General features: G+C 69.0%; 55 protein-coding genes (1 of these 55 cut by a window edge). 41 read left to right on the top strand and 14 right to left on the bottom strand.

Annotated features, from left to right (window positions below):
• A protein-coding gene (locus tag GORHZ_RS11715) for a glycosyltransferase family 4 protein (RefSeq protein WP_006333200.1) crosses the window boundary here: on the top strand, positions 1 to 324 show its 3' end. Its footprint begins 795 nt before the window's first position; only the last 324 of its 1,119 coding nucleotides appear in the window; its start codon lies beyond the left edge, outside the window; its stop codon occupies positions 322 to 324.
• A 27-nt stretch (positions 325 to 351) separates the two neighbouring features.
• Here the strand turns inward: GORHZ_RS11715 and GORHZ_RS11710 are convergent, their stop codons facing one another.
• Positions 352 to 2,151 (bottom strand): AMP-dependent synthetase/ligase, encoded by a 1,800-nt coding sequence (locus GORHZ_RS11710; RefSeq protein WP_040531511.1) that lies wholly within the window; start codon positions 2,149 to 2,151, stop codon positions 352 to 354.
• 104 nt (positions 2,152 to 2,255) lie between these two features.
• Between GORHZ_RS11710 and GORHZ_RS11705 the strand changes: the two genes are divergently transcribed.
• From GORHZ_RS11705 to GORHZ_RS11680, 6 genes are all read left to right on the top strand, one after another.
• Positions 2,256 to 2,702, top strand: a complete 447-nt coding sequence (locus GORHZ_RS11705) for a hypothetical protein (RefSeq protein WP_006333198.1) — start codon at positions 2,256 to 2,258, stop codon at positions 2,700 to 2,702.
• On the top strand, positions 2,702 to 3,139 hold the full coding sequence (locus GORHZ_RS11700) for an SRPBCC family protein (RefSeq protein ID WP_006333197.1): 438 nt from the start codon (positions 2,702 to 2,704) through the stop codon (positions 3,137 to 3,139). Before GORHZ_RS11705 ends, GORHZ_RS11700 begins: the two co-directional genes overlap by 1 nt.
• Before the next feature lie 20 nt (positions 3,140 to 3,159).
• Positions 3,160 to 4,392, top strand: coding sequence for an ArsA family ATPase (locus tag GORHZ_RS11695; RefSeq protein ID WP_006333196.1), 1,233 nt, complete (start codon positions 3,160 to 3,162; stop codon positions 4,390 to 4,392).
• Positions 4,393 to 4,457: 65 nt separating this feature from the next.
• On the top strand, positions 4,458 to 4,874 hold the full coding sequence (locus GORHZ_RS11690) for a hypothetical protein (RefSeq protein ID WP_006333194.1): 417 nt from the start codon (positions 4,458 to 4,460) through the stop codon (positions 4,872 to 4,874).
• Complete coding sequence (locus tag GORHZ_RS11685) at positions 4,874 to 5,851, top strand: ROK family protein (protein ID WP_006333192.1); 978 nt, start codon at positions 4,874 to 4,876, stop codon at positions 5,849 to 5,851. Before GORHZ_RS11690 ends, GORHZ_RS11685 begins: the two co-directional genes overlap by 1 nt.
• A 79-nt stretch (positions 5,852 to 5,930) precedes the next feature.
• A complete protein-coding gene (locus tag GORHZ_RS11680) occupies positions 5,931 to 6,641 on the top strand; it encodes a lysophospholipid acyltransferase family protein (RefSeq protein ID WP_006333190.1) in 711 nt (236 codons plus the stop codon).
• 4 nt (positions 6,642 to 6,645) lie between these two features.
• Here the strand turns inward: GORHZ_RS11680 and GORHZ_RS11675 are convergent, their stop codons facing one another.
• Complete coding sequence (locus tag GORHZ_RS11675; RefSeq protein WP_006333188.1) at positions 6,646 to 8,001, bottom strand: glycosyltransferase 87 family protein; 1,356 nt, start codon at positions 7,999 to 8,001, stop codon at positions 6,646 to 6,648.
• Between the two features lie 45 nt (positions 8,002 to 8,046).
• Here GORHZ_RS11675 and GORHZ_RS11670 point away from each other — a divergent pair, with 45 nt between their 5' ends.
• Together GORHZ_RS11670 and GORHZ_RS11665 are read left to right on the top strand one after the other, a co-directional pair.
• A complete protein-coding gene (locus GORHZ_RS11670; RefSeq protein ID WP_040531472.1) occupies positions 8,047 to 8,526 on the top strand; it encodes a polyadenylate-specific 3'-exoribonuclease AS in 480 nt (159 codons plus the stop codon).
• 33 nt (positions 8,527 to 8,559) lie between these two features.
• Positions 8,560 to 9,954: a class II 3-deoxy-7-phosphoheptulonate synthase gene (locus tag GORHZ_RS11665; RefSeq protein WP_040531508.1), complete on the top strand. Its 1,395-nt coding sequence runs from the start codon at positions 8,560 to 8,562 to the stop codon at positions 9,952 to 9,954.
• Positions 9,955 to 10,086: 132 nt separating this feature from the next.
• Here the strand turns inward: GORHZ_RS11665 and GORHZ_RS11660 are convergent, their stop codons facing one another.
• Positions 10,087 to 11,274: a protein kinase domain-containing protein gene (locus GORHZ_RS11660; RefSeq protein WP_006333182.1), complete on the bottom strand. Its 1,188-nt coding sequence runs from the start codon at positions 11,272 to 11,274 to the stop codon at positions 10,087 to 10,089.
• A 104-nt stretch (positions 11,275 to 11,378) separates the two neighbouring features.
• Between GORHZ_RS11660 and GORHZ_RS11655 the strand changes: the two genes are divergently transcribed.
• Positions 11,379 to 11,744, top strand: coding sequence for an Rv2175c family DNA-binding protein (locus GORHZ_RS11655; protein ID WP_006333180.1), 366 nt, complete (start codon positions 11,379 to 11,381; stop codon positions 11,742 to 11,744).
• 23 nt (positions 11,745 to 11,767) lie between these two features.
• Here GORHZ_RS11655 and GORHZ_RS31950 read toward each other — a convergent pair whose 3' ends face one another.
• The 5 genes from GORHZ_RS31950 to GORHZ_RS11640 form a co-directional block, all read right to left on the bottom strand.
• Positions 11,768 to 11,896 carry a hypothetical protein gene (locus GORHZ_RS31950; RefSeq protein WP_006333177.1) on the bottom strand — a complete coding sequence of 43 codons (129 nt, stop codon included), beginning with the start codon at positions 11,894 to 11,896 and terminating at the stop codon, positions 11,768 to 11,770.
• A 21-nt stretch (positions 11,897 to 11,917) separates the two neighbouring features.
• Positions 11,918 to 12,070 carry a hypothetical protein gene (locus tag GORHZ_RS32205; RefSeq protein WP_373279596.1) on the bottom strand — a complete coding sequence of 51 codons (153 nt, stop codon included), beginning with the start codon at positions 12,068 to 12,070 and terminating at the stop codon, positions 11,918 to 11,920.
• 151 nt (positions 12,071 to 12,221) lie between these two features.
• On the bottom strand, positions 12,222 to 13,736 hold the full coding sequence (gene mptB / locus GORHZ_RS11650; RefSeq protein WP_040531506.1) for a polyprenol phosphomannose-dependent alpha 1,6 mannosyltransferase MptB: 1,515 nt from the start codon (positions 13,734 to 13,736) through the stop codon (positions 12,222 to 12,224).
• A 2-nt stretch (positions 13,737 to 13,738) separates the two neighbouring features.
• Entirely contained in the window at positions 13,739 to 14,041 is a 303-nt protein-coding gene (locus tag GORHZ_RS11645; protein ID WP_174347195.1) for a hypothetical protein, read from the bottom strand.
• 23 nt (positions 14,042 to 14,064) lie between these two features.
• Positions 14,065 to 15,165 carry a polyprenyl synthetase family protein gene (locus GORHZ_RS11640; RefSeq protein WP_006333172.1) on the bottom strand — a complete coding sequence of 367 codons (1,101 nt, stop codon included), beginning with the start codon at positions 15,163 to 15,165 and terminating at the stop codon, positions 14,065 to 14,067.
• 99 nt (positions 15,166 to 15,264) lie between these two features.
• Between GORHZ_RS11640 and metF the strand changes: the two genes are divergently transcribed.
• The gene (gene metF, locus GORHZ_RS11635) at positions 15,265 to 16,233 is read left to right on the top strand and encodes a methylenetetrahydrofolate reductase [NAD(P)H] (RefSeq protein ID WP_006333171.1); all 969 of its coding nucleotides are present in this window, start codon (positions 15,265 to 15,267) and stop codon (positions 16,231 to 16,233) included.
• On the opposite strand, the gene GORHZ_RS11630 is transcribed toward metF, so the two are convergent.
• From GORHZ_RS11630 to GORHZ_RS11620, 3 genes are read right to left on the bottom strand one after another with little or no spacing between them, the layout of a single operon-like run.
• Entirely contained in the window at positions 16,234 to 16,992 is a 759-nt protein-coding gene (locus tag GORHZ_RS11630) for an LppM family (lipo)protein (protein WP_006333170.1), read from the bottom strand.
• A gap of 43 nt (positions 16,993 to 17,035) precedes the next feature.
• Positions 17,036 to 18,655, bottom strand: coding sequence for a phytoene desaturase family protein (locus tag GORHZ_RS11625; RefSeq protein WP_051998842.1), 1,620 nt, complete (start codon positions 18,653 to 18,655; stop codon positions 17,036 to 17,038).
• Complete coding sequence (locus tag GORHZ_RS11620) at positions 18,652 to 19,308, bottom strand: GNAT family N-acetyltransferase (RefSeq protein ID WP_006333168.1); 657 nt, start codon at positions 19,306 to 19,308, stop codon at positions 18,652 to 18,654. Before GORHZ_RS11620 ends, GORHZ_RS11625 begins: the two co-directional genes overlap by 4 nt.
• 288 nt (positions 19,309 to 19,596) lie before the next feature.
• On the opposite strand from GORHZ_RS11620, the gene GORHZ_RS11615 reads away from it, so the two are divergent.
• The 24 genes from GORHZ_RS11615 (at position 19,597) to sigJ (ending at position 46,869) form a co-directional block, all read left to right on the top strand.
• A complete protein-coding gene (locus GORHZ_RS11615) occupies positions 19,597 to 20,067 on the top strand; it encodes an SAV_6107 family HEPN domain-containing protein (RefSeq protein ID WP_040531500.1) in 471 nt (156 codons plus the stop codon).
• A 194-nt stretch (positions 20,068 to 20,261) separates the two neighbouring features.
• Positions 20,262 to 20,663: an SCO2097 family morphological protein gene (locus tag GORHZ_RS11610; RefSeq protein ID WP_006333165.1), complete on the top strand. Its 402-nt coding sequence runs from the start codon at positions 20,262 to 20,264 to the stop codon at positions 20,661 to 20,663.
• A 464-nt stretch (positions 20,664 to 21,127) separates the two neighbouring features.
• Positions 21,128 to 21,568 carry a division/cell wall cluster transcriptional repressor MraZ gene (gene mraZ / locus GORHZ_RS11605; RefSeq protein ID WP_006333164.1) on the top strand — a complete coding sequence of 147 codons (441 nt, stop codon included), beginning with the start codon at positions 21,128 to 21,130 and terminating at the stop codon, positions 21,566 to 21,568.
• A 172-nt stretch (positions 21,569 to 21,740) separates the two neighbouring features.
• Positions 21,741 to 22,781 carry a 16S rRNA (cytosine(1402)-N(4))-methyltransferase RsmH gene (rsmH, locus tag GORHZ_RS11600; RefSeq protein WP_006333163.1) on the top strand — a complete coding sequence of 347 codons (1,041 nt, stop codon included), beginning with the start codon at positions 21,741 to 21,743 and terminating at the stop codon, positions 22,779 to 22,781.
• Positions 22,778 to 23,527, top strand: coding sequence for a cell division protein FtsL (gene ftsL / locus GORHZ_RS11595; protein ID WP_006333161.1), 750 nt, complete (start codon positions 22,778 to 22,780; stop codon positions 23,525 to 23,527). Before rsmH ends, ftsL begins: the two co-directional genes overlap by 4 nt.
• Positions 23,528 to 23,548: 21 nt before the next feature.
• The gene (locus GORHZ_RS11590) at positions 23,549 to 25,462 is read left to right on the top strand and encodes a peptidoglycan D,D-transpeptidase FtsI family protein (protein ID WP_040531465.1); all 1,914 of its coding nucleotides are present in this window, start codon (positions 23,549 to 23,551) and stop codon (positions 25,460 to 25,462) included.
• 113 nt (positions 25,463 to 25,575) lie between these two features.
• Positions 25,576 to 27,186, top strand: a complete 1,611-nt coding sequence (locus GORHZ_RS11585; RefSeq protein ID WP_040531463.1) for a UDP-N-acetylmuramoyl-L-alanyl-D-glutamate--2,6-diaminopimelate ligase — start codon at positions 25,576 to 25,578, stop codon at positions 27,184 to 27,186.
• Positions 27,183 to 27,665 (top strand): hypothetical protein, encoded by a 483-nt coding sequence (locus GORHZ_RS11580; protein ID WP_006333154.1) that lies wholly within the window; start codon positions 27,183 to 27,185, stop codon positions 27,663 to 27,665. Before GORHZ_RS11585 ends, GORHZ_RS11580 begins: the two co-directional genes overlap by 4 nt.
• A 46-nt stretch (positions 27,666 to 27,711) precedes the next feature.
• A complete protein-coding gene (gene mraY, locus GORHZ_RS11575) occupies positions 27,712 to 28,806 on the top strand; it encodes a phospho-N-acetylmuramoyl-pentapeptide-transferase (protein WP_006333153.1) in 1,095 nt (364 codons plus the stop codon).
• 19 nt (positions 28,807 to 28,825) lie between these two features.
• Positions 28,826 to 30,358, top strand: coding sequence for a UDP-N-acetylmuramoyl-L-alanine--D-glutamate ligase (gene murD, locus GORHZ_RS11570; protein WP_006333152.1), 1,533 nt, complete (start codon positions 28,826 to 28,828; stop codon positions 30,356 to 30,358).
• Positions 30,355 to 31,926: a putative lipid II flippase FtsW gene (ftsW, locus tag GORHZ_RS11565; RefSeq protein WP_006333151.1), complete on the top strand. Its 1,572-nt coding sequence runs from the start codon at positions 30,355 to 30,357 to the stop codon at positions 31,924 to 31,926. The genes murD and ftsW overlap by 4 nt, the downstream gene beginning before the upstream one ends.
• Before the next feature lie 56 nt (positions 31,927 to 31,982).
• Positions 31,983 to 33,197, top strand: coding sequence for an undecaprenyldiphospho-muramoylpentapeptide beta-N-acetylglucosaminyltransferase (gene murG / locus GORHZ_RS11560; protein ID WP_051998846.1), 1,215 nt, complete (start codon positions 31,983 to 31,985; stop codon positions 33,195 to 33,197).
• A 39-nt stretch (positions 33,198 to 33,236) separates the two neighbouring features.
• On the top strand, positions 33,237 to 34,763 hold the full coding sequence (gene murC / locus GORHZ_RS11555) for a UDP-N-acetylmuramate--L-alanine ligase (protein WP_006333149.1): 1,527 nt from the start codon (positions 33,237 to 33,239) through the stop codon (positions 34,761 to 34,763).
• Positions 34,760 to 35,470, top strand: coding sequence for a cell division protein FtsQ/DivIB (locus tag GORHZ_RS11550; protein WP_006333147.1), 711 nt, complete (start codon positions 34,760 to 34,762; stop codon positions 35,468 to 35,470). Before murC ends, GORHZ_RS11550 begins: the two co-directional genes overlap by 4 nt.
• A gap of 166 nt (positions 35,471 to 35,636) precedes the next feature.
• Entirely contained in the window at positions 35,637 to 36,812 is a 1,176-nt protein-coding gene (gene ftsZ / locus GORHZ_RS11545) for a cell division protein FtsZ (protein WP_006333145.1), read from the top strand.
• Positions 36,813 to 36,820: 8 nt separating this feature from the next.
• Positions 36,821 to 37,567 carry a peptidoglycan editing factor PgeF gene (gene pgeF, locus GORHZ_RS11540; RefSeq protein WP_006333144.1) on the top strand — a complete coding sequence of 249 codons (747 nt, stop codon included), beginning with the start codon at positions 36,821 to 36,823 and terminating at the stop codon, positions 37,565 to 37,567.
• Positions 37,560 to 38,309, top strand: coding sequence for a YggS family pyridoxal phosphate-dependent enzyme (locus GORHZ_RS11535; protein WP_006333143.1), 750 nt, complete (start codon positions 37,560 to 37,562; stop codon positions 38,307 to 38,309). The genes pgeF and GORHZ_RS11535 overlap by 8 nt, the downstream gene beginning before the upstream one ends.
• A gap of 96 nt (positions 38,310 to 38,405) precedes the next feature.
• Positions 38,406 to 39,092, top strand: a complete 687-nt coding sequence (locus GORHZ_RS11530; protein WP_006333142.1) for a cell division protein SepF — start codon at positions 38,406 to 38,408, stop codon at positions 39,090 to 39,092.
• Between the two features lie 101 nt (positions 39,093 to 39,193).
• Complete coding sequence (locus GORHZ_RS11525) at positions 39,194 to 39,514, top strand: YggT family protein (protein ID WP_006333141.1); 321 nt, start codon at positions 39,194 to 39,196, stop codon at positions 39,512 to 39,514.
• Positions 39,515 to 39,782: 268 nt separating this feature from the next.
• Positions 39,783 to 40,592 carry a DivIVA-like cell division protein Wag31 gene (wag31, locus tag GORHZ_RS11520; RefSeq protein WP_006333140.1) on the top strand — a complete coding sequence of 270 codons (810 nt, stop codon included), beginning with the start codon at positions 39,783 to 39,785 and terminating at the stop codon, positions 40,590 to 40,592.
• Between the two features lie 32 nt (positions 40,593 to 40,624).
• Positions 40,625 to 41,134, top strand: coding sequence for a hypothetical protein (locus GORHZ_RS11515; protein WP_006333139.1), 510 nt, complete (start codon positions 40,625 to 40,627; stop codon positions 41,132 to 41,134).
• Positions 41,135 to 41,441: 307 nt separating this feature from the next.
• Positions 41,442 to 44,666: an isoleucine--tRNA ligase gene (gene ileS / locus GORHZ_RS11510; RefSeq protein WP_006333138.1), complete on the top strand. Its 3,225-nt coding sequence runs from the start codon at positions 41,442 to 41,444 to the stop codon at positions 44,664 to 44,666.
• A gap of 101 nt (positions 44,667 to 44,767) precedes the next feature.
• The gene (locus tag GORHZ_RS11505) at positions 44,768 to 45,970 is read left to right on the top strand and encodes an NAD(P)/FAD-dependent oxidoreductase (RefSeq protein ID WP_006333136.1); all 1,203 of its coding nucleotides are present in this window, start codon (positions 44,768 to 44,770) and stop codon (positions 45,968 to 45,970) included.
• Positions 45,970 to 46,869, top strand: a complete 900-nt coding sequence (gene sigJ, locus GORHZ_RS11500) for an RNA polymerase sigma factor SigJ (protein WP_006333134.1) — start codon at positions 45,970 to 45,972, stop codon at positions 46,867 to 46,869. The genes GORHZ_RS11505 and sigJ overlap by 1 nt, the downstream gene beginning before the upstream one ends.
• Positions 46,870 to 46,882: 13 nt before the next feature.
• Here sigJ and GORHZ_RS11495 read toward each other — a convergent pair whose 3' ends face one another.
• Entirely contained in the window at positions 46,883 to 47,572 is a 690-nt protein-coding gene (locus GORHZ_RS11495; RefSeq protein WP_006333133.1) for a TetR/AcrR family transcriptional regulator, read from the bottom strand.
• A gap of 110 nt (positions 47,573 to 47,682) precedes the next feature.
• Between GORHZ_RS11495 and GORHZ_RS11490 the strand changes: the two genes are divergently transcribed.
• On the top strand, positions 47,683 to 48,132 hold the full coding sequence (locus tag GORHZ_RS11490) for a nitroreductase/quinone reductase family protein (RefSeq protein ID WP_006333132.1): 450 nt from the start codon (positions 47,683 to 47,685) through the stop codon (positions 48,130 to 48,132).
• 48 nt (positions 48,133 to 48,180) lie between these two features.
• Positions 48,181 to 49,554 (top strand): DNA polymerase IV, encoded by a 1,374-nt coding sequence (locus tag GORHZ_RS11485; protein WP_040531459.1) that lies wholly within the window; start codon positions 48,181 to 48,183, stop codon positions 49,552 to 49,554.
• Between the two features lie 14 nt (positions 49,555 to 49,568).
• Here the strand turns inward: GORHZ_RS11485 and GORHZ_RS11480 are convergent, their stop codons facing one another.
• Positions 49,569 to 50,492: an asparaginase gene (locus tag GORHZ_RS11480; RefSeq protein ID WP_006333128.1), complete on the bottom strand. Its 924-nt coding sequence runs from the start codon at positions 50,490 to 50,492 to the stop codon at positions 49,569 to 49,571.
• Positions 50,493 to 50,699: 207 nt separating this feature from the next.
• Here GORHZ_RS11480 and GORHZ_RS11475 point away from each other — a divergent pair, with 207 nt between their 5' ends.
• Complete coding sequence (locus GORHZ_RS11475; RefSeq protein ID WP_006333125.1) at positions 50,700 to 51,236, top strand: WKL family lipoprotein; 537 nt, start codon at positions 50,700 to 50,702, stop codon at positions 51,234 to 51,236.
• 21 nt (positions 51,237 to 51,257) lie between these two features.
• On the opposite strand, the gene GORHZ_RS11470 is transcribed toward GORHZ_RS11475, so the two are convergent.
• Positions 51,258 to 52,175, bottom strand: coding sequence for a hypothetical protein (locus tag GORHZ_RS11470; protein WP_040531482.1), 918 nt, complete (start codon positions 52,173 to 52,175; stop codon positions 51,258 to 51,260).
• Positions 52,176 to 52,196: 21 nt separating this feature from the next.
• Between GORHZ_RS11470 and lspA the strand changes: the two genes are divergently transcribed.
• The 3 genes from lspA to dnaE all read left to right on the top strand — a co-directional run.
• Positions 52,197 to 52,823: a signal peptidase II gene (gene lspA, locus GORHZ_RS11465; RefSeq protein WP_083877272.1), complete on the top strand. Its 627-nt coding sequence runs from the start codon at positions 52,197 to 52,199 to the stop codon at positions 52,821 to 52,823.
• Entirely contained in the window at positions 52,816 to 53,748 is a 933-nt protein-coding gene (locus GORHZ_RS11460) for an RluA family pseudouridine synthase (protein ID WP_006333120.1), read from the top strand. The genes lspA and GORHZ_RS11460 overlap by 8 nt, the downstream gene beginning before the upstream one ends.
• A 314-nt stretch (positions 53,749 to 54,062) precedes the next feature.
• The coding region (dnaE, locus tag GORHZ_RS11455) for a DNA polymerase III subunit alpha (protein ID WP_006333118.1) at positions 54,063 to 57,166 on the top strand (3,104 nt) is incomplete at its 3' end.

Here is a 57,166-nt window from a genome sequence, read left to right as displayed (position 1 = left end):
AACGTCGCCGATGTGTTCGCGATGCCGGCGCGGACCCGGGGGCGGGGACTGGACGTCGAAGGTCTCGGGATCGTCTACCTCGAAGCGTCGGCCACCGGTGTACCGGTCGTCGCCGGGGCGTCGGGCGGGGCGCCGGAAACCGTCGTCGAGGGGGTCACCGGGACGGTGGTCGATGGCACCGACATCGACGCGGTCGCGCTGGCGATCACCGCGATCCTCGCCGACCCGGCCGCGGCAGCGGAGATGGGCGCCCGGGGCCGGGAACATGCCGTGCAGTCCTGGCAGTGGCGCGCCATGGCCGCGCGGCTGCGCCAACTCCTCTGAGGGTCAACGCCTCCGGGCCGGCAGCGGTCACTTGGCGTAGAGGGCCTCGATCTCGCCGGCGAACTTGTCGACCACCACGTTGCGCTTCACCTTCAACGTCGGGGTCAGCTCCCCGGTCTCCTCGGTGAGGTCGGCGGACAGGATGCGGAACTTCTTGATGGCCTCCGCCTTCGACACGGTCGTGTTGGCCTCGTCGATCGCCTCCTGCACCGTGGCGCGCAGATCCTCGTCGTCGGCGAGATCGGCGACGGTGGCCGACTCCTCTTTGTGCTGATGCTCCTTCCAACCGGGGAAGGTTTCCGGGTCGATGGTGATCAGCGCGCCGATGAACGGTTTGTGATCACCGACCACGACGGCCTGCGAGACCAGGTAGTGCGCGCGGATCACGTCCTCGAGGCCGGCCGGCGAGACGTTTTTGCCGCCGGCGGTGACGATGAGTTCCTTCTTGCGTCCGATGATGCTGAGGAAACCCTCGTCGTCGATCCGCCCGAGATCGCCGGTGTGGAACCAACCGTCCTTGATCGACGACGCGGTGGCCTCCGGGTTGTGCCAGTAGCCGCCGAACACCACCCGGCCCCGCAGCAACACCTCGCCGTCGTCGGCGAGCCGCGCGCTGTTGCCGGGCAACGGCTTTCCGACGGTACCGACCTTCACCGCACCCGGGGTGTTGACGCCGAACGCGGCGGTCGTCTCGGTGAGTCCGTACCCCTCGTAGACCGGTATCCCGACACCCCGGAAGAAATGGCCGAGCCGGGCCCCGAGCGGGGCCCCGCCGGAGACGGCCATCTCGCACTGACCGCCGAGTGCGGCGCGCAGCCGCCCGTACACGAGGCGGTCGAACACGGCGTGCTTGACCTTGAGGAGTAGACCGACCGACCCGCGCTCGGAGGCGATCGAATACTCGATCGCGGTGTCGGCGGCGGCATCGAAGATGCGTCCCTTGCCGCCGTCGTGGGCCTGCTGCCGCGCCGTGTTGAACACCTTCTCGAAGACCCGGGGCACGGACAGGATCAGTGATGGACGGAACGACGCGAACTCGGGTACCAGGGTTCGGGTGTCGGCCCAGTGCCCGACCTCGACCCCGGACTCGATGGCGATCAGCGTGATGGCGCGGGCCAGCACGTGGGCCAGCGGGAGGAACATCAGCATCCGCCGGCCCGGTCCGAGCATGGTGCGCATATCGCTCTCGAGGACGCCACGCACCTCCGACAGCATGTTGGCGTGGGTCAGCTCGCAGCCCTTCGGCCGCCCGGTGGTCCCCGAGGTGTAGATGAGTGTGGCGGGGTCGGCGGAGCGCAGGTTCGCCCGCCGCTTGGCCACTTCGTCGTCGGACATCTCGGCGCCGGCCGAGGAGAGGCGGGCGAGCGCGCCGTCGTCGCCCGACGTATCGATCTGGTACAGGCGTACCGACTCGAGGCCGTCGATGCCTTCGACGATGGCGCGGTGGGCGTCGTCCTCGACGATGATCGCGGTGGCGCCGGAATCCTTCATGATCCATTCGATCTGCGGCCCCGCCGACGAGTCGTAGATCGGCACCGTGATCGCTCCGGCGCACCAGATGGCGAAGTCGAGAAGGTTCCACTCGAGGCGGGTGCGGGACAGCAACGCGACACGGTCACCGGGTTCGATGCCCTCGGCGATGAGTCCCTTGGCCAGCGCGGTGATCTGGGCGGCGGTCTCGCCGGCCCGCACCGGCGCCCAGTCTGAGCCGCTCTTGCGGCGGAACATGACCTTGTCGGGTTGGCGTTCGGCGATCCCGAAGAGGATGTCCGTGCAGTTCTCGTCCTCGGAGATGGTGAAATGTGCGGGAACGCTGAACTCAGTCATCTGGGCACCCTTCGCCGTGTCGCTTTTGTCCCTGATCGTATCGCTGCCCCGGGTCGGGTCTCGGAGCACGTGCCGATGTCCCTTACCGGGTTTCGGTCGAATGTGTGAAGCTAGTGGACGTGACGAGCATTCAGGTGGCCGATGAGACCTTCGTCGCCGCCGCACCGTCGATGGTGGCCGCCGAGGTCTCCGACCGGGCGAACTGGCGGCGCTGGTGGCCGGATCTGGGTCTGAGCGTGACCGAGGACCGTGGGGCGCAGGGGGTGCGATGGCAGGTCGGGGGACCGCTGACGGGCACGATGGAGATCTGGTGCGAACCGGTGCTGGACGGATTCGTCCTGCACTACTTCCTGCACGCCGAGCCGGCGGTCGAATTGCCGGCGTCCCCGCGGGCACGGGCCGACCGGCTGACGGCCGAGAACCATCGCCGACGGGTCGCAGGCAAGGCGATGTCCTTCGAGGTCAAGGACCGTCTGGAGGCCGGACGTATCGTCGGGGGACCGGCGGTGGGTGCCGACGCCGCCGGACAGACCGAGCGGGCGGAGATCTGATGGCCGAACACACCGAACGCTCGATCGTCATCAACGCCGACCCGGACGCGATCATGGCCGTCATCGCCGACTTCCCGAACTACCCGGACTGGGTGTCGGCGGCCCGTGAGGTCGAGGTGACCGTGATGGGGTCGCACGGCCGTGCCCGCGAGGTACGGTTCGTCCTCGATGCCGGCGTGCTGCAGGACACCTATGTGCTCTCCTATGAGTGGGATGTCGACGGTCTTGCGGTCTCCTGGAGCCTGGTGAGCAGCGAGCTGCAGCGTGAGCAACGCGGGCGTTACGTTCTCTCGCAGCAGGTTCCGGGTTCCACCAAGGTCACCTACGAGCTGACCGTCGACCCGCTCGTGCCGATGATCGGCCAGCTGAAACGGCGTGCCGAGAAGGCCATCACCGAGGCGGCGCTCAACGACCTGAAGAAGAGGGTCGAAGACTGATCGATCTCACGCCCCTACATGTGCTGATCGGGCCGGGTGGCGCCGGGGTCTCGGTGACCGCGGCGGCCGGCGCGCTCGGCGGTGTCCGCCGTCGTCGGGCCGACCCGGCCGCCCGCTCGCCCCTGCGCACCCCGGACCGCGACACCTTGCTGGTCACCGTCGACCGTTTGTCGCCGACGGCCCGTATGCTCGGCGTCTTCCGGCATACCGACGAGCCCGTCGCGGTGTCCGCCGGTGTGCATCTGCTGTCCCTGGACCGTCTCGCGCTGCTCGAACGGACCTGGTCGGACTTCACCTCCGTCCTGGCGGAGACGTTGAGCCGGTCGAAGGTGTCCCTGCCGGGGCTGGGCGCTCTGACCGACATCGCGTCCGGGGAGATCGCGACACTTCCCGGCGTCGAGGACTTCCTGGTGCTGCGCCGCATCCGCGACGAGGCGGTCAGCGGAACCTGGCGCAGGATCGTCGTCGACGCGTCCGGGCACGGTGACCCGTTCGAGTTCCTGCGCGCGTCGTCGGTGCTCAGCCAGTCCGTCAACCGGCTCTGGCCCCGACACCGCCGCCTCGCCGCCGCCGGCGAGCGGCCGGTCATGGCGCAGCTGACCGCGGCCGTCGACGCCATCGACCGCGACTGTCTCGACATCACCGAGCTGATGACCGATCCGCATACGGTGGCCACCCATGTGGTGGTCGGTGCCGACGACCGCGCCGAGCGGTTGTTGCCGCATTTCCTGGCGGCCTCCGACGTGATGGGGTTGGCGGTGCGATCGGTGATGCTCAACCACGGTGTCGGCGGCGCCGCCGGCGGGCCCGACGAGTGCGCGAATCGCGTCGGTCGGCTACGGTCGGTCGTGGAGGGGGACGACGCCCGGGTGGAGATCAGCGAGATCCGACGTCTCGACGACCCGATTGATCGGGCCGCCCGGCTGCGCAAGCTGAGTGTCGTTCTCCCGTCGCCGAACGGACATCGTCGTGGTTCGGGGGCGGCGCGGGTGACCGAGGTCCCCGGACCCGATCCCGGCACCGGACGGTCGCCGGTCTATCAGCTCACGTGGCGTCAACGTCTTCCCGACGCGGACGGCCTCGGGTTGGGGCGGTCCGGTGACGACCTGCTGGTCACCGTCGACGGCTTCCGCCATCCGGTGCGTCTGCCCTCGGTGCTGCGCCGGTGCGTCGTCGTCGACGCGGCCTGGGACGGGACGGAGCTCTCGGTCCGCTTCGTGCCGGATCCGGCGGTGTGGCCCAAGGGTCGATGACGGGCGGATCTGGCCCGATCGGCGTCGCGTAGACTACCTGCGAGCCGGACAGGAGAACTGCCCACATGACCTCGGACGATACGAGTGGTCACGGTGACCAGCACACCCATCGTCATACCCGCGGTGCGGGCCCCGATCCGATACGGGAATTCCTGCTCGGGGTGGCCGGACAGATCGATCAACTCGCGTCACTGTTCGGCGGAACCCCCGGGCACGCCGCGGCCGCGGCCGGTCCGGGCGGTGATGCCGCGTCGTTCGTCGACGTCACCGGCGAGATCACGTCCCTGCTCGCCGAAATCGGCGATCTGCTGGCCCGCCTGATCGCGGCCCTCATCGCGGTGCTCGAGGCGGTGGCCACTGCGCTGCGGTCTGCGCCGGGCCCGGGTCCCGATCCGACGCAGCACTATCAGCCGATCGCGGTCCGCATCGACCCGACCGGGCCACCTCGTGCGCGGCGCTACGAGTCCGAGGGTGAGATCTGATGGGCGACTTGACGATCGGAATCGATATTGGCGGTACCAGTGTGCGTGCCTCGGTGGTCGACGATCACGGCGTGATGCTCGACACGCTGCGCGCGGCCACCCCACCGACCGCCGGTGCACTCGAACACTGCCTGGATCGCCTCGTCGGCGAGCTGACCTCACGGTGGGCGGCCAAGGCGGTCGGCCTGGCCATCGCCGGCTTCCTCACCCCCGATCGCCAGATGATCCGTTTCGCCCCGCATCTGCCGTGGCGCGAGGCCCGGGTGGCCGACGACATGACCGCCCGCATAGGGATTCCCGTCTTCCTCGAACATGATGCGAACGCCGCGGCGGTGGCCGAGTGGCGATTCGGGGCGGCGGCACGCGGACATAACTCGCTGGTGCTCGCGATCGGCACCGGGATCGGTGCGGGTCTACTGCTCGACGGCGAGATCTACCGGGGCAGTTTCGGTGTCGCCCCCGAACTCGGGCACCTCACGGTAGTGCCCGGTGGACGGCCCTGCTCCTGCGGCAAGCTCGGCTGCTGGGAGCGCTACTGCAGCGGTACTGCGCTGGTGGACACCGTGATCGAGTTGCTGGCCGACGGCGACTGGGGACGCAGCCAGCTCGCCGCCGACGTCGCCGCCGACCCGGGGTCGCTGACCGGTCGTCGGGTGGCCGGCGCGGCGGCCGACGGGGACGCCGTGGCGCTGGCCGCGTTCGCGCAGTTCGCCGCATCGCTGGGCCAGGGACTCGCGATGATCGCCGACATCTTCGATCCCGACCTGATCGTCCTGGCGGGTGGTGTCGGGGCCGCATCGGGGCTATTCCTCGACGAGGCCCGCGAACACTACGCGCGGCTGGTGACCGGCTCCGGTCACCGCCAGCTCGCCCGGATCCGGGGGACCCAGCTCGGCGAGAGCGCCGGCGTGGTCGGCGCGGCAGAGGTTGCGCGGCAAGGCATCAGGGCGGCGGTCACCGACACGTTACGCGGCTGAACCTGAGGCTGTGTATCGTTTCTGTGGGTAAGGTCGGGGGTTGGGGGTTGGCGGCGATCGACGAGGTGCGGAGTCTTTGATGTGGTACTGGGCGTTCAAGCACGTTTTGTTGGGACCGATTCTCCGCCTTCTGGGACGTCCCACGATCGAGGGTCTGGAGAACATCCCCGCCCGCGGCCCGGCGATCCTCGCCTCCAATCACCTCGCGGTGATGGACAGCTTCTACCTGCCCCTGATGGTGAACCGGCGGATCTATTTCCTGGCCAAGAGTGAGTACTTCACGGGGACCGGCCTCAAGGGCGCGTTCCAGCGGTGGTTCTTCACCGCCGTGGGACAGATTCCGATCGACCGCTCCGGCGCGGAGGCGGCCTCCGGCGCACTGACCGCCGCTCGGCGTCAGCTCGAGGCCGGTCAGCTGATGGGTATGTACCCGGAGGGCACCCGATCACCCGACGGTCGGCTCTACAAGGGCAAGACCGGGCTCGCGCGGATCGCGCTCGACACCGGTGTCCCGGTCATCCCGGTCGCGATGATCAACACCGAGAAGCTGAACCCTCCCGGGTCGGTGATCCCGCGTCCCGCACGCATCTCCGTCAAGATCGGCAAGCCGCTGAACTTCGCCCGCTACGAGGGCATGCAGGGCAACCGTTTCATCGAGCGCGCCGTGACCGACGAGATCATGTACGAGCTCATGCAGCTCACCGGCCAGCAGTACGTGGACATCTACGCGGCCTCGCTCAAGAAGAAGACCGCACCGCCGGCCGAGGAGAAGCCGGCGTCGGCCGCCTGAGCGTTCACGCCGGCGCGGCGTCGGCCAGTGCCGGTCGACCGGTGGCCGTCTCGGCGGCGCCGAATCGTGGGGGCAGCAGCCAGGCCAACACGAGAAAACCCAGTCCCCACACCGTGTACGCGTTGCCGATCAGGTGGTCGATGATCGACCAGTCGCGGATGGCGGGGGACAGGAACTGGAAGGGGCCGAGCGCGAAGATCACCGTACCGGTGAGCGCCAGTGTGGCGTAAGCGATCGCCGATCGGCGATCGGCGCAGCGCGCGGCGACCACCGTGGCCGTGAGGATCACCGGTATCGCCCACACCCAGTGGTGCGCCCATGACGTCGGCGACACGAGCAGACCCCACACGGCGACCGCTCCGGTGCTCGCCATCGCCGCCACACCCGCGGCGGGGTCAACCGGGCCCGGTGCGCGCAGGGCCGCGAAGGCGGCGACCGGACGGCACGCCCGGACGGCGGCCACCGCGAGCGCGGTGACCGCCACCGCGCTCGTCAGCCACAGGAACTGGTCGGCGGTCGCCGATTTCGGCACCAACCGGATCCACATCGCATTGAGGTTCTGATTGATCGGGCCGCCCGGATCGCCGATCCGGCTGGTCTGGAAGAGCGTGTGCGTCCAGTAGCCGAGGGAGTCGGCCGGCATCCAGATCCAGGCAAGCGCACCGGCCGCCAGGAACGTTGCCGCGGCGGTGAGCGCCGCCCGCCACTGCCGGGCCGCGCCGAAGACCGCGACGAACACCAGCGGGGTCAGTTTGACCGCGGCGGCGAGCCCGGTCAGCACTCCCCGCAACGGTCCGGACCGCGCTCGACCGGCTCCCCGCCCGACCACGAAGATGTCGGCGACGATCATCGCCATCAGGATGATGTTGACCTGTCCGAACCCGAGGGTCATCCACATCGGGTTCAGCCAGACCACCCCGGCGGTGAGCAGCAGCGCGATCCACCACCGATTCGTGCGGGACCCGACGGCGAGCACCCCCAGCACGATGTGCAGGATGACGACGGTGAGCGCGACGGTGGTCACCGAGATCAGCAGCCCCGCGATGCCGAGTCCGAGGGCTCCGAGCGGGACGAAACCGAGTGCGGCGAACGGCGGATAGGTGAACGGCAGCCAGATGCCGTCGGTGGTGAACGGCATCGAGCCGTCGGCGTAGAGGCTCTGACCCTGCTGCCAGATCTGCGCGCCGAGGCGGTAGACGTCGAGGTCGATGCGGGTCCGGGTGCCGAAGCTCGAGGTGAACGGGACCCCGATGATCTGCAGGGTCGCCGAGGTGACCGCCAGCGCGGCGATGGCCGCGCGGGCGCGTCGCGACGGCGTCCAGCGGTGCAGTCGGGTGTCGGCCGCGGAGAGAGGTGTCATGGTCTGCGCGATCCCTGCTCACGTGGTGTGTGAATACTGGTGGCCATGCGGTTCTTCTACGACTCGGAGTTTATCGAGGACGGCACCACCATCGAACTTGTGTCGATCGGTGTGGTTGCCGAGGACGGACGGGAATTCTACGCGGTGTCCACCGAGTTCGACCCGGGGCGGGCAGGGGAGTGGGTACGGGCCAACGTGTTGCCCAAACTGCCGTCGCCGTCGTCGCCGGCATGGCGCAGCCGTCGACAGATCCGGGACGACCTCCTGGACTTCCTCACCGCCGAGGGCGACGACGTCGAACTGTGGGCCTGGGTGGGTGCCTACGACCACGTGGTGCTCTGCCAGCTGTGGGGGCCGATGACCGCGCTGCCCCGGTCGATACCGCGGTTCACCCGTGAGCTGCGCCAGCACTGGGAGGCCGCCGGCCGCCCGGCCCTGCCGCCGTCACCGCGCGACGCCCACGATGCGCTGGCCGACGCCCGGCACAACCGACGGCGGTGGCAGGCCATCGAGGCCGCGCGGTGAGGGCGTTGTGCCCTCAATTACCCTGGACGCGTGGTGACGAATTGGACCGTGGACGTTCCGATCGACGAACTTCCGGAGCTGCCGCCGCTGCCCGGTGACCTGCAGAGCCGCTTCGACGACGCGATCGCGCGTCCCGCGCTGCAGCAGCCGAGCTGGCCGGCCGAGGAGGCGCGCAAGATGCGCACCGTCCTGGAGAGCGTTCCCCCGATCTGCATGCCGGTCGAGGTCGAGGCGCTGTCGACCCAGCTCGCCGAGGTCGCCGAGGGGCGGGCCTTCCTGCTGCAGGGCGGTGACTGCGCCGAGACCTTCGCCGACAACACCGAACCCCACATCAAGGGCAACATCCGCACGCTTCTGCAGATGGCCGTCGTGCTGACCTACGGCGCGAGCATGCCGGTGGTCAAGGTCGCGCGGATCGCCGGTCAGTACGCCAAGCCGCGCTCGTCCGACGTCGACGCCCTCGGCCTGCCGTCCTACCGCGGTGACATGGTCAACGGCTTCCCGCCCGACGAGGTCGTCCGTACCCACGACCCGTCCCGACTCGTGCGCGCCTACGCCAACGCCGCCGCCGCGATGAATCTCGTTCGCGCCCTAACGGGTTCGGAGGCCGACCTGCGCCGCGTGCACCTGTGGAACCGGGAGTTCGTGCGGACCTCCCCGGCGGGCGCGCGGTACGAGGCGCTCGCCTCGGAGATCGATCGCGGTCTGCGGTTCATGGACGCCTGCGGGGTGACCGACCGCAACCTCGAGTCGGCGTCGATCTTCGCGTCGCACGAGGCGCTGGTCATCGACTATGAACGGGCGATGCTGCGCCTGGCCGACGACCCCGACAACGTCGACGAGAAGGTGCTCTACGACCTGTCCGCGCACTTCCTGTGGATCGGTGAACGGACCCGGCAGCTCGACGGCGCGCATATCGCCTTCGCCGAGCTGATCCACAACCCGATCGGTGTCAAGATCGGGCCGACCACGACCCCCGAGCAGGCCGCCGAATACGTCGAGCGGCTCGACCCGCACAACAAGCCGGGCCGGTTGACGATGGTCGCCCGGATGGGCAACAACAAGGTGCGCGACGTGCTGCCGTCGATCGTCGCGGCGGTCGAGGCGACCGGGCACAAGGTCATCTGGCAGAGCGACCCGATGCACGGCAACACCCACGAGGCGTCCACGGGCTACAAGACCCGGCACTTCGACCGCATCGTCGACGAGGTGCAGGGCTTCTTCGAGGTCCACCATGCACTCGGCACCCATCCGGGTGGTGTGCACATCGAGCTCACGGGTGAAGACGTCACCGAATGCCTCGGTGGCGCGCAGGACATCTCCGATCTCGATCTCGCCGGGCGCTACGAGACCGCATGCGATCCGCGCCTGAACACCCAGCAGAGCCTGGAGCTCGCCTTCCTCGTCGCCGAGATGCTGCGCGGCTAGCCGTCCCGAAGGTTCTTCCTCCGCAAGTGCGGCGTTCCCCATTTGCAGATGGAGGAAGGCCGCAAAAGCGGGGGAAGAACGAAAAGGGTGGGTGGCGGCGCGTGGCGACGGGGCGCGGCGGGGGTGCGTGGCTCAGCTGAGATAAGTGGCGCCGGCCCACCACGCGACAGCGCCGATGGCGACGGCCAACAGCAGCACCAGCGCGATCCAGAGCACCGCGCGCAGGGCGTTGTCGCCGGGTCGATCGGCGCTGCGCGTCGCATCGTCGACGACCCGCGGTCGCCGGGTGCCCACGACCAGATCGTCCTGTGGCACCGGTGGTGGCGGGGGTTCGGACCCCATCGGCTCCGGCTGTGACTGCACCCGGGTCGGGTGCGGTGAGGCGGCGTCGGCGCCCGCTGGGTGCGCCGCACGCATCCGAGCCATCGTCTCGCGCTCGGCAGATCGCCGGGGTGCGGGCACGGTGAACGGCGGAAGGTTCAGATCATCGGCCGCGTCGAGCAGGGCGCGCTGCATGGCGAAACCGTCGGCGTAGCGGTCGGCCGGATTCCGCTCGGTCGCACGCAGCACGAGTTCGTCGAACTCCTCGGGCACCCCGGCGACGACATCGCCCGGTGCGGGTACGTCGTAGCTGAGTCGCTGATAGGCCAGGGCCAGAGGCGTGTCGCCGTGGAAAGGTGTTCGACCGGTGAGCAATTCGAAGATCATCACACCCGTCGAATAGACGTCGCTGCGCGCGTCGGCCTCCCCGGACTCCACCTGCTCGGGGGAGAGATACGCCGCGGTCCCGAGGATCACGCTCGCCGACGTCACGCCGGCCTCGGCGACGGCGCGGACCAGCCCGAAATCGGCCACCTTGACCTCACCGTCGTCGGAGATCAGGACGTTCTCGGGTTTCACGTCGCGATGCACGAGGCCGGCTGCATGCGCGGTGCCGAGCCCGCCGAGTACCGGGTCGGCCACCGCGGTCACCGCGTGCGGCGGCATCGGCCCGCGCTCACGCAACAACTCCCGCAGACTGCCGCCCTCGACGAGTTCCATCACCAGGAACGCGACGCCGTCGTCGATACCCTGGTCGTAGACGGCGACCAGCCCGGGGTGTTTGAGCCCGGCGACGGCTCGTGCCTCGAACTCGAAGCGCCGCAGGAACGACGGGTCGCCGCTGTAGCGGGCATCCATCACCTTGATCGCCACCGCCCGGCCCAGCCGAAGGTCGGCGCCCACGTAGACCGCGGACATGCCGCCACGCGCTATCGGCGCATCGATCCGATAGCGGCCCTCGAGGGTCGAACCCAACAGGGTGTCGGCGGGCGGTCTCACGACGCCGAATCTACCCGTCGCCGCCACGAGATCAGAGGATCGACCCGACACCACAACCGCGACACCGGGACCGATCGCGACCGCGAGCCGGTACGCTCAGCCACGTGGGTTCACTTCCGCTGTCCGAAGACAAGCTCCCTTCCGAAGTCGACACGCTCACAGTGGACGATGCCGCCCGCCGACTGCGGGTGTCGTCCAACCGGGTCCGCACCCTGATCCGCGAACACCAGCTCCTGGCGGTGTCCCGGGACGGGCAGCCCGCGATCCCGGTGGTCTTCTTCGACGATCTGGGCATCACGAAGCATCTCGTCGGTCTGATCGAGGTGCTGCTCGACGGTGGGTACACGCGCGACGAGGTGATGGTCTGGCTGTTCACCGCGCAGGAGGACCTGGGGATGCATCCGGCCGATGCGCTGCACACACATTCGGCCCGCGAGGTGATCCGCCGCGCCCAGGCCCAGGCTTTCTGACGGCTCCCGCGCCGAGGACCGGGTCAGTCCGGCCGGCCGCCGGTCAGGCCCTGCACCGCGCGCATGGCGCGACGACGCCCACCCACCACCGCCCGGTGGTCCAGCACAGCGTCGTCGCTGCGCTCGATCTCGGTGAGGATGTCGCCGTACATCGTCGCCGCGGCCGCGATCGATCATCGGGATCGGTTGGGTAGCAGCATGATCGGGCCGACCGCACGACGGTACCGATCCCGGTCACCGCGATCAGGTGCCTCCCCCAAAGTGGCGGCCCCGGCGGTCGTCTCGTCGTCGGGTGCGCGTACCCCGAGCAGCGGCAACATCTGGATGCCGATGACCGCCGCCGATCCGTAGGTGTACTCGGCGAGTTCGGCCCAGGTGCGATCGGTGAGCGCCCGCTGCAGCGCCGCCTCGATCCGGTCAGTTCACGGGCCCGCCGTGCCCCCGTTCGATGTGTTCGTACTTCTCGGACAACGGCGCTCACCGGCGAGCGGGCACACCGGCGGATTCGGCGGGAGCACCGAACCAGTCCACGATCCGCCGCAGTCGCAACGGGTCCGGGTGGAGCAGGGAGACGGCGGCGAGTGCGGACAACCCGGTCGCGAGCAGAGTCTCAGGCAGCTTGTAGAACAGGATTGAATCGTCGGGTTGGAAGACGATCAGCATGAACGTCGAGATCGCGACGACGGTGGCGTTCACCCAACGGGGCAGGGTGAACGCCACCGCCAGACACAACACCCACGTGTAATACCAGGGCAGCGTGGAGGGTTCGAGGACGAGCACCGCAGCCATCGCCCACGTCATGCCGGCCATGGCGGTGCGTTCGTCGCGACGATGCGTCCACCACAGCGCCACGAGTACGCCCGCGAGCACCACCGACCCGATCGTGCGCGTGACGACCAGCACCGGCTGCAGGTTCAGCGCGGTGAACGGCGCCGCGACCACGGTGACCAGGTGGCCCGCCAGCGTGGGCAGGGTGAACCAGTTGATGATCCGGTCCGCCCAGCCGAGACCGGTCAGCCAGCCCAGACCGAGACCGACGACCAGCGTCCAGATCGCGAACACCGCGACCGTGATGCCGACGACCGCGGCGAGGACACCGGCCACGTCGACGGGACGCACGGGCCGACGGGCCCGGATGTGGGACAACCAGATCCACAGTACGAAGGGGATCGCGATGCCGGCGGTGACCTTGATGGACACCGCGAGACCGAGCACCAGCAGCCCCGGCACATGCCGTCCGATCACCACCAGCGTGACACCGCTGACCAACACACCCATCAGCAGCAGTTCCACGTGGCTGCCCGCGACGAGATGGATCAGCACCATCGGGTTGGCCACCGCCAGCCACAACCCGGTCTGCGGCGACGCCGAGAAGTGCGCGGCCAGACGCGGAATCGCCCACAGTGCCAGGAACAGACCGGGCAGCAGGACCAGCCGCATCGCATAGACACCGAGGATGGCGTGATCGCCGGTGACCGTGGTGACCACCCGGGTGACACCGACGAAGAAGGGCCCGTACGGCGCGGTCGTGGTGGCCCACACCTGCGCCATGCTGTCCACGAGCGGCCCGGGACGATGCGCCGGGCCGTCGGCGTAGGGATCGAATCCGGCCGCGAACACCGCACCCTGCCCGAGATAGGCGTAGACGTCGCGGCTGTAGACCGGCACCGCGAGCGCCAGGGGTGCGGCCCAGGCGAGGATGCCCAGCCGCATCATGCGGACGGGTGGCACGGCCTCGGCGGCCGAGTCGGTCGCGCCGGCCCGTACTGCCCGGCCAAGCCGCATCCACGCGATGACCATCGCGGCCACCCCGGCCCAGAAGATCGTGCCGAACAACGTCTTGCCGTGTCCGTAGGTGATCGCCGACAGCCCGAGATCCTGAGCGACCGTGTTGTTGCGGGCGATGTCGCCGACGCCGAAACTGCCGACGCACACCAGTACGGCACCGACGAACCCGACGACGAGATCACCGAACCCGGCGCGCGACGTCATGCTCACCGCCCGATCCTACGGCGACCCGGACCGGATTCGACGGCGCCGACGACGCGCTTGGCGGCCAGGCGTCCCGACACCAGCACCGGGGGGATGCCGACACCCGGGATCGTTCCCGCACCGGCCGGAATGAGGTTGGTCGTGGCAGGCCAGCGGTTCGGCGTGCGTAGCGGACCGGTCTGGGAGCGGGTGTGCGCGGCACCGAACGGTGTGCCGGCGGGCAGGCCGGCGGCGGCCCAGGTACCCGGATGGGCGACACGCAGGATTCGCAATCCCTCGATGCCGGGCGGGTGGATCGGCCTCATCGGGTGGATCGGGGCCGTCGGGTTCACGTCGTCCGGTGTGCGATCCGGTGGGCGAACGCGGTCAGGTCGTCGCGCACCGAATCGGTGAGGTCGGCGCGCTGCAGCGTGCTCAGTGCCGTGTCGAGCAGCCCGGAGATCTGCTGCTCGATCTCGTCGACCGCGCCCACGTCGGTCAGGATCGTGCGCGCCGTGCCCAGTTCCGCGTCGGTCAACCGATGTCCGACGTAGCCGCGCAGCCGGTCGGCCAGGCCGCGCTCACGTTCGGTGGCGCGCGCCAGCCCCACCGCCAGCAACGCGGTCCGCTTGCCGGCCACCAGGTCGTCGCCCGACGGTTTGCCGGTGAGGTCGGGATCGCCGAACACACCGAGCAGGTCGTCGCGCAGCTGGAACGCGATGCCGAGATCGTGTCCGACCGACCGCAGGTCCTCGATCAGCCCGGCGGGCGCGCCCGCGAGCGTGGCGCCCAGCTCCAGAGGGCGGGCGACGGTGTAGGCGGCGGTCTTGAACCGCATCACCCGGTAGGCGGCGCCGATGGATTCGTCGCCGTCGGCCTCGTTGACGATGTCGAGGTACTGACCGCCGAGGACCTCGGTGCGCATAGCCGCCCATACCCGCGCGACCGCCTGGGGCAGGGGCAGCGCCATGTCGTCGGCCCACGCCAGTGCGAGGTCGCCGACGAGGATGGCCGCCGCCAGACCGTGATGAGCGGGGTCGCCCGACCATCCGTCGCGGCGATGGCGCTGTTCGAACACCCGATGCACGGTCGCGTTGCCGCGACGCGTGTCGGAGCGGTCGATGATGTCGTCGTGGATCAGGGCGCAGGCCTGGACGAGTTCGAGGGCCGCGGCGATCCGCAGCGCGTCGGCGGCGTCGGGTGCCGACGCCGCGGTGGTGGCGCGACCGGTTGCCGAGGACCCGGCGAGCCAACCGGCGAAGGCGAAGCGCGGCCGGACCCGTTTGCCGCCCTGCAGGACGAAGTCACGCAGTATGTCGGCCGCCACACCCACCCGGGGATCGATCCCGGCCGTCGCGGGCACGGCGTGGTCGAAGAACTCGCGGAGCGCGGACTCGACCGCGGCGGGTACCTCGTCGAGCATGGTGGGGATCGGCAGCGCGGAGGTCACCCTGTCAGGCTAGGGCATGCCCGGTGGCCGACCATCCGATGATCGACGGTGCCAGCCTCGGTGCGTGGGGCCCGCCGTCGCGCTCCGTACAATGTCACGGTGATCTCATCTGCGACCCCGGCCCCGACGATCGTCGATCGGCTGTCCGCACCGCACCATGGTCCGGTTCCGTTCTCGGTGGAGTTCTTCCCACCCAAGGACGCCGAGGCCGAGGCCCGACTGTGGCGTGCGGTGCGTACCTTCGAACGCCTCGGCCCCGCCTTCGTGTCCATGACCTACGGTGCGGGCGGGTCGACCCGCGATCGCACCGTGCGCATCACCGGAGAACTCGCGGCCCAGACCACCCTGCTGCCGGTGGCCCATCTCACCGCCGTCAACCACAGCGTCGACGAACTGCGCGCCCTGGTGGGCGCCTACGCCGACCAGGGGATCACCAACCTCCTCGCGCTGCGCGGTGACCCCCCGGGCAATCCGCTCGGCGAGTGGATCAAACACCCCGACGGCGTCGAATACGCCGAGGATCTGGTCCGGTTGATCCGCGAGCTGGGTGACTTCCACGTCGGTGTCGCCTCGTTCCCGGAGGGACATCACCGTGCCCCCGACCTCGAACACGACACCCGGGCGCTGGTCAACAAGCTGCGCGCCGGCGCCGAGTACTCGATCACCCAGATGTTCTTCGACGTCGAGCACTACCTGCGACTGCGCGACCGGCTGGTGGCGGCCGACCCCGAACAGGGTGCGAAACCGCTCATCCCGGGGTTGATGCCGATCACGTCGCTGGCGACGGTGCGGCGCATGGCCGAGTTGTCCGGATCGGTGATCCCCGACGACGTCCAGCAACGGTTCGCGGTGGCCGCGGGTGACGGACCCCAGGAGAACCGCGAGGCGGTCCGCGCCGTGGGTATCGACTTCGCCACCGAGATGGCGCAGCGCCTGGTCGCCGAGGGTGTGCCGTGTCTGCACTTCTGCAGTCTCAACTTCGCGAAGGCGACCAGCGAGGTCCTCGAACGCCTCGGTGTGGACGTCAGGTCGGCGATGCCGGCGGCGACGGCAACCCCGGCCTCCTGATCAGCTGCCGGTCTCGGAGGTCTCACGCGACCGGGTATTGCTGTCGGTCGGCGCGGGGCGCCGCGGACGACCGGGCCGCGGGCCGCGGTCGCGCTTGGACCAGGCCAGACGCGCCACCGCCAGCACCGCGATCAGGCACACCAGCGCCAGGAACCACGACCAGCTGCTGACCGCCGCGGTCGCCGGGTCGGGATAGGTCGCGTCGGCACTGAAGTTCGACGGCCGCCGCGGTTCCGGTGTCCAGCGAACCGTGTCGTCGGCGAGCTGTTCGCCGTTGGTGGCAGTGATCGGACCGCCGAAGGTCACGGTGAGCTGGAGGAAGTCGCGGTCAGGTGCGAGCCCGGTGAGGTCGGCGTTGCCGCGGAAGCGGACGACGTCGCCGCTGCGCTCGGTCTTGAGATCCATGCTCATCACCGACTCGCCGAAGGACTCGGCCACGATGTCGCCGAGCTGACCGAACTGACCGGCGGTGAGGTCGGAGAAGACCGCTCGCGTACCGACGCGTTTGACCGCGTCGTCGCCCTCGGGTTCGACGCTGTACTCGCTCAGGGCGACACGCGCGGCCATCGACTCCGGGATGTCGAACTGGGGCGGCCCACTCGGATTGTCCGGTGAGGTCGCGACGATGACGGTGCCCGAGTAGCGGTCGCCGACCGTGGTCGACCGCTCCAGGCATCCGGTGAGCAGGGGGGTCATGGCCGCCAGCGACAGCAGCATCAGGATCGCGGACCAACGGGATGACGAGCGCACGTTGCTCATCGTGCCAGACGTCGCCGGTCGGCCGCGGCCGACGCACCCGGGATCATCGTCGAAGGGCCAGGTGCGCGGCGATACGGCCGCTGGCACCCGTCACCCCGCCGCCGGGATGCGTCGAGGCCCCGGCGAGCAGGAGGCCGTCGGCGCCCGGCACCCGGTGCCCCGACAGATCGGGATGTGGCCGCCAGAAGAACATCTGGTCGATGCTCATCTCCACATGCATGATGTTGCCGCCGAGTAGACCGAGTTCGTCGGCGAGGTCGTCGGGCGTCTGAATGTGGCTGTGTTCGATGTGCGCGCTGAAACCCGGGGCGTGGCGATCCATCTCGGCTCGGATCGCCTCTGCCGCCTCCGGTGCCGCATCGCGCCAGCTCCGCTCACCGGACAGACGGGAGGGATGCCACTGCGCCCACACGGTGACCAGGTGTTTGCCATCCGGCGCCAGCGTCGGGTCGATCGCCGAGAAACTCATCGCGACGCAGGCCGGCCGGGCGGGCAGGTCGCCGACCGATGCGGCGGCCTGCGCGCGGCGCAGCTGGGCGCGGTCGGTGACGAGCAGTCCCAGCGCCGAGTGCACGCCGTGGGATGGGAGGTCCGACGGCAGGTCGCGATAGGCCGGCAGGGCGTCCGTACCGAGACGAACGGCCATCCCGATGCCGTCTCCGAGTGCGATCTGCGAGCGCCACCGGTCGATCAGTTGTCGATCATGGCCGCCGGCGGCCAGCAGCTGCAGCGTGGTGAGGATGTGGCAGGCGGCGATCACCCGGGTGGCGCAGTGCCCGGTCCCGTCGGCGGTGTCCACCCGCCAGTGGTCGCCGCAGCGGGTGATGGCGGTCGCCGGACGTTCGAGCAGGACCTCGCCGCCGTCGGCGGTGAGTCGGCTGATCAGGGCTTCGGTCAGCGCGCCGCTGCCGCCGACCGCGCGGCCGGGCGGGATGTCGTGCTGCAGGGCGGCGAAACCGATCATGGGTGCGGTACCCGGCGCGTTCATCGGCGGCCCGGACTGGGCGCCGAACCAGGCCAGCGCCGCCTTGAGTGGCTCGGAGTCGAACCAGCGGTCGAGCAGCGCATCCCCCGAGGACATCAATTCCTGGGTCAGCGACAGCATCGCGCCGGTCCGTCGACCGACGGGGCCGGTGCGCGCGGTCGTGGCGGTGTCGGTCAGGCCGGTGAACGCGGTGGCGAACCGTGCGGGTGCGGCCGGGGCGTAGAACGAGCGCATGACCGCACGGGCGCGGGGGCGCCACACCTGTACGAACCGGCGGTAGGCCTCGGCGTCGGCGGACCCGACCGCGCGTTCGATGGACGCGCAGGTGGCGTCGAGGTCGGTGCGGAACACGATCGGCGCGGTGTCCTCGGTCGCCGGACTGAAGGCCCACGGATCGCAGTCGAGGTAACGCAACCCGTGGTCGGTGAGCGACAACTCGTCGAGCACGGGGGAGTGACGGATCATCAGGTGCGCCGACGATCCGCGGTCCACGCGGTAGCCGGGGAAGCGCTCGATGGTGGAGACCGCCCCGCCGGGTACTGTGTCGCGTTCGACGACGCGCACCGATCGTCCCGCGCGGGCCAGGTAGGCGGCGGCGACGAGGCCGTTGTGGCCGGCCCCGACGACGACGGCGTCGAGGGGCACATGCGTCGCGCCCCGACGACGGCGGGCGGTCATCGGCTCTCGGTGCGGTCGTCGGTGACCAGGGGGAGCGGGCGGCCCAGGAAGGCGAACGGACGGGGATCGCCGGAGAAGGTGAAGTGCCGGAGCACGTCGACGAACCCCAGGCGGCGGTAGAGCGCCCATGCCCGGTTGTTCTCGGCGGGGATCTCCGGGGTGGACAGCAGGACCCGGCTCTCGGGCCGACCGGCCAGCAGCCGGGTGAGCAACACCTGCCCGATGCCCCGACCCTGCGCGGTGGGGTGCACATGCAGTTCGGTCAGTTCGAAGTAGTCGCGGGTGATCTCGTCCACCGCCGACTCGGGGTGCCCGGCCTGCCGCAGACCGAAGCGGAGTTGCTGATTCCACCACTGGTCACGTTCCCCGCGATAGCCGTAGGCGATCCCGACGAGGAACTCGTCATCGTCGACCCCGACCGGTCGGGAGAGTCGTCGCCGCGCGGCGGGGCCGGACCCGGCCTCGCCCGGCGAACCGGTGGTGATGGCGCCGACGGCCCGCCAGCCGGGACGCGCGATGTGTTCGCGCCACAAAGCGGCCCGGTGCACCTCGGTGCCGCGCGGGTAGTTCATCGCGGTCACGTAGATGTCGAGGGCGGGTTCGAGCCACACCCGGGCGTCCTGCCCGGTCAGATCAACGAGGCGGATCGTCACCGATCGTCAGTCCTCTCGTCACGGTGGCCCGCGCTGCTGCCGGTCGTCAGCGCCCGGGGATTTCGGTCGGTCGTCGTCTTGAAGGTGTCCGACCCACTAGCTATATTGAATATGTCGAACGGGTGTTCGATGAATGAGCCTCCGCAAGCTGTTCTGACCACCCGCCGACATCTCGCGCCGGCCCGGCGGTGAACGAGGGAAGCGTTCGCTGTCGGGCCGGCGTTGTAGAAAACAGGAGAACAGCAAACAGGAGAACAGCAGTCGACATCGACGGATCGGGAGGTGGAGATGACCAGGACGAATCCGACACGGTCGACGCCGGCCATCGATCCCGTGGTCGTGCGTCGCGGCCGTGACCTGTTGGACCGGGCCGAGATCCTGTTCGACAACGCCGACGGCATCACCGAGTCGGCCGAACGGTTCCGGCAGTACTACCTGACCGCGTTGCGCGCGGCCGGTGCGGTACTCGAGATCTACGAGCCGTCCAACCGGCCGGTCCGGCGCCGGCGGCCGGCCAGTGCGTGGAAGCGCCTGCCGGTGGTTGTCGGCGAGTTGGCCGCCTATGCGGACCACTTCGCCGACCTGTCGCACCTGCGACTCGACATCGAGTCAGGACTCATTCGGACGGTGGACGAGCAGACGGTGCGCGAGACGCGGCGCAGGGTGATCGAATTACTCGACGCGGTCGAGCGCGAGGTGATCGCCTACGAGCAGGGCAGGCTACCCCAACAGAACGTCCGCCCGGACCGGACCGCGTGACCGTCGAGGGCCCGCCGGGGGCATGCTCGGGTACTTCATCCGGACGCAACCGTGGGTAATGGTGGTCGCCGGGTGATTCTGCTCGTATCATGGGAGATTGAGGCCGTAGTCCACGGCTGGGCGGCGTCGGCAGTACACATCGATCGCAGGGGTCGAGTGGGTCGGGTCGGTGGAGTTGTGAGTTAGGAGGGTCGGTGCCTCTTTCGGAGCACGAGCAGCGCATGCTCGAACAGATCGAAAACGCTCTGTACGCCGAAGACCCGAAGTTCGCGTCGAGCGTCAAGCGTCGTCGCCTCGGACGGTCGAGCGGTCGTCGTCGGCTACAGGCGGTAGCCATCTTCGTTCTGGGGCTTGTCCTCCTCGTCGGTGGACTCATCGTCAACATCGGGGTGGGTGGGTTCCCCATCATCAGCCTCGTCGGTTTCCTCGTCATGTTCGGCGCCGGCCTGCTCGCTCTGTGGGGTGGCGACGGTCGGGGATCCGGGTCGGCCCGGGGACATGGTCGCGGCGCGAAGGATTCGCGTGGTGCGGCACCCAAGCGCAAGTTCTCCGAACGGATGGAGGAGCGCTTCAACCGCCGCTTCGACCAGCAGTGACACTGCCGGGCAGTGCCCGGGACATGATTTGTGACAAGGCCGTACGCCGCCAAGGTGTGCGGCCTTCGTCGTGTGCCCCCGGTCGTGTGCCCCCGGTCGTGTGCCCCCGGTCGTGTGCCCCCGGCCCTGTGTGCCCACCGTCTCCCACCTCGGCACCACCCGATGCCCCACTTCACCCCACCCCACCTTTACCCGATGGCCCCACTTCACCCCACCGTGCGGAGATAGGTCTTCTCAACTGGGATCCTTGGTCACATCAACCTCATCAGTAGCGCGTCATCCGAGGCGGCACGCCCGTGGCGTAGCTGTTCCCTGCGTCTCTGCTGATGCCCTGACCAGTACTTTTCAGGTATGAGGGGCGATCGTGGAGTGTCAGGGGTGGAAAGTGGTGGAAAGTGGGGTACTGTGGCAGCACTGGGTGAGATGAACCGGACATCGAACCTGGTGCGGCAGGAGGTGTCGACGTGCCAGCACGGTTCTTCGGCACCTACACGCCCAAGCTCGACGACAAGGGGCGACTCACGTTGCCCGCCAAGTTTCGCGACGCGCTGGCAGGAGGGGTGATGGTCACGAAAGGCCAAGACCGCAGCCTGTCGGTGTATCGGACCGAGGATTTCCAGGAGATCGCCGAACAGACGGTGGCGGCATCGCGCAACGACCCCGCGGCGCGGGCCTTCATGCGCCTGCTCTTCGCAGGTTCGGAAGATCAGCGGCCCGACGGTCAGGGACGGATCACCCTGCCCGCCGAACTGAGGACCTACGCGGAACTGACCAAGGACTGTGTGGTGACCGGCGCGTTCGATCACCTCGAGATCTGGGATGCGCAGACGTGGCGTGACTACCAGAGCGAGCACGAGGAGGACTTCTCCTCCGCGGGCTCGGCGGCGCTGGAAAACCTGCTCTAGCGGTCGACGAGCGGACGGACAGATGAATAGCGGAGCGGGTGGGTCGAGGCCTCGGCCCGGTGCGACCCTGGCGTACTTCCCCAACGCCAGGTGCGAGATCGGGCCGAGACCCCGCCTCATCCGGGAACCGCACACACGAGGAGTCGAGCCACACAGTCCGAGGAGAGGGTCGGTGAACACAGGTCACGACGAGCCGCGGCCCGATCGCGACGCACCGCTCCCGGTAGGTGAATCGGCCCGGCGCTCCGGCCCGTTCGGTCACGTCCCGGTCATGGCCGACCGGATGATCGAACTCATCCTGCCCGCGCTGACCGCCCACGGCGCCGACGCACCGATATTCGTCGACGCCACCCTCGGGGCCGGAGGTCACACCGAACTCGTCCTGCGAGCCCACGAGGACGTCCGGGTGATCGGCATCGACCGCGACACCACCGCGCTGGACATCGCCCGCGAGCGGCTGGCCGACTACGCCGGGCGGATCACCTTCCACCAGGCCCGATTCGACGAGATCGGTGACGTCCTCGAGGATCTGGGCATCGACCGGATCGACGCCGCACTCTTCGACCTGGGCGTGTCGTCGATGCAGCTCGACCGCCCGGACCGGGGATTCGCCTACGCCGTCGACGCACCGCTGGACATGCGCATGGACATCTCCGAGCCCATGACCGCCGCCGACATCCTGAACACCTACCCCCACGGGGAACTGGCCCGCATCCTCTCCGAGTACGGCGAGGAGCGCTTCGCGGGCAAGATCGCGTCGGCGATCATCCGTGAGCGCGAACGTGAACCGTTCACCACCAGCGCCCGGCTCGTCGAGCTGCTCTACGCGACGATCCCGGCGGCCACCCGCCGGACCGGCGGCCACCCGGCGAAGCGGACCTTCCAGGCCCTGCGCATCGAGGTCAACCACGAACTCGACGCGCTGCGGCGCGCCATCCCCGCCGCGCTGGCAGCGCTGCGCGTCGGCGGGCGGGTTGCGGTGATGAGCTATCAGTCCCTCGAGGATCGGATCATCAAGCGGGAGTTCGCATCCCGAGTCGTATCCACCTCACCGCGCGGACTGCCGGTGGAGTTGCCCGGGTCGGCGCCGGACTTCCGGCTCGTCACCCGCGGTGCCGAACGCCCCGACGAGCGTGAATTGGCCCAGAATCCACGGTCCGCCCCCGTGCGGGTCCGGGTGATCGAGCGTGTCGACGAGAAGGATCGCTCATGACGCTGCTGCACGACGTCGATGTCGATGCCGATCCGGTCACTCCCAAAAAGGGCACACGCTCGCGGGCCGCGCAGCGCGCGCTCGATCGGCGCCACAAGCGTCTCGAACGCCACAACAAGCAGACCAACCGAAACGCCGAGCGACGCACGACGTCATCGGAGAAGTCTCGTGCGCACGCGATCCCGTTCGTCGTCCCGGTGATCGCACTGCTGGTCCTCGGTCTCGGCCTCAGTCTGTGGCTGTCCACCAAGGCGGCCGCCGACTCGTACCGACTCGGCGTCGAACGCCAGCAGAACCAGGCGTTGCTCGACCGCCGTGACTCGCTGAAACGGACCTACGAGTCGGGGGATTCGGCTCCGGAACTGTCGGACAAGGCCACCAAACTCGGCATGATCCCCGCGCAGAACCCGGCCCGGATGATCGTGGGCGACAACGGACGTCCGCGGGTGGCCGGAGATCCGACCCCCGCGCAGGGCAAGGGACTGCGAACGATCAATCCTCCGGTCGGACCCGACCCCGTCGCGTCGATCGACCCGAAGAAGGTCGACGACTCGGTGGGTCTGCCCGGCGACGGATCGCAATCATCCGACGCCGAGCCGTCATCGACGCCCGACGACTCCGCGACCGCGCCCTCCACGGCTGCGTCGTCCACACCTGCGCCGGGCGCGCCCGCGAACGGCGCGGCCCCCAACGTGTTGCCGGCGACCCCGAACGCGCCGGGCGCAAATTCGACGGAAAACCGTTAACCCCGGGGACAATTGGCAACCATGACACGTGCGGTCTTCCAACGCCTCGACGCGGGCTCGTCCGGGCGCGGGCGCGGTGGCCGCGGACGCGGTGGCGGATCGGGGTCGTCGGGTGGGCGAGGACCGCGCGGCACCGAACCCTTCGTCGGCCGCAGCCGGGTCGCCGGACTGATCGTCCTCATGGCGGTGGTGGCGGTGGCGATCCGGATGATCGTGGTGCACACGATCGAGGCACCCTCGTTGTCCGCGGAGGCGGCCCAGCAGCGCGAGTTCACCCAGATCCTCACCGCGAAGCGCGGTGCCATCCTCGACCGCAATGGCCGACCCCTCGCTTACACCGACGAGGCGAGGGCACTGACCTTCCTGCCCCAGGCGGTGCGCAAGTCGATCGAAGAAGCCCACCGCAAGGACTCGGACCTCCCGGATGTGAACACCCGGATCGCCGAGATCGCCAAGGGCGTATCGTCGGCGCTCGGCGGATCCATCAGCGAGGAGGATCTGCGCAAGAAACTCACCAGCGACGACACCTTCGTCTACCTCGCACGATCGGTCAGCCCGGAGACGGCGGCGCGGATCACCGCCGACTTCCCCGAGGTCGGGGCCGACCCCCAGAGCATCCGCCTCTACCCGGGGGGCTCGCTGGCCGCCAATATCGTCGGCGACGTGAACTACGACGGCAACGGGCTGATCGGCCTCGAGGCGTCGATGGACTCGGCTCTGGCCGGCACCGACGGTTCCAAGACCTACGACCGTGGCTCCGACGGCGCGACCATTCCGGGCAGCACCCGCAACGTCCACCCGGCGATCAACGGGGCGACCGTGCGCCTGACCATCGACTCGGACATCCAGTGGTTCGTGCAGAGTCAGGTCTCCGCCGCGAAGACCGCCTCCGGAGCGCGCAGCGCCTCGGCGGTGGTGCTCGACGCGCACACCGGTGAGGTGCTCGCCATGGCCAACGACAACACGTTCAACGCCTCCGAACCGCTGACCGACCAGAAGAAGGCCAACCTCGGCAACCCGGCGGTGACCTCACCGTTCGAGCCGGGTTCGGTCAACAAGATCGTCACCGCGTCCGCAGCCATCGAGTACGGCGTGACCACACCCACCGAGGTGCACCGGGTCCCGGGCAGCATTCACATGGCGGGTGTAACCGTGAGCGACGCATGGTCGCACGGCCCGGCGCCCTACACGACGACCGGGATCTTCGGGAAGTCGTCGAACGTCGGCACTCTGATGCTCGCTCGTCAGGTCGGTGAGAAGCGCTTCGCGGACATGGTCAACCGCTTCGGACTCGGCCGGCGCACGGGCATCGGTCTGCCCGCCGAGAGCGCCGGCGAGGTCCCGGCGCTGAGTCAGTGGTCCGGCGGATCGTTCGCGAACCTGCCCATCGGTCAGGGACTGTCGATGACGCTGCTGCAGATGACCGGCATGTACCAGGCCATCGCCAACGACGGCGTGCGGATCCCACCGCGCATCCTGATGTCCGAGCAACGTGACGGCCAGCCGGCCGAAGAGCCGGCCCGGCCCGAGGGTGTCCGGGTCGTCAGCGCCCAAACCGCTCAGACCGTGCGGAACATGTTCCGGGCCGTCCTGCAGAAGGACCCGATGGGTTATCAGCAGGGCACGGGCGCGACCGGAGCCGTCGCCGGTTACCAGTTGTCGGGCAAGACAGGCACCGCGCAGCAGGTGGACCCCAAATGCGGGTGCTACTCGAACTCGAGCTACAACATCACCTTCGCCGGGATCGCCCCCGCCGACAATCCGCGCTATGTCATCGGCATCATGCTCGACAACCCGAAACGCAGCACCGACGGTTCCGGCGGGCAGTCGGCGGCACCACTGTTCGGCACCATCGCCTCCTGGATGCTGGAACGGGCACGGGTGCCGCTGTCGGCGCATCCGACGCCGCGGCTGATCCTCGAGGCCGGTCACTGACCGTACCGCGCCCGTCCCACACCGGATGCAGGCGCGGCTGACGGTATCGTGAGTGCGTTCCGGCGCCCGAATCCGGGGCCGATCGACATCAGCAAGGGAGGCGGGAGGCACACATGGCGTCGACTCGCCGTCAGCGGACAAAGGGTGCGGCAGGAGATCTCCGTCCGTCGGGGGTGGCCCCGACCGCGGTGTCGGTGCTCTCTGCCGCCACCGGCGCACGGGTGGATCTCGTCGGCCCGGTGGCCGCCACCACCGAGGTGACCGGGGTGACATTGCGTGCCCAGGACGCCCGGCCCGGTGATCTGTTCGCCGCCCTGCCCGGGGGCAGCACCCACGGCGCGCGGTACGCCGACCAGGCCCTCGCCGCCGGAGCCACCGCGATCCTCACCGACCCGGCCGGACGGGCCGAGCTGGCCAAGGTGCTCGGACCGGAGGACTCGTGCGCGGTCCTCATCCATCCCGACCCCCGATCGGTCCTCGGCCCCGTCAGCGCGCGCGTCTACGGCTATCCGTCGCAACGTCTCAAGCTCATCGGAATCACCGGCACCTCGGGGAAGACCACGACGTCATACATGGTCGAGGCCGCGCTGCTTGCCGCCGGGCACTCGGTGGGTCTGATCGGGACGGTTCAGACACGCATCGACGGTGTGGCACTGCCCAGTTCGCTCACCACGCCGGAGGCGCCCACCCTGCAGGCGATCCTCGCCACCATGGTCGAACGGGGCGTCGACGCCGTCGTCATGGAGGTGTCCAGCCACGCGCTGGCGCTCGGGCGTGTCGACGGGGCGCACTTCGCCATCGGCGCGTTCACCAACCTGTCGCAGGATCACCTGGACTTCCACCCGTCGATGCGCGCCTACTTCGACGCCAAGGCGCGGCTGTTTTCGCCCGGATCGTCGACCCGGGCGTTGCGCCCGATCATCTGTGTCGACGACGAGTGGGGCCGGCGGATGGTCGACGTCGTCCGCGCAGACCGTCAGACCACGCCGACCACGGTCTCCACCGGGACGGTACCCGCGCAGTGGCACGCCGGACCGTCGACCGTCGACGCCGCAGGCGTCCAGCACGTCTCGATCACCGTTCCGGGCGGCGGGCACCACGAGATGGCGGTACCCCTGCCGGGGCGCTACAACGTCGCCAACGCGCTGACCGCGGTCGCCATCGCGGCCGGCGCCGGTGTCCCCACCGCCACCGCGATCGGCGCGATCGCCGGGGTGGCTGTGCCCGGCCGGCTCGAGCGGGTCGAGAAGGGACAGCCGTTCCTCGTCGTCGTCGACTACGCCCACAAGCCCGCAGCGCTACAGGCCGTCATCGCCACGCTGCGCGAGCAGACCCGGGGTCGGGTCGCGGTCGTCGTGGGTGCCGGGGGAGATCGCGACACGGGCAAACGGCCGATGATGGGGGAGATCGCCGCGCGCGGCGCCGACCTGGCGATCATCACCGACGACAACCCGCGCAGCGAGGACCCGGCCCGGATCCGCGCCGAGGTGCTCGCGGGAACCCGCGACGTGGAGTCGGGCGCCGACGTCCGCGAGCTGGGTGACCGCGCCGAGGCGATCCGCGAGGCGATCACGTGGGCGCAACCCGGAGATTCGGTGCTCATCGCGGGCAAGGGACACGAGACCGGACAGGAGATCAACGGCGTGAAACATCCGTTCGACGACCGGGTGGTGGCCGCCGAGGCCCTCGACGCGTTGTCGGCCGCAGTCGAGGAGGACCGATGACCGCCACGCCGACGCTGATGGTGGTCGACGCGCCGGTGACATCTGATCGGACGCGAGCACGGCTCCGTGATCTGGTCGAGGCCGGGGCTGCGCGTCGCGCCGACGAGCCGGCCGCGCGAACCTGGGCGATCGTCGGCGAACTCGTCGACCAGGACGACCGGACGGAGAACGAACGCGTCGTCGAACACGACCTCGTCGGCCGGCAGGCGGTGCGCCTCGCGGTCGACAAGACGCTCTGTGTGGGGAACTCGCGCGCGGTTCGTGCGCTGCATCAGGGTGCGGTTATGGAAGGCTCCTGGGGTGACGAGGTGCGGATGGTGCAGGACGCGCCCGCCGCACGTGCGCTACTGCGGTCACCCGACGACGACTGGCAGCCCGGACCCGCCGACGTGGTGCTGATCGCGGCTGCCGACCCGGGGGTGACGGCGCTGGCGGATCTCTGGCCGGTCGGACGCGCGGCGACGAGGACCAACGAGTGAAGGCGACGAGAGTGACTGGACAGACGGGCAACACGAGGACGGCACGGTGACACAGATCCTGTTCGCGGGTGGCATCTCACTCGCGGTGTCCATCCTGCTCACCCCGATCCTGATCCGACTGTTCTCTCGGCAGGGATTCGGACAGGAGATCCGGGTCGAGGGGCCGCAGAGTCATCAGACCAAGCGGGGTACCCCGTCGATGGGTGGCGTGGCGATCATCGCCGCACTCTGGGCCGGATACTTCGGCGCGCACCTGTTGGGTGTGTTCACCGACGGCGCGGGCGTGTCCGCGTCCGGACTGTTGGTACTCGGCCTCGCGACCGCGCTCGGTGCCGTCGGATTCCTCGACGACATGATCAAGATCCGCAAACACCGCAACCTCGGCCTCAACAAGACCGCGAAGTCGATCGGTCAGTTCGTCGCCGCCATCCTGTTCGGTGTCCTGGTGCTGCAGTTCCGCAACGACGCCGGATACACGCCGGCCAGCACCCATCTGTCCTATGTCCGCGACATCGACGCGATCTCGATGTGGCCGGCGGTGTTCGTGATCTTCTGCTGGCTCGTCGTCGCGGCCTGGTCGAACGCGGTGAACTTCACCGACGGTCTCGACGGACTGGCGGCCGGGTCGATGGCGATGGTGCTCGGCTCCTATGTACTGGTCACCTTCTGGCAGTACCGCAACGCCTGCACCGGCGGCCCCAAGGCGACCCAGGAGATCACGCCCGGCTGCTATGTGGTGCGTGACCCCCTGGACCTCGCGTTGATCGCCGTCGCGGGTGGTGGTGCGTGCCTGGGTTTCCTCTGGTGGAACGCGGCGCCCGCGAAGATCTTCATGGGCGACACCGGGTCGCTGGCTCTCGGCGGCATGCTGGCCGGCCTGTCCATCACCACCCGTACCGAGTTGCTCGCCGTGGTGATCGGTGCACTGTTCGTCGCCGAGATCGTCTCGGTGGTCATCCAGATCGCGTTCTTCCGCACCACGGGTCGACGGGTGTTCCGGATGGCCCCGTTCCATCACCACTTCGAACTCGGCGGATGGGCGGAGACCACCGTGATCATCAGATTCTGGCTGCTCACGGCCATCGCCTGTGCGCTGGGTCTGTCCCTGTTCTACAGCGAGTTCCTGACCATTGGCGGCTGAACAACCCGTCGGGACGGACGTGACCCGGCTGTCGGGGGCCTCGGTGTTGGTGGCGGGCGCAGGGACGGCCGGCCGGTCGGCGGCGCGTCACCTGCTGGACGCGGGAGCCGAGGTCACCATCGCCGACACGCGGTTCGCCGACCCCATTCCACCCGGCGACGACCTCGTCGCACGCGGTGCGCGATTGGTTTCGATGGCGGTGATCCTCGACGACGACGCGTGGACGTCGTCGACCGACCTGGTCGTCGTGTCGCCCGGATTCGCGCCGACCAATCCGCTGGTGGAGCGGGCGCAACAGGCCGGGCTGCCGATCTGGGGTGAGGTGGAACTCGCGTGGCGCCTTGACCGCTCGGGTCGCTACGGCCCACCGCGCACCTGGTTGGTGGTGACCGGTACCAACGGCAAGACCACGACCGTGTCGATGCTCGCCGAGATCGTGACGGCCGCCGGACGCTCCGCCGCCGCCTGCGGCAACATCGGACTCCCGATTCTCGATGCGATGGGCCAGACCCCCCGGGTCGACGTGCTGTGCGCGGAACTGTCGTCGTTCCAGCTGCACTGGGCGCCGTCGGTGACGCCGGACGCCGGGGTGGTGCTCAACGTCGCCGAGGACCATCTGGACTGGCATGGATCGTTCGAGGCCTACACGGCGGCGAAGACCGTCGCGCTGCACGGGACGGTGGGCGTCGTCGGTCTCGACGACGCGGTCGCGGCCGGCCTTCCCGTCGTCGGGCGACGCATCGGATTCACGCAGGCCATGCCCGTGGCGGGGCAGCTCGGGGTCGTCGACGGTGATCTGGTCGACCGCGCCTTCGACACCTCGGATGCGGGCCGGCGCATCGTCGAGGCCGCGGCGATCCATCCGCCCGGACCCTCGGGGATCGCCGACGCCCTCGCCGCAGCGGCCCTGGCACTGGCCGTCGACATCGCACCCGATGCGGTGGCGACGGCCTTGCGCGGATTCCGCCCGGCCGCCCACCGCGGCGAGATCGTGGCGCGCGTCGACGACGTGGCCTACATCGACGACTCGAAGGCGACCAACCCGCACGCCGCGCAGGCCGCGATCGGTGGACATCGACGTGTCGTGCTCGTCGCCGGTGGCCTGCTGAAGGGTGCCGAGGTCGATGATCTGGTCCGCGACACGCGGTCGCGACTCGCCGGCGTGGTCGCGATCGGCCGCGATCGTGACCTGATCGTCGACGCGATCGCGCGACACGCCCCAGAAGTCCCAACCGTCACAGTATTCACAGGGGACGATGGGCGGGTGATTGTTCAGCGCGCCACGACCACCGCGGTGGATGAGCTTCCCGCCGAACTGATGGACGCCGGGCCGGGCAGCGCCGGCGACCCCGCGCTCGCGGTGATGGATCGCGCCGTGGCCCTCGCCGCGCACCTCGCCGTGGTCGACCCCGACCGCCCCGATGCGGTCCTGCTCGCGCCCGCGGCCGCCTCGCTGGACATGTTCGCCGGATACGGACAGCGCGGGGACGCGTTCGCCGCCGCCGCGCGTGCATTGCCGGGTGCGGCCGGCGTGAGCGGATCCCCGCGATGAGTGCGCAGTCCGAGGTCACCGACCGCACTTCGGCACGCACCCGGCGGAATTCGGTGCACGCCACGGTTTCCGAGGCGCTGCACAGCCTGCTGTCGCGGCCGCTGGCGTCCTATCACCTGGTGCTGACCATCACCTTCCTGCTCACGGTCCTGGGCTTGGTGATGGTGCTGTCCGCCTCGTCGGTGGAGGGGTATTCGAAGGACGGGTCGGCCTACGGACTGTTCGCCACCCAGGTGATCTTCGCGATGCTCGGCCTCACGGTGTTCTACGTGATGCTGCGGCTGCCGATCCGGCTGATGCGTCGCGTGGCGGCCCCGATGATGGTGATCACCACCGTACTGCTGGCGCTGGTGCTGATCCCCGGCATCGGCACGCTGAGCCAGGGTGCACGTCGGTGGTTCGTCGTCGGCGGTCTGTCGGTGCAGCCGTCGGAGCTGGTGAAGGTGGCGCTGTGTGTGTGGGGCGCCCATCTGCTGGCCTCGCGGCGGCGGGAGAACGCGTCGTTGAAGGAACTGCTGATCCCGCTGTTGCCGGTAGCGTTGCTGATCTGCGTGCTGATCATCCTCGAACCGAACCTCTCGACCACGATCACCATCGCGATCATCGTCGGCGCGCTGCTGTGGTTCGCCGGTCTACCGGTGAAGGTGTTCCTCGGCTTCGTCGTCGCAGGTGCCTCGATCGCGGTGCTGCTGGCCCTGGTCGAGGGATACCGCTCGCAGCGCGTGATGAGCTTCCTGGGCAACATCGATGACCCGCAGGGTGCGGGATATCAGGCGCGTCAGGCGCGGTTCGCGCTCGCCAACGGCGGGGTCTTCGGCGTCGGTCTGGGACAGAGCAGCGCGAAATGGAACTATCTGCCCAACGCGCACAACGACTTCATCTTCGCCATCATCGGCGAGGAACTCGGGCTCATCGGCGGTCTGCTGGTGGTGATCCTGTTCGCGGTCCTCGCCTTCGTCGGATTCCGTATCGCGGTCCGATCCGTGGACCCGTTCCTGCGGTTGATGACCGCGACGATCACCGTGTTGATCACCGCCCAGGCGTTCATCAACATCGGCTATGTCATCGGTCTGCTCCCGGTGACGGGCATCCAGTTGCCGCTGCTCTCCGCGGGCGGTACCTCGACCCTGACGATCCTGGCCATGCTGGGTCTGCTCGCCAGCGCCGCCCGGCACGAACCGGAGGCGGTGGCGGCGCTCGGCGCGGGTGAACCGGGCCGCGTCGGCCGGTGGCTGCGGTTGCCCTCGCCGGTCCCGTACCGGCCGAGCCGCGCGGACATGCTCCGCGACCGGCTCGATCGGCGCGGCCCGGCACGCAGCGGTCGACGAACCGCGGCGCCTGCGGCATCACGCTGGACCCGTCGCTTCCGTCGTCGCCCGACCGATGACCCGGCCGGCTCGGCGGGCCGTCGTTCCACTCGGGCGCGCCAGGCACCGCGCACGGCCACCGTCCGGGTCGACTACCGTACGGGGTATTCCGGATCGGGCCGGACCGCGGGCGGGCGCGACACGAGCGTCGCGTCGCGGCAGTCCGAGGCCCGGCGGCCGTCGACGTGGCCGCGCCGCTGATCGACGCCGACAGCGGCCGGGAGTCCCGGCCGGGCGGAGTTCGACGAAGCGACGAGATGGAGTTTGTACGGGTGAGTTCTGAGCGAGACCGGTCGCGGACGGATCGACCGCTGTCGGTGGTGGTCGCCGGAGGCGGGACAGCGGGTCACATCGAGCCCGCGCTGGCGGTCGCCGATGCGGTGGTCCGGCTCGAGCCGACGGCGCGGGTGACCGCGCTGGGGACCACCCGCGGCCTGGAGACCGACCTGGTGCCCGAGCGGGGCTATTCGCTCGAGTTGATCCCACCGGTGCCGCTGCCGCGCAAACCGGGGATGGAACTGGCCAAGACCCCCGGACGACTCCTGCACGCGGTGTCCGCGACACGATCGGTGCTGGCGTCGGTGAATGCCGACGTGCTCATCGGATTCGGCGGATATGTCGCGATGCCGGCCTATCTCGCCGCCCAGACGCACTTGCGGGCGCGGCGCCGGATTCCGATCGTCATTCACGAGGCCAACGCGAGTGCCGGGATCGCGAACAAGATCGGCGCCCGCTTCGCCGACCGGGTGCTCGCCGCCGTCGACGGCAGCGGGCTGGACGCCGAAGTGGTCGGCATCCCGGTGCGCGGGGTGATCGCCGAACTGGACCGGGCCGCGCTGCGCGCCAAGGCGCGGCACTACTTCGGTCTCGCCGAGGACGCGCCCACGCTGCTCGTGTTCGGCGGCTCGCAGGGTGCCCAACGTCTCAACGAGGCAGTGGCCGGCGCCGCGGGGGCGCTCGGTGCCGCCGGGATCGGCGTGTTGCATGGCTTCGGTCCGAAGAACTCGATCAACCCCGTCTCGCCCGACGACGCACCGCCCTACCGCGCCGTGGGCTATCTCAAACGCATGGATCTCGCCTACGCGGCGGCCGATCTGGTGATGTGCCGGTCGGGGGCGATGACGGTTGCCGAGGTGTCGGCGACGGGGCTGCCCGCGATCTACGTGCCACTGCCGCACGGCAACGGCGAACAGCGGCTCAACGCGTTGCCGGTCGTCGACGCCGGCGGCGGGGTCCTCGTCGACGACGCCGACATCACCGCGGAGTGGGTGGCCCGCGAGGTGCCCGCGCTGCTGGGTGACCCGGATCGGCTGGCCGCCATGTCGCTGGTGGCGACGGGAACCGGGCATCGGGACGCCGCTGCGGCGGTGGCCGGCGCCGCCCTCGACCTCGCCCGGCAATACCGCACCGGCGAGCATCATCGTCGGCTGCGGTCCGCGTTTCGCTCGCCCCGTTCCGGTTCGAAGCGGTGACAATGGTCCTACATGACACACGAACGGACGGGTGAGGCGATGAACGGCGGGTCGACGCCCCCGATCGGCGGGCTCCCCGAACAGTTGCGCCGAGTCCACATGGTCGGTATCGGCGGAGCGGGGATGAGCGGACTCGCCCGCATCCTGCTCGCTCGCGGCGGACAGGTGTCGGGCTCGGACGCCAAGAGCAGTCGCGGCGTCCTGGCCCTGCGGACCCGGGGTGCCCGGATCCAGGTGGGCCACAGCCCGGCGGCACTCGATCAGCTTCCCGGCGGACCGTCGGTGGTGGTCACCACCTACGCCGCGATCCCGAAGACCAATCCCGAACTCGTCGAGGCCCGCGAGCGCGGCATCCCGATCCTCCTGCGTCCGCATGTGCTCGCCGATCTGATGGCCGGTTACCGGACCCTGCTCGTCGCCGGCACCCACGGCAAGACCTCGACGACCTCGATCGCGGTGGTCGCCCTGCAACACTGCGGCCTCGACCCGTCCTTCGCGGTCGGCGGAGAACTGAACGAGTCGGGGACCAACGCCCACCACGGCACCGGTGCGGTGTTCGTCGCCGAGGCCGACGAGAGTGACGGGTCGCTGCTCGAATACAGCCCGGATGTCGTGGTGATCACCAACATCGAAGTCGATCACCTCGACTTCTTCGGCACACGCGAGGCCTATGTCGAGGTGTTCGACAAGTTCGCCGACCTCATCCGGCCGGGCGGCTCGCTGATCGTCTGCCTCGACGACGAGGGCGCCGCCGCACTGGCCGGACGCGTCGCGCCGATGCTGGTGCAGCGCGGCATCTCGGTGTTCGGGTACGGCGAGGGGCACTACGCGCAGCTGGCCCCGGGCGCGACGCAGGTCGCGACCCTGCTGTCCTGGGAGGCGCGCGGCGCCGGCGGAATCGCCCGCATCCGGCTCGACGAGCCGATCATCGGGGCGAGTGTGGAGCGCACGCTGCACCTGACCCTGCCCGGGCGGCACATGGCCCTCAACGCACTCGGGGCCATCGTCGCCTGTATCCGTGCGGGTGGCGAACTCGACGGGGTGATCGACGGGGTGCAGACCTTCGGCGGTGTCCACCGACGCTTCGAGTTCCGTGGCCGCGCAGGCGACGTGGACGTCTTCGACGACTACGCGCACCATCCGACGGAGGTGCGCGCGGTCCTGACCGCGGCACGGCAGGCGGTCGCAAGTGTCGCCGCGGAGGGCACCGGCCGCGTAATCGCGGTGTTCCAACCCCACCTGTACTCCCGGACCCAGGAATTCGCCGACGAGTTCGCCGCCGCTCTCGATCTCGCCGACCGGGTCGTGGTCGCCGACATCTACGGCGCGCGCGAGGAACCGATCCCCGGGGTCAGCGGCGCGACCATCGCCGACCGCATCAGCCGGCCGGTGATCTTCCAGCCCGATTTGTCGGCACTCGCCGGCACCGTCGCGTCCATCGTCGCGCCCGGTGATCTCGTGCTGACGCTGGGCGCCGGGGATATCACGATGCAGGGCCCGGAGATCTTGGCGGCGCTCGCCGACCGCGAGCCCGTGGCGACCGACCTTCCCGGGCCGTCGACATGATCCGGGGACGGGCGCGTGGGCTGTCGCGGGGGACCCAGTTGCTGCTGGGCACCCTCGCGGTGATCGTGGTGGTGGTCGGGTTGGGTTGCGTCGCCTACTTCACACCGCTCATGTCGGTCCGTTCCACCGACATTCGCGACAACCACGCCGTCCCCACGGACGAGATCCTCAGCGCGGCCCGCGTACCCGACGGCACCCCGCTGCTGCAGGTGGACACCCGGGAGGTCGCCAACCGCATCGCCGCGATCCCGTCGGTGGAGTCGGTGCGGGTGCAGCGCAGCTACCCCTCGTCGCTCACGATCACCGTCGTCGAACGCCGACCCGTCGTCCGTATCACCGACGGCGACAAGGTCCATGTGCTCGACGCCTCCGGCGTGGGCTATCTGACATACGACAAGACGACCGGGGTGCCACCCGAGGTGAACCGGCTGCCGGAGTTCTCCACACCCAATCCGGGCCCGGCCGATCCCACGACCACCGCCACTCTCGGTGCCGTCGCCGAACTGCCGGAATCGATATCGAAGCAACTGATCGCGGTGTCGGCATCCTCCCCGGTGGACATCGAGTTCACCTTGACAGGCGACAAGACGGTGGTTTGGGGAGACAGCGACCACGGTGCCGAGAAGGCCCGGACCCTCAATGCCCTGCTGAGCAGGCAGGCGAGGGTCTACAACGTGTCGAGTCCGGACTTCCCGGCCTACAAGTGACCGTCCCGACGGTGAAAAATCCCGGGTAACTTCGCGACACGCCGTGCGCTTGCTGGCCACTGGGGCCGTCGATGCCTAGCGTCATCCCCAACATCCATCTACTTGACATAACTCTAAATCTATGGTTCAGGTTTAGGGTTCCGGATCTAACGAGGAAGGCGGGCACATGACGCCACCGCACAACTACCTGGCCGTGATCAAGGTTGTCGGCATCGGCGGCGGCGGCGTCAATGCCGTCAACCGGATGATCGAACAGGGGCTGAAAGGTGTTGAGTTCATTGCGATCAACACCGACGCGCAGGCCCTGCTGATGAGTGATGCCGACGTGAAGCTCGACGTCGGACGTGATTCGACGCGCGGTCTGGGCGCCGGCGCGGATCCCGAGGTCGGTCGCCGTGCCGCCGAGGACGCGCGCGACGAGATCGAAGAACTCCTCAAGGGTGCGGACATGGTGTTCGTGACCGCAGGTGAGGGTGGTGGCACCGGAACCGGTGGTGCGCCGGTCGTGGCATCGATCGCACGCAAGCTCGGCGCACTCACCGTCGGCGTGGTGACCCGCCCGTTCTCCTTCGAGGGCAAGCGGCGCGGCAACCAGGCCGAACAGGGCATCGTCGCGCTGCGTGAATCCTGCGACACGCTCATCGTCATCCCCAACGACCGGCTACTGCAGCTCGGTGACGCGCAGGTCAGTCTGATGGACGCCTTCCGCAGCGCCGACGAGGTTCTGCTCAACGGTGTTCAGGGCATCACCGACCTGATCACCACCCCCGGCCTGATCAACGTCGACTTCGCCGACGTCAAGGGCGTGATGAGCGACGCGGGCAGCGCCTTGATGGGTATCGGTTCCTCCCGCGGCGAGGACCGGGCGAAGAAGGCGGCCGAGGCGGCGATCAACTCGCCGCTGCTCGAGGCGTCGATGGAAGGTGCTCGGGGCGTGCTGATCTCGATCGCCGGTGGCAGCGATCTGGGTCTGTTCGAGATCCACAACGCGGCGACCCAGGTCCAGGAGGCCGCGCACGAGGACGCGAACATCATCTTCGGCACCGTGATCGACGACAACCTCGGCGACGAGGTGCGGGTGACCGTCATCGCGGCCGGGTTCGACGGCGGTACGCCGCGCAAGCGCGTCGAGATCCCGAACGTGGCGGCGGGCAAGGCGGCGGTGGGTTCCGGCCAGGCCGGCACCGTGTCGGCCACTCCGCAGGCCAACGATCCGCTCTTCGGCAAGATGTCGGCCGGCGGCGGTGACCCCTTCGCCGAGCAGCAGCAGGAGCGGCCGCGGCGCAATCAGGTCACCCTCGACGATGACGACGTCGACGTGCCGTCGTTCATGAAGCGCTGAGCCACACCATGCGGGTCCGCCGTGTGGTGACCAGTCGGTCCGGGGGCGTCTCCAAGCCGCCGTACGACTCGTTCAACCTCGGCGATCACGTCGGCGACGATCCGAAGGCGGTGGCCGACAACAGGATTCGACTGGCTGACCAGCTCGGGTTGCCGGCCGAACGCGTGGTGTGGATGGAACAGATCCATGGCCGTAACGTCACCGTCGTGGAGGGTCCGGTCGGCGGTGCGGTCCCCGCGACCGACGCACTGGTCACCACCGCCCCGGATCTCGCACTCGCGGTCCTCACCGCCGATTGTGTGCCCGTGCTGCTCTCCGACGACGAGGCCGGCGTCATCGCGGGCGTCCACGCGGGGCGCATCGGCGCACGCATCGGCATCATCCCCGCCACCCTGGCGGCGATGATCGAACTCGGTGCCCGACCCGAACGCATCGGCGTGCTGCTCGGTCCGGCGGCCAGCGGTCGCAACTACGAGGTCCCGCCGGCGATGCAACGTGACGTCGAGGCGCACCTCCCCGGAAGCGCGTGCGTGACCGCCAAGGGCACAACGGGTTTGGATCTGCGCGCCGGTATCCGCCGTCAGCTGCTGGCGGCCGGCGTGGCCGCGGTCGCTGCGGACCCGCGGTGCACCATCGACGATCCCGAACTGTTCAGCCACCGCCGCGGCGCACCCACCGGCCGACTCGCCTCGGTGATCTGGATCGACTCCGGGGCCGCTGGGACCTCTGAGGCCTCTGGGGCCGACGATGACTGAGGCCGACGCCCGCACCGCCGAGTTGGCACAACGCTACGGGGCGGTGCGTGATCGGCTCGATGCCGCGGTTGCCGCGGCCGGCCGGGCGCCGGGCGAGGTCGAGCTGCTCGTGGTCACCAAGTACTTCCCGGCGGTCGACGTCGCGCGCCTCATCGGGCTGGGGGCGCGGGCGTTCGGCGAGTCGCGGGAGCCGGAGGCGAGCCGTAAGATCGCCGAGTTGCGGGCCGGCCCGAGCGGTGATGCCGCGGTGGCGGACGCGGTGTTCGACATGATCGGCTCCGTCCAATCGAAGAAGGCGAAAAGCGTTGCGACGTGGGCCCGTGCGGTCCATTCGGTGGACCGCGACAAGGTCGTCGACGCCCTGTCCCGCGGCGCGCAGGCGGCCCTTGACGCGGGGGAGCGGACGGCACCGCTCGACGTGTTGCTCCAGGTGAGTCTGGACGGCGATCCCGCGCGCGGTGGCGTGCCGGTCGGTGACCTGTCCGCGCTGGCGGAACACGTGACGACCTCGGCCGGCCTGCGTCTGCGCGGCCTGATGGTCATCGCGCCGCTCGAGGGTGCCGCCGAGCAGTGGATGGCGCGCACCGCGCAAATCCGGGAACGGTTCCTGGCGACCCATCCCGAGGCCGGTGTGCTGTCGGCGGGCATGTCGCAGGACCTCGAGACCGCGGTCGCGCACGGATCGACATGCGTGCGTGTCGGTACCGCGATCATGGGTCGGCGACCGATAATCTCTCAGTAATCACATTGGTCACACGAGAACCAATCGGAACTTGGATCTACAACTGCACCACCTCGCACCGCTCCCCGGCAGCGTTGGACGACAGAGAGGCCAGCTATGACCACGATGCAGAAGTTCAAGGCATATTTCGGCATGGTGCCTCCGAGCGAGTACGAGGACGACTATCTCGAGGAGCCCGGCATCCCCGGGCGAGCTCCGCGGCCCTACCGGGACGACTACTACGGCGAGAACGCCTATGCCTACGACGAACGGCGCTTCGCTCCCGTCGAACAGCCGGGATACCCGGGCGGCGGCTTCGAGCCGACCGGGTATGACGGCGGCTACGAGGTGCCGGCCGACTACGCCTATGCCGGTGCGCGACACCCGGGGGAGCCGGTCGAGCGCATGCGGGCACCGCACCGTCTCGAACCGCTGCAGCGTGCCGGACACCGCACCGCGGGTGTCGTCCGGTCCGGGCCGACGTCCGATCAGCGCGAGCTCGAGCGCGTCTTCGCCGACGGTCCTCTGCAGAAGATCACCACTCTGCGCCCGTCCGATTACGGCGAGGCCCGCACGATCGGTGAGCGATTCCGCGACGGCAACCCCGTCATCATGGATCTCGTCGACATGAGCAACGACGACGCCAAACGTCTCGTGGACTTCGCCGCCGGGCTGGCGTTCGCACTGCGCGGTTCGTTCGACAAGGTCGCCACCAAGGTATTCCTGCTGTCCCCGGCCGACGTGGACGTGTCCCCGGAGGACCGTCGCAAGATCGCCGAAACCGGCTTCTACAACCACAGCTGACCCGAGCCCCGAACCCCTGCAACCGCGGCCCGGTCCGTGTCTTAGACGACACGGACCGGGCCGCTGCCACTCCCGTCCGACATTTCAGGCAATCTTGAGGCGTGACGATTCTGTTCCAGGTTCTGTATTACCTGTTGTTCATCTACTGGCTGCTCTTGCTCGCGCGGCTCGTCGTCGAGCTGGTCCGGAGCTTCGCCCGCGAGTGGCGTCCCACCGGTATCGCGGTCGTGATCATCGAGATCGTGTTCACCGCGACCGATCCGCCGATCCGGGCACTGCGCCGCATCCTGCCGCCCATCCCGCTGGGGCCGGTCCGACTCGACCTCTCGCTGATGATCGTGATGATCGTCGTCCTGATCGGCATGCAGATCGTCGGTTCGCTGGGCCGCAGCTCCACGGCCGCGCTCGTCGGACTCGGCTGACGGGCGGGGTGGGTCTGTGACCATGCCCGTCGGGTGGTCTACGGTGGGATGTCATCATTGAGTGACCGTTGCATTGCGGCAGGACGACAATTGCCCCGCAACGAGCGGTTCTCGTGTGACAGGATTTGACGCCAGTTACCAAATGGACTGGTATGAATTAAACAGTGACAGCCTGCAACAATTTCGGGGCAGACTGGGCGCGCTGCCAACTGAACAGAGCTTGATCTCGATCCAGCAACGATCTCGAACGACAACGAGGGGAACCGACATGCGGCTGACACCAGCTGATGTGCACAACGTCGCGTTCAGCAAACCGCCTATCGGTAAACGCGGCTATAACGAGGATGAAGTCGACCAGTTCCTCGACTTCGTCGAGGCCGAATTGGCCCGCCTCATCGAGGAGAACGGCGACCTCAAGCAACGGGTCGAGGAACTCGAGGGAGAGCTGGCCGAGGCCCGGTCGTCGGGCGGCGGCGCCGAGCCCGGCGCCGAGGATGCCACCCAGGTCTTCGCGACCGCCCCGGTCGAGACCCCGGCCCCTGCGGCGACACCCGAGTTCGCCCAGGACGACGCCAGCGTGCGGGCAGCCCGCGTGCTCGCCCTCGCGCAGGACACCGCCGACCGCCTCACCTCGACGTCGCGTCAGGAGGCGGAGACGCTGGTGTCGGACGCGCGGTCGCGCGCCGACGCGATGGTGTCGGAGGCCCAGTCCAAGGCGGATGCGCTCCTCACCGACGCCCGGCAGCGTTCGGAGGCCATCCTGGCCGACTCGCAGACCCGGTCGGAGGCCCAGGTCCGACAGGCACAGGAACGCGCCGACGCGCTGCAGAGCGACGCCGAGCGCAAGCACAGCGAGATCATGGGCACGATCAACCAGCAGCGCACCGTGCTCGAGGGTCGCATCGAACAGCTCAAGACGTTCGAGCGTGAGTACCGGACGCGCCTGAAGACCTACCTCGAATCGCAGCTCGAAGAACTGCAGCAGCGCGGTAGTGCGGCACCGGTCGAAGGTGGCCGCGCCGACTCGTTCTCATCGGATCCCGGTAACGGCGGATACACCAGCTACTCGCCGAGCTAGGTCGGGGACTCTCGAACTAGAGGGGAAGACTCGTGCTGACGCTGGCCCTGGCGGCGACGCTCGTCGGGTTTGTGTTGTTGGTGCTCGGCCTCGTCACGGGAACCCTGTGGCTGGCCATCGCCTGCATCGTGGTGAGCCTCGTTGGCGTGGGTTTCCTCCTCGCCGACGTCCTGGGGTCGTCGCGGCGCGGCGCGGAACGCCCGCTCAGTGATTTCCTCACGACCGAGAAGGCGTCCGGGAATTCCGAGCGCGTCGAGCGGCAGCCCGCGCCCACTCCGGGCGAGTCGGACAGCAGCGCCGCGCATCCCGGCGAGGCGGCGCCCGACGAGGCCGCGGCCCCCGCACCCGGTGAACCGACCGCACCGCCGGTTCCCGACGGCGACCTCAGTGACTACCTGCGATCGGTCGGCGGTGTCGATGAAGCGGCGCCCGCGCCCGGCAGGCACGAGACCTCCGGTGACACCACCGGTTTCCGTGCACCGTCGTCGGGGCACACGGCGCACTCCCATCGGGCTCCGGACGAACCCGGCGAGGGCACCTGACGCGCACTCGCTTCGGAGGCGAATTGGAATGCGGCCGGGGTGCACGGCTAGAATCGATGCTGCGTTGATCCGGCCATCACCGGGGAGCACTCGGAAGAACAGGGCCGGCACAGGCCCTCACTAGACCCGAGCGGGTGCGGCCCGTGACAGCCGTGGGCGCACGGTTTCCGTGAGCCGGCGAGTGGCGTCGGATGACCGACGCAAGCGGGGTGGTACCGCGCGGATCGAGTGGTCGCAAAGATGACCGCACGGTGTGCGTCCCCGTGCCAGAGCAGATGACCCATGCCAGGCACGAGGAGACCGACCCATGACCGACACGGTCGACAACAGCGACACCGCCGAGCAGGCGGCCGACGTCCCGGCGACGGGCCGGGTGTACCCACTCGTGGACATGAGCCCGAGCAGCGATCGCGGTGCCCCGTCGTTCCCTCACGTCGAGGAACGGGTGCTCGAGTATTGGGACGCCGACGACACGTTCGCGGCCTCCATCGCCAATCGCGCCGACGCCGAGGAGTTCGTCTTCTACGACGGCCCGCCGTTCGCCAACGGTCTGCCGCACTACGGCCACCTGCTCACCGGGTACGTGAAGGACCTCGTGCCGCGCTACCAGACCATGCGCGGCAAGCGCGTCGAACGCCGGTTCGGTTGGGACACACATGGTCTTCCCGCCGAACTCGAGGCCGAACGGCAGCTCGGGATCACCGACAAGTCCGAGATCGAGACGATGGGCGTGGAGAAGTTCAACGACTTCTGCCGCGACTCGGTGCTGCGCTACACCGGTGAATGGCGCGATTACGTCACCCGTCAGGCTCGCTGGGTCGACTTCGACAACGACTACAAGACGCTCGACCTCGACTTCATGGAGTCGGTCATGTGGGCGTTCAAACGCCTGCACGACAAGGGCCTGATCTATCAGGGTTACCGGGTGCTGCCCTACAGCTGGTACGAGCAGACGCCGCTGTCCAACCAGGAGTCCAAGCTCGACGACGCCTACCGCGTGCGGCAGGACCCCGCGGTCACGGTACGTATCCCGCTCGTCGGCGGGGACCGCCATCCCGAACTCGACGGTGTGAACGCACTGATCTGGACCACCACGCCCTGGACGCTGCCGTCCAACCTCGCCATCGCGGTCAACCCGGACGTCGAATACGTGCACGTGCGTGGCAACGACGAGCAGGAGTACCTGCTGGCGAAGGCACTGTTGGGCGGTTACGCGAAGGAGATCACCGAGCCGGAAGTGCTCGGCAGCTACGGCGGCGCGGATCTGGAGGGCCTGTCCTACGTCCCGCCGTTCGGCTTCTTCGTCGGACACCCGAATGCCCACCGGATCCTGCTCGGCGACTATGTGACCACCGACAGCGGCACCGGCATCGTCCACCTCGCACCGGCCTTCGGTGAGGAGGACATGGACCTCGCGACGGCCAACGGCATCGAGGTCGTGCAGCCGCTGGACCCGGGTGGCCGGTTCACCGCACAGGTGCCGCCGTACGAGGGCCAGATGGTCTTCGACGCGAACCCGGCGATCATCAAAGACCTCAAGGCCATCGGCAAGATCCTGCGTCACGACACCATCGAGCACTCCTATCCGCACTCGTGGCGGTCCGGAAAGCCGTTGATCTACATGGCCGTTCCGTCGTGGTTCGTCGCGGTCACCCCGATCAAGGATCGGATGCTCGAGCTCAACAAGCAGATCACCTGGTCGCCCGAGCACATCCGTGACGGGCAGTTCGGCAAGTGGCTCGAGGGTGCCCGCGACTGGAACATCAGCCGTAATCGGTACTGGGGCGCGCCGATCCCGGTGTGGGTCTCCGACGATCCCGAGTACCCGCGCACCGACGTCTACGGTTCGCTCGACGATCTCGAACGCGATTTCGGTATGCGGCCGGAGAATCTGCACCGGCCCTACATCGACGATCTCACCCGCCCCAATCCCGACGACCCGACCGGCCGCTCGACGATGCGTCGCGTGCCGGAGGTGTTCGACTGTTGGTTCGAGTCGGGGTCGATGCCGTTTGCCCAGGTGCACTACCCGTTCGAGAACGCGGACTGGTTCGACGGCGATTCCGAGACGGGTGAACTCCCGCACAACCCGGGCGATTTCATCGTCGAGTACAACGGTCAGACCCGCGGCTGGTTCTACAACCTGCACGTGCTGGCGACCGCGCTGTTCGACCGTCCGGCCTTCAAGAGTGTCGTCGCGCACGGGATCGTGCTCGGTGACGACGGGCAGAAGATGTCGAAGTCCAAGCGCAACTATCCCGACGTCAACGAGGTCTTCGACCGCGACGGCTCGGACGCGATGCGCTGGTTCCTGATGGCATCGCCGGTGCTGCGGGGTGGCAACCTCGTCGTCACCGAGCGCGGCATCCGCGAGGGTGTGCGGCAGGCGCTGCTGCCGCTGTGGAACGCCTACAGCTTCCTGCAGCTCTACGCCGAGGGCCCGGCGACCTGGCGCACCGACTCGCAACACGTGCTGGACCGCTACATCCTGGCGAAGCTGGCCGTCACCCGGGAGACGATGACCGACGCGCTCGACGTCTACGACATCGCCGGCGCCGCCGAGGCGTTCCGCGACTTCGTCGAGTCGCTCACCAACTGGTATGTGCGTCGGTCCCGCGCCCGGTTCTGGGCCGGACAGGACTCCGACGCGGACGCGTTCGACACCTTGTTCACGGTGCTCGAGGTGGCCTGTCGTCTCGCGGCCCCGCTGCTGCCGCTCGCCACCGAGGCGATCTGGCGTGGCCTGACCGGGGAACGGTCGGTGCATCTGACCGACTGGCCGCGTGTCGACGAGTTGCCGGCCGACGCCGATCTCGTGGCCGCGATGGACGCGGTGCAGCAGGTGTGTTCGGTCGCGTCGAGCGTACGCAAGGCCAACAAGCTGCGTGTGCGGCTGCCGCTGCCGGGACTCACGGTCGCGTCACCGGATGCCGCGCGGCTCGAGCCGTTCACCGACCTCATCGTCGACGAGATGAACGTGAAGTCGGTGACCCTGGCGACCGACGCGGACGTCTACGGCCGCTATGAGATCGCGGTCAACGCCCGCGCCGCGGGTCCGCGGCTCGGCAAGGATGTGCAGCGCGCGATCAAGGCGGTGAAGTCCGGGGACTGGACCGTGGCGGCCGGGGCCGACGGAGCCGAGGTCGTGATCGCCGACGGGATCGAGCTGCGCGAGGGCGAGTACACGCGTCGGTTGGTGGCCGTCGAACCCGACTCGACCGCGGAACTGCCGGGCGGCGGAGGTCTCGTCGTGCTCGACACGAACGTCACCGAGGAACTCGAGGCCGAGGGCTGGGCGAAGGATCGGGTGCGTGAGCTCCAGGATGCGCGACGCAACCTCGGGCTCGACGTCTCCGACCGGATCGAGGTGCGGTTCGTGGTGCCCGACGAGCGGCTCGACTGGGCCCGCCGGCACGCCGAGATGATCGCGGGTGAGGTGCTCGCAGTCCGCTTCGACGTCGACACGGAGTCCTCCGGCGCGATCGAGCTGGGTGACGGTGTGTCCGCCGACATCGCGAAGGCGGCGCGCTGATCTCTGGGTTGCCCGCTGGTTGCCTGCTGGTCGAGTGGCAGGCTGTCACACTCGGGAGGCGCTTGGTGTCTTGAGGTTGTCCACCCTCGAGAGGAGCAACCATGAACACCACACCTCGGCCGCGGATCGTCATCGTCGGAGGCGGCTACGCCGGGACGATGGCCGCGAATCGGCTCAGCCAGGCAGACGCCGACGTGGTGCTGGTCAACCCGCGTCCGCAGTTCGTACACCGGATTCGGCTGCACCAATGGATCGCCGGGACCGGAACCGCCGAACACGACTACACCGAGGTACTCGCCGACCGGGTCCGCCTCGTCGTCGACACCGCAACCCGCATCGATGCGCCCGCCGGCCGGGTGGAACTGGCCTCGGGGGACACGCTCGACTATGACCATCTCGTCTACGCCGTGGGCAGCACCGCCACCCCGGCACACACCATCGCCGGTGTCGCCGAACACGGCTTCGTCCTCGGCGAATGGGAAGGGGCGCAACGACTCCGCGACCACCTCGCCGCCGTCGGGGAATCGGATCAATCGGATCAGACCACCGTTGTCGGCGGCGGGCTCACCGGCATCGAGATGGCCGCCGAGCTCGCCGAATCCGGACACACGGTGCGGCTCGTCTGCGGCGGCGTGCTGGCCCCGTCGTTCGGGTCCCGTGCCCGCGACGTGGCGCAGCGGCGGTTGCGCAAGCTCGGCGTCGAGATCCTCACCGACCGACGCGTCGAGGCGGTCGGCGACGGTACCGTCACGGTGGTGGGCGATGGTGTGCGCGAGATCCTGCCCAGCGCGACGACGATCGTCGCCGCCGGGTTCGGCGTGCCCGACCTCGCCGCGACCAGCGGGCTCACCACCGACCCGGCGGGCCGGCTGATCACCGACGAAACGCTGACCAGCGTCGACGATCCGCGCATCGTCGGCGCGGGCGATGCGGTCGCGCCGTCGGGTGTGCCGTTCCGGATGAGCTGCCAGGCCGCCAACCAGCTCGGCCCGCAGGCCGCCGATACCGTCCTCGCCCGGCTGGCGGGTACCGAACCGAAGCCGGTCCGGGTGGCCTTCGTCGGACAGTGCACCTCGCTCGGCCGCGGGGGCGCGACGGTGCAGCTGACCAGACTCGACGACACACCGCGCCATACCGTCGTCACCGGACGCGTGGCCGCGGGTATCAAAGAGTTCATCTGCCGCAACGTGATCTGGGGACTGAATCTGGAGGCGCGGCGGCCCGGCGCGGTGCCGACCTTCCCCGTGCGGCCCCGTCCGATGGCCGCCGAACCGCCGATCGAATCCCCGATCGGGGCAGTGTGATGACGGGCGGCGACGAGCACGCGGCCCGGTTCAGCGAACTGCGGCCGCTGCTGTTCACCGTCGCCTACGAGATCCTGGGCTCGGCGACCGACGCCGACGACGTGCTGCAGGACAGCTATCTCCGGTGGGCCGAGGTGGACCTCGGCACCGTCGCCGACACCAAGTCCTATCTCGCCAAGGTGGTCACCAGGCAGGCGCTCAACGCGTTGCGCGCCTCTTCACGACGACGGGAAACCTACGTCGGTCCGTGGCTGCCCGAACCGATCCTGCTCGACGAGCACGACGCCTCCGACGACGTCGTCCTCGCCGAGTCGGTCTCCACGGCGATGCTCGTGGTCCTCGAGAGCCTCACCCCCGACGAACGGGCCGTCTTCGTGCTGCGGGAGGTGTTCGGGTTCACCCACGACGAGATCGCCGAGATCGTCGGGAAGTCCCCGGCGGCGGTGCGTCAGACCGCGCATCGTGCGCGAGCCCATGTGCAGGCGCGCCGGCATCGGTTCGAGCCCGTCGACGCGGCACGCACCGCCGAGATCACCGCCGCCTTCCTCACCGCCGCGGAGTCCGGGGAGATCGAGCCGCTGATGGCGTTGCTCTCGCCGGATGTGGTGTTCACCGCCGACAGCGACGGGAAGGCCACCGCGGTCCGCAAGCCGATCCACGGTGCGGTCCCCGTCGCGCGGCTGCTGTCGGGGTTCGCACGGATCGGTGCCCGGACCGGGGACCTCCGGGTCGAGCCGGCGATCTTCAACAGCCTGCCGGGGATGACGGTCTTTTTCGACGGCCAGTTGCAGGGTGTGTTCATCCTCGACATCGTCGACGGCGCCATCGAGCACATCTACGCGATGCGCAACCCGGACAAGCTGACCGGGGTCGGCGTGGAGCGGCCCATCTCGCGGTAGCCTCTGGCCTCGCTCAGTCTGCGACCGCTTGTAGGGCCCGATCGACCTGGGCGTCGAACAACGCCGCGGGGTCGGCGAACGTGTCGGGGCCGTACTGCCCGAACACCTCGAGGCTGATCGCCCCGATGACCGTGGCCCACAGGGTGGTCGCGAGGATCAGGACGGCATCGGGGAGATCGGAGTCGAACGCCGCGCGGATCGCCGCGAAACCGTCGGTCAGGCTCGCGGGCGTCGGCACCGTCGACGTGTCGACGAGGCCGGCACGGTGGGCTCGGCCCAGTTCGGCGATGAGCATCGCGACGACCCGCGTCCCGGGCTCGATGGTCACATCGGGTGGCGCGGCATAGCCGGGTACCGGGCTGCCGTAGAGCAGCGCCCACCGTGACGGGTCGTCGACGGCCCATCGGCGCAGTGCCCGGGTCGCCGCGACGAGGCGCTGCCGCGGACGGTCGGGCCCGGCGGCCAGTGCGGCCTCGACGGCGTCGGCGAGGTCCGAATACGCCTCCACCAGAAGAAGCGTGAGCAACTCGTCGCGGCTCGGCACATAGCGATACACCGCGGAGGAGACCACGCCCAGATCCCTGGCGATGGCACGCAGCGACAGACCGGCCGCACCGTGGGTGCGCAGGTGTTCGCGCCCGAGTCGTCGGATCTCGGCTTCCATCGCCGCGCGGTTCTCGGCTCGTGTGGTTCGGGACGCCATATCGACATCCTTCCACAAAACGAGAGCACTGCTCTTGATTTCTTGCGGCAAACCGCGCACACTGTAATTCGAGAGCAGTGCTCTCCAAGTGACTCAGAGAAGGGATCGACATGACCACCACGCACTATCGGGGCCCGCAGGGTATGGACCGTGCCTTCAACTCGGCGGTTCGCTGGCTCGCCGCCCGCGGCGTCAACCTCGCCGGCGCGCAGAACCTGACCGTGATCGGTCGCCGCAGCGGGGAGCCGCAGACCGTGCCGGTCAATCCGCTGCACCTCGACGGCCGCGACTACCTGGTGGCCCCGCGGGGAACGACCCAGTGGGTGCGCAACGCGCGCCTCAACGACTCCGCCGAACTGCGCCGCGGACGCCGTCGTCGGCCGGTCCGGCTCGTCGAGATCTCCCCGGCCGACCGCACCCCGATCATCAAGTCCTACCTGGACAAGTGGGGCTGGGAGGTCGGGCGTTTCCTTCCCGAAGGGATGGGGACCGATGCCGACGACGCGACCATCGCCGCGCATGCCGAGCAGCTACCCGTCTTCGAGATCCACTCTCGGTAGTCGCACTAGGATGCCGGTGTGTCGACGGAACGCAGCTCCCGATGGGTGATGCACCTGGACATGGACGCGTTCTTCGCCTCCGTCGAACAGCTGACCCGCCCCACGCTGCGTGACCGGCCGGTCCTGGTCGGTGGCACGGGTGGCCGCGGCGTGGTGGCCGGCGCGAGCTACGCGGCACGCGCATTCGGTGCGCGCTCGGCCATGCCGATGCATCAGGCCCGGCGCCTCGTCGGTGCCGGAGCGGTGGTGCTGCCGCCCCGCGGGGCCGTCTACCATGCGGTCAGCGCGCGCATCTTCGCCCTCGTACGCGAGGAGATCCCGGTGATCGAGATGCTCTCCTTCGACGAGGCGTTCGGCGAACCGGAATCACTCGCCGGCGCGTCCGTCGAGGAGGTCACCGTGTTCGCCGAGCGGCTGCGCCGACGCATCCGCGAGACCGTCGGCATCGCGGCATCGGTCGGCTTCGGCAGCGGCAAGCAGATCGCGAAGATCGCCTCGGGTCTCGCGAAACCCGATGGGGTGATGGCGATCCCGCCCAGCCGCGAACTCGCCTTCCTGCACGACCTACCGGTACGCAAGCTGTGGGGCATCGGGCCCGTGTCCGGGGATCGTCTGCAACGGCTGGGGGTGGACACCATCGGCGACTTCGCCGAGATGTCGGACGTCGAGGTGATCTCGGTGCTCGGTGCCACCGTCGGCCCGGCCCTGCATCTGCTGGCGCGCGGGATCGACGACCGGCCCGTCACCGAGCGGGCATCGGCCAAGCAGATCAGCGCGGAGTCCACCTTCGCACGCGACCTCGTCGAGCTGGCCGAATTACGCCCGGCCGTCGACGCCGCGGCGCAGGGTGCGCATCGTCGTCTGCTCGCCGACGGACGGGGTGCCCGCACCGTGGTCCTCAAGCTCAAACGCTCCGACATGTCGATCCTGACCCGATCGACGACTCTGCCCGCCGCGACCACCGAACTGTCTGTCCTCACCGCGGCGGCACAGCGGTTGGCACTCGACCCCCGCAGCATCGGACCGATCCGTCTCGTCGGTGTCGGATACTCGGGATTGACCGCGGTGCAACAGTTCTCGCTGTTCTCCGACCTCGATGATCCGTCCGGCGCGGCAGTGTCGACGGAGACGACGGAAACGACGGAGTCGACGGAGACGACGGAGTCGACGGACGCAGCGGAACATTCGGAACCGACCGCACCGGCGGCACCGATCCAGTGGCCGACCGGCACCGACGTCACCCATCCCGAGCACGGGCACGGCTGGGTGCAGGGCAGCGGGCACGGCGTGGTCACCGTCCGGTTCGAGACGCGCGCGACCGGACCCGGCCGGGCGGTGACCTTTCCGGTGACCGAATCCGCGCTGCGCCACGCAGATCCGCTGGACAGTCTCGCCTGGCCCGGGGTCGGCGACGACGGGTGATCCCGGAAGGCGTTTCAGGGCACCGGCTGCAGAGACCTGAAGAAGTCGCCGACCTCAGCGGCGCCGGCGCCCACCGACAGCAGCGCCAGCAACGCGATCCGTGCCTGCGGTGCGCGTAGCCACCGAGAGATGATCGCGCCGGCCCCCTCGAGGTCGACCGCGCCGCCACCACCGCCATAGGTGGGCACCACCGGGCCGAACGGCACGCGGGTCGTCACCACCACGACGAGCCCCGCGCGGACTGCCGCGAGCACCTCGGCGGTGATGTCGGGGTGGGTGTTGCCCGACCCGGTGGCCGCCAGCACGATCCCGGCCGCCTGCTGGGAGACCGCGGCGGCGATGATGCCCGGCGACACCCCCGGGTAGAGGCCGAAGGCGTCGACACGTGCGGTCCGGTGCGGCACCGCGCTGCGCACCGATCGACGCGGCAACGCGTCGTGCACGTTGTCGAAGGCCGCGAGTTCGGTCGTCGACACCTTGAAGATGCCACGCGCCGAACGGATCTCACCGCCGATGGCGACGAGGACACCCCGGCCGCGGTGCGTTGGGTCGGTGACCGCGGCGATCGCGGCCGCGATGTTGGCCGGACCGTCGGCCGAGGGCGAGTCGGCCGGGTATTGGGCGCCGGTGAACACCACCGGCCGGTCGTCGGTGACGAACAGGTCGGCGAGGTAGGAGGTCTCCTCCATGGTGTCGGTGCCGTGGGTGACGACGACCCCGTCGACCGCCGGGTCGGCGAGCGCATCGACGATGGCGCGCACGATGTCGAACTGGTTGTGCACCGTCATCGCCGAGCTGTCCACCGACATCAGGTCGATCGCGGCGATGTCTGCGCTCGGCGCCGTGGGTGCCAGATCGGTCGAGGTAAGACGGGGTACGGCGCCCTCTGCGGTGGTCTGCGACGCGACGGTGCCTCCCGTGGTGATCAGGATGATCATGGCTACAGGGTTCGGGAACCGGCTGGGCGCGTCAACCGTTGCGTACCCGGCGTGCGCTCCTGAGTTCCCGGCGCGGTTATTGGGAGCGTCGGCGTCGATTTGGCATAGTGGTGTGAGTTTTGGCGACCCGCGGGTCGTCGACGAAGACCGCCTGGACCAGCGGGGGAGCGTCCACCCGGTCCGGACAGACGACAGTGAGGGAGATCGGTGAAGTTTTCGAAGATCGTGACCGCCGCGTTGATCGCGGGGTCGATCGCAACCGTGGCGGCCTGTGGCAGCGACGACAGCGACGTGCCATCCGTGCCGACCGTGTCCTCGGCGACCGCCGCATCCGGCACCGCCGGAGGTGTCACCGACCCCAATACGCGACCGTCGGTGGCGACCCTCAACCAGATGCTCACCGAGGCGCTCGACCCCGATGTGCCGAACGCGGAGAAGACCAGGCTCGTCGAGGGGTCCTCCGCCGATCCGACGGTCTTCGACAAGCTCGTGCAGGCCAAGGAAGAGAACCCGGACGTCACCTACGAGATCTTCCCGCCGGTGATCCCCGCCGGCCCCAACAAGGCGACTGTCAAGGTGCAGGTCAAGCTGCCCGACAACCCGCCGACCAAACTCGACGCCAGCATCGTCTACGTAGACGGACGCTGGAAGCTCTCCAAGGACACGGTGTGCCCGCTGATCACGGCGAACAACATCGAGAGCCCCATGTGCGTCACGGCCTCGACATCGAGCGCATCGAACTGACCCACACCCGGACGGCGTCGGTCAGCGCCAGCTGACCGACAGTCCGGTGCGCTGGATCAACGGCTGCGCGGGATCGGTGCCCACGAGCTCGCGGGCACCGATCATCTCCAGCGTTCCCGCCACCGGCAGGCCGCGCCGCAGATCCATGGTGATCTGCCCGGTGCCGGCGTCGGTGTACCGGGCGATGGTCAACGTCGCATCGGTACCGGGGATCGCGAACACCGAGTTCACCGGGGTCTCGTCGACCGAGATGTCGATGACGACCCGGTCGCCGTCCCACGACCGCAGCGTGGCGTCGATCTGCTGGGTAACCGTCGCCGCGGTGTCGATGGTGCGGTCGGTGCGCCACCGCGCACCCACCGCGACCGGTTCGGTGGGCAGCGCCACCGTTACCTGCAGGGCCTGCAGCAGCGACTGCTCGACCGCCAGGCGTGCCTCGGGGCCGGCGTCGTCGGCGGGCAGCAGTCGCAGGGAGATCGGCATCGATCCCGGGCCGATCGCCAGTCCGGCCGGCGATCCCTCGACGGGGCCCAGCTGATCGGCGAGCGTGTCGTCGGGTGAGGTGACCGCGCCGAGCGTCATCTCCAGGTCGGTGGGATCGTCGCATCCGAACCGGGCCTGCATCGGCACCGTGACGGTCTGTGCGTCGGTGCTGCCCGGCGACTGCACCGACGACGTGGTGATGAGCGTGACCGATTGCGGGGTGGCCAACTCGGGACTCGCGGCGGGCAGGCGCCGGTCGCCGGTGCCGGGATCGAGCAGCGTGACCTTTGCCGGCGCGACGGGCAGCAGATTCACCCCGTCGCGGCCCGACGTCGTGTCGTCGGTGCAACCGGCCTGCGCCGCGGCGCTTGACGACGAGGCGACGCCGGGGTCGTCGGAACCACAGCCGGCGAGGCCGAGCAATAGGGTCGCCGCCACGGTGAGACGGGTGAGCATTGCGAACACGGCAGCCAGAGTATGGGAGCACTCGTGGATGATGATGGGGTGGATGATGGAGTCGTGAGTCAATCGAGACCCTCGCCGTCGACCGCCACGGGCGGTGACATGCGGCGACGGACGGCGCTGTGGTGGTTGTTGGGTGTGGCCGTTTGCGTCATCGCCCTCGACGTGGCGACCAAGGCGCTGGCCGTGGCCCATCTCGACCCGATGAAGCCGGTCGAGATCTTCGGCGACGTGGTCACGCTGCGTCTGGTCCGCAACAGCGGTGCCGCCTTCTCGATGGCCTCCGGATACACCTGGGTGCTGACCGTGGTGGCGCTGGTCGTCGTCGTCGGCATCGTCCGGTACAGCAGCCGTCTGCGGTCGGCGTGGTGGATCCTCGGTCTGGGCCTGGTGCTCGGTGGCGCGTTGGGCAACCTGGCCGACCGGATCTTCCGGTCGCCGGGTCCGCTGCGCGGGCACGTGGTGGACTTCGTCTCCGTCGGCTGGTGGCCGGTGTTCAACGTCGCCGATTCCGCGGTGGTCTGCGGAGCCGTGCTGCTGGTGGTGCTGTCGCTGTTGGGCTTCGAGTACGACGGCAGCCGTTCCGGCTGGGCGGCGCGACACGCCACCGAGACCGCCGACGGGAAGGACGGCGATGCGTGAGTCGCGGTCCATGCCGGTTCCCGACGGAGTCGACGGCATGCGGCTCGACGCCGCGGTGGCCCGCATCCTGGGGCTGTCCCGGACGGTGGCCGCCGCGCTCGCCGAGGACGGCGACATCACCGTCGACGGCGTGGCGGTCGGGAAATCGCACAAGCTGACCGCGGGCAGTTGGCTCGACGTGGTGCTGCCCGCACCTGCCGAACCGCTGCGCGTGGAACCGACGCCGGTGGAGAACCTGTCGGTCATCTACCACGACTCCGACATCGTCGTCGTCGACAAACCGATCGGCGTCGCCGCGCACCCGTCGCAGGGTTGGAGCGGCCCGACGGTGGTCGGGGCACTCGCGGCGGCAGGGTACCGGGTCTCCACGTCCGGGGCCGCCGAACGTCAGGGCATCGTCTCGCGCCTCGACGTCGGGACATCGGGGGTGATGGTCGTCGCGGTGTCCGAGCACGCCTACTCGGTGCTCAAGCGGGCGTTCCGTGACCGCGAGGTCGACAAGGGCTATCACGCCCTGGTGCAGGGACACCTCGACCCGCCCGAGGGCACCGTCGAGGCACCCATCGGGCGGCACCGCAGCAGCGACTGGAAGTTCGCGGTCACCGCGAACGGCAAACCGTCGGTGACGCACTACGAGACGCTGGAGATGTTCGCGTCGGCGTCACTGCTCGACATCCACCTCGAGACCGGTCGCACCCACCAGATCCGGGTGCACTTCTCCGCGCTGCACCATCCGTGCTGCGGCGACCTCACCTACGGCGCGGACCCGGTGCTGGCCAAGCGGCTGGGCCTCGAGCGTCAGTGGCTGCACGCCCGGTCGTTGTCGTTCGCGCATCCCGCCGACGGACGGCAGGTGAGTTTCACCAGCCCCTATCCCGACGATCTGCAGCACGCCCTGGACGTCTTGCGCGAAGGCCAGTGGTAGCTCTCGGACACACGACTGGTATCACGGCTGCAGGCCGGCGTCGCGGGCGAGGATCACCGTCTGCGCCCGATCCCCACACCGAGCTTGGCGCACACGTGACGTACATGTGTTTTCACCGCCGCCATGCTGATGAACAGCTCCGCGGAGATCTTGCGTTCGGCTACCTCTGATCCGGGCGGTGACGGATGTGGCCATGTCACCGTGGCAACATCCGTCACGGCTCGCCGCGCCTGCCGGTGTGTGTCGGTCCGGCGACATAGAGTGGAGCCCGATCTCCCCGATGAGGCCGTTCGAGAGGTAGCTGAAGAGGCGCTGTGACCGATTCGTTTGTTCACCTGCACAACCACACCGAGTACTCGATGCTCGACGGTGCCGCGAAGGTGTCGCCGCTGTTCGCCGAGGCCAAACGGCTCGGGATGACCGCGATCGGGATGACCGACCACGGAAACATGTTCGGTGCCAGCGAGTTCTACAACACCGCCGTCAAGAACGACATCAAACCGATCATCGGGATCGAGGCCTACATCGCCCCGGCGTCGCGGTTCGACACCAAACGCGTCACCTGGGGCACCCGCGACCAGAAGGACGACGACGTCTCCGGTAGCGGTGCCTACACCCACATGACGATGGTCGCGGCGAACGCCACCGGCCTGCGCAACCTGTTCAAGCTGTCATCGCTGGCGTCCATCGAGGGACAGCTGGGCAAGTGGTCGCGGATGGACGTCGACCTCATCGCGCAGTACGCCGAGGGCATCATCGCAACCACCGGCTGCCCGTCCGGTGAGGTGCAGACCCGGCTGCGGCTCGGCCACGAACGCGAGGCGCTGGAGGCCGCCGCCAAATGGCAGGAGATCTTCGGCCCGGAGAACTTCTACCTCGAGCTGATGGAGCACGGCCTCGAGATCGAGCGGCGGGTCCGCGACGGGTTGCTCGAGATCGGCCGCACACTCGGCATCAAGCCGATCGTCACCAACGACTGCCACTACGTCACCAAGGACCACGCCGCGAGCCACGAGGCGCTGTTGTGCGTGCAGACCGGCAAGACGCTGTCGGACCCCACACGCTTCAAATTCGACGGCGACGGGTATTACCTGAAGTCGGCCGAGGAGATGCGCGCGCAGTGGGATTCGGTGGTTCCGGGCGCCTGCGACAACACCCTCGGGATCGGCGAGCGTGTCGAGTCCTACGCGGATGTCTTCACTCATCGCGACCGGATGCCGATCTTCCCGGTGCCCGAGGGGGACTCGCAGGAAACCTGGTTGCGCAAGGAGGTCGCGGCGGGGCTGGCACGTCGCTTCCCCGACGGGGCGCCCGAGGAGTATCGGCGACGCGCCGAGTACGAGCTCGGCGTCATCATCCAGATGGGTTTCCCCGCCTACTTCCTGGTGGTCGGTGACCTGATCCGCCACGCCCTCGAGGTGGGCATCCGGGTCGGTCCGGGTCGTGGTTCGGCGGCCGGCTCACTGGTCGCGTGGGCGTTGGGCATCACCAACATCGACCCGATCCCGCACGGTCTGCTCTTCGAGCGGTTCCTCAACCCCGAACGTGTGTCCATGCCCGACATCGACATCGACTTCGACGATCGTCGTCGCGGTGAGATGGTGCGTTACGCGACCGAACGATGGGGTAGCGAAAAGGTCGCCCAGGTCATCACCTTCGGCACCATCAAGACGAAGGCGGCGATCAAGGACTCGGCGCGCGTGCAGTTCGGCCAGCCCGGCTTCGCGATCGCCGACCGGATCACCAAGGCCCTGCCACCGCCCATCATGGCCAAGGACATCCCGGTCTCGGGGATCATGGACGAGAGCCATGAACGCTACGCGGAGGCCTCTGAGGTGCGCACCCTCATCGAGACCGACCCCGACGTCAAGAAGATCTTCGACACCGCGCTCGGCCTCGAAGGGCTGATCCGCAACGCGGGTGTCCACGCGTGTGCGGTCATCATGTCCTCGGAGCCGCTGACCGACGCCATCCCGGTGTGGAAACGGGCACAGGACGGCGCGATCATCACCGGTTGGGACTATCCATCGTGTGAGGCCATCGGCCTGCTGAAGATGGACTTTCTCGGTCTGCGCAACCTGACCGTCATCGGCGACGCGATCGAGAACATCAAACTCAACCGCGGTATCGACCTCGACCTCGACAAGCTGCCGCTCGAGGACGACAAGACCTACGAACTGCTCGCCCGCGGCGACACGCTGGGTGTGTTCCAGCTCGACGGCGGCGCCATGCGAGAACTGCTGAAGATGATGCAGCCCACCGGGTTCGAGGACATCGTCGCGGTGCTGGCGCTGTACCGTCCGGGGCCGATGGGTGTGAATGCGCACACCGATTACGCCAAGCGCAAGAACGGTCTGCAGCAGATCAAACCGATCCATCCCGAACTGGAGGAACCCCTGAAGGAGATCCTGGCCGAGACCTACGGCCTGATCGTCTATCAGGAGCAGATCATGCAGATCGCGCAGAAGGTCGCCGGGTACTCCCTCGGACAGGCCGACCTGCTGCGGCGCGCGATGGGCAAGAAGAAGAAGGAGATCCTCGACGAGGCCTACGACGGGTTCGCCGAGGGCATGCGCTCCAACGGGTTCTCGCAGGCCGCGATCACCGCGCTGTGGGACACCGTGCTCCCGTTCGCCGGCTACGCGTTCAACAAGTCGCACGCCGCGGGATACGGGCTCGTCTCGTTCTGGACCGCCTATCTCAAGGCGAACTTCCCGGCCGAGTACATGGCCGGGCTGCTCACCTCCGTCGGCGACGACAAGGACAAGGCGGCCATCTATCTGGCGGACTGCCGCAAACTCGGCATCACCGTGCTGCCACCCGACGTCAACGAGTCGCAGCGCAACTTCGCCGCCGTCGGCGCCGACATCCGGTTCGGGCTCGCCGCGATCCGCAACGTCGGGACCGGTGTGGTGTCGTCGATCCTCGCCGCGCGCGAGGAGAAGGGGAAGTTCACCACCTTCTCCGACTATCTCGGCAAGATCGACGTGACGGCCTGCAACAAGAAGGTCACCGAGTCGCTGATCAAGGCGGGGGCCTTCGACTCCCTCGGCCACCCCCGCAAGGGCCTGTTCCTCGTCCACGGCGATGCCGTGGAGTCGGTCATCGGCACCAAGAAGGCCGAGGCGATCGGGCAGTTCGACCTGTTCGGCGACGCCGGCGGTGCCGACGAGACGATGGCCGAGGTGTTCGCGGTCAAGGTGCCCGACGAGGAATGGGAGTCCAAGCACAAGCTCGCGCTCGAGCGGGAGATGTTGGGGCTCTATGTCTCCGACCATCCGCTCGCCGGGGTCGCGCACGCGATCGCCGCGCAGACCGACACCTCCATCACGTCGCTCCTCGAGGGGTCGGTGCCCGACGGCGCGCAGATCACCATCGGCGGCATCATCTCGTCGGTCAACCGGCGGGTGAACAAGAA

It is taken from the genome of Gordonia rhizosphera NBRC 16068 (assembly GCF_000298195.1).
In the GTDB taxonomy this organism is placed as follows: Bacteria; Actinomycetota; Actinomycetes; order Mycobacteriales; family Mycobacteriaceae; genus Gordonia; species Gordonia rhizosphera.
The sequence above is the reverse complement of the archived record's forward strand: the minus strand, read 5'-3'. Positions and strand labels throughout refer to the sequence as shown.

What these genes read in the sequence shown, in the direction of transcription:
- GORHZ_RS11690 (WP_006333194.1), top strand. Translation starts at nt 4,458, where the DNA reads ATGACCTCGGACGATACGAGTGGTCACGGTGACCAGCACACCCATCGT.
- GORHZ_RS11700 (WP_006333197.1), top strand. Translation starts at nt 2,702, where the DNA reads ATGGCCGAACACACCGAACGCTCGATCGTCATCAACGCCGACCCGGAC.
- pgeF (WP_006333144.1), top strand. Translation starts at nt 36,821, where the DNA reads ATGCGGGTCCGCCGTGTGGTGACCAGTCGGTCCGGGGGCGTCTCCAAG.
- GORHZ_RS11495 (WP_006333133.1), bottom strand. Translation starts at nt 47,572, where the DNA reads ATGGCGTCCCGAACCACACGAGCCGAGAACCGCGCGGCGATGGAAGCC.
- ftsZ (WP_006333145.1), top strand. Translation starts at nt 35,637, where the DNA reads ATGACGCCACCGCACAACTACCTGGCCGTGATCAAGGTTGTCGGCATC.
- mptB (WP_040531506.1), bottom strand. Translation starts at nt 13,736, where the DNA reads ATGACGTCGCGCGCCGGGTTCGGTGATCTCGTCGTCGGGTTCGTCGGT.
- GORHZ_RS11460 (WP_006333120.1), top strand. Translation starts at nt 52,816, where the DNA reads ATGCGTGAGTCGCGGTCCATGCCGGTTCCCGACGGAGTCGACGGCATG.
- GORHZ_RS11645 (WP_174347195.1), bottom strand. Translation starts at nt 14,041, where the DNA reads ATGAGGCCGATCCACCCGCCCGGCATCGAGGGATTGCGAATCCTGCGT.
- sigJ (WP_006333134.1), top strand. Translation starts at nt 45,970, where the DNA reads ATGACGGGCGGCGACGAGCACGCGGCCCGGTTCAGCGAACTGCGGCCG.
- GORHZ_RS11680 (WP_006333190.1), top strand. Translation starts at nt 5,931, where the DNA reads ATGTGGTACTGGGCGTTCAAGCACGTTTTGTTGGGACCGATTCTCCGC.
- ileS (WP_006333138.1), top strand. Translation starts at nt 41,442, where the DNA reads ATGACCGACACGGTCGACAACAGCGACACCGCCGAGCAGGCGGCCGAC.
- murG (WP_051998846.1), top strand. Translation starts at nt 31,983, where the DNA reads ATGGAGTTTGTACGGGTGAGTTCTGAGCGAGACCGGTCGCGGACGGAT.
- GORHZ_RS11630 (WP_006333170.1), bottom strand. Translation starts at nt 16,992, where the DNA reads ATGAGCAACGTGCGCTCGTCATCCCGTTGGTCCGCGATCCTGATGCTG.
- wag31 (WP_006333140.1), top strand. Translation starts at nt 39,783, where the DNA reads ATGCGGCTGACACCAGCTGATGTGCACAACGTCGCGTTCAGCAAACCG.
- GORHZ_RS11530 (WP_006333142.1), top strand. Translation starts at nt 38,406, where the DNA reads ATGACCACGATGCAGAAGTTCAAGGCATATTTCGGCATGGTGCCTCCG.
- GORHZ_RS11670 (WP_040531472.1), top strand. Translation starts at nt 8,047, where the DNA reads ATGCGGTTCTTCTACGACTCGGAGTTTATCGAGGACGGCACCACCATC.
- GORHZ_RS11490 (WP_006333132.1), top strand. Translation starts at nt 47,683, where the DNA reads ATGACCACCACGCACTATCGGGGCCCGCAGGGTATGGACCGTGCCTTC.
- GORHZ_RS11615 (WP_040531500.1), top strand. Translation starts at nt 19,597, where the DNA reads ATGACCAGGACGAATCCGACACGGTCGACGCCGGCCATCGATCCCGTG.
- murC (WP_006333149.1), top strand. Translation starts at nt 33,237, where the DNA reads ATGAACGGCGGGTCGACGCCCCCGATCGGCGGGCTCCCCGAACAGTTG.
- GORHZ_RS31950 (WP_006333177.1), bottom strand. Translation starts at nt 11,896, where the DNA reads ATGTACGGCGACATCCTCACCGAGATCGAGCGCAGCGACGACGCTGTG.
- GORHZ_RS11505 (WP_006333136.1), top strand. Translation starts at nt 44,768, where the DNA reads ATGAACACCACACCTCGGCCGCGGATCGTCATCGTCGGAGGCGGCTAC.
- GORHZ_RS11470 (WP_040531482.1), bottom strand. Translation starts at nt 52,175, where the DNA reads ATGCTCACCCGTCTCACCGTGGCGGCGACCCTATTGCTCGGCCTCGCC.
- GORHZ_RS11585 (WP_040531463.1), top strand. Translation starts at nt 25,576, where the DNA reads ATGGCGTCGACTCGCCGTCAGCGGACAAAGGGTGCGGCAGGAGATCTC.
- GORHZ_RS11480 (WP_006333128.1), bottom strand. Translation starts at nt 50,492, where the DNA reads ATGATCATCCTGATCACCACGGGAGGCACCGTCGCGTCGCAGACCACC.
- GORHZ_RS11625 (WP_051998842.1), bottom strand. Translation starts at nt 18,655, where the DNA reads ATGACCGCCCGCCGTCGTCGGGGCGCGACGCATGTGCCCCTCGACGCC.
- GORHZ_RS11535 (WP_006333143.1), top strand. Translation starts at nt 37,560, where the DNA reads ATGACTGAGGCCGACGCCCGCACCGCCGAGTTGGCACAACGCTACGGG.
- GORHZ_RS11685 (WP_006333192.1), top strand. Translation starts at nt 4,874, where the DNA reads ATGGGCGACTTGACGATCGGAATCGATATTGGCGGTACCAGTGTGCGT.
- ftsL (WP_006333161.1), top strand. Translation starts at nt 22,778, where the DNA reads ATGACGCTGCTGCACGACGTCGATGTCGATGCCGATCCGGTCACTCCC.
- ftsW (WP_006333151.1), top strand. Translation starts at nt 30,355, where the DNA reads ATGAGTGCGCAGTCCGAGGTCACCGACCGCACTTCGGCACGCACCCGG.
- GORHZ_RS11590 (WP_040531465.1), top strand. Translation starts at nt 23,549, where the DNA reads ATGACACGTGCGGTCTTCCAACGCCTCGACGCGGGCTCGTCCGGGCGC.
- GORHZ_RS11675 (WP_006333188.1), bottom strand. Translation starts at nt 8,001, where the DNA reads ATGACACCTCTCTCCGCGGCCGACACCCGACTGCACCGCTGGACGCCG.
- GORHZ_RS11550 (WP_006333147.1), top strand. Translation starts at nt 34,760, where the DNA reads ATGATCCGGGGACGGGCGCGTGGGCTGTCGCGGGGGACCCAGTTGCTG.
- lspA (WP_083877272.1), top strand. Translation starts at nt 52,197, where the DNA reads ATGGGAGCACTCGTGGATGATGATGGGGTGGATGATGGAGTCGTGAGT.
- GORHZ_RS11580 (WP_006333154.1), top strand. Translation starts at nt 27,183, where the DNA reads ATGACCGCCACGCCGACGCTGATGGTGGTCGACGCGCCGGTGACATCT.
- GORHZ_RS11485 (WP_040531459.1), top strand. Translation starts at nt 48,181, where the DNA reads ATGCACCTGGACATGGACGCGTTCTTCGCCTCCGTCGAACAGCTGACC.
- GORHZ_RS11710 (WP_040531511.1), bottom strand. Translation starts at nt 2,151, where the DNA reads ATGACTGAGTTCAGCGTTCCCGCACATTTCACCATCTCCGAGGACGAG.